The 43,064-nt window shown below is 59.4% G+C and carries 31 protein-coding genes, 1 tRNA gene and 1 pseudogene; 14 read left to right on the top strand and 19 right to left on the bottom strand.

The genetic code is table 11. The annotated features are described in order from the left end of the window. The first annotated feature begins 59 nt into the window (after nucleotides 1-59). Nucleotides 60-135: transfer RNA gene (locus PMI30_RS0129680), tRNA-Thr, on the top strand. A gap of 8 nt (nucleotides 136-143) precedes the next feature. On the opposite strand, the gene PMI30_RS15645 is transcribed toward PMI30_RS0129680, so the two are convergent. Next, the gene (locus PMI30_RS15645; protein WP_008009658.1) at nucleotides 144-689 is read right to left on the bottom strand and encodes a hypothetical protein; all 546 of its coding nucleotides are present in this window, start codon (nucleotides 687-689) and stop codon (nucleotides 144-146) included. A gap of 301 nt (nucleotides 690-990) precedes the next feature. Between PMI30_RS15645 and PMI30_RS15650 the strand changes: the two genes are divergently transcribed. Further along, complete coding sequence (locus tag PMI30_RS15650; protein ID WP_008009657.1) at nucleotides 991-1,296, top strand: DUF6388 family protein; 306 nt, start codon at nucleotides 991-993, stop codon at nucleotides 1,294-1,296. Between the two features lie 50 nt (nucleotides 1,297-1,346). On the opposite strand, the gene nadC is transcribed toward PMI30_RS15650, so the two are convergent. Then, nucleotides 1,347-2,195, bottom strand: coding sequence for a carboxylating nicotinate-nucleotide diphosphorylase (gene nadC / locus PMI30_RS15655; RefSeq protein ID WP_008009656.1), 849 nt, complete (start codon nucleotides 2,193-2,195; stop codon nucleotides 1,347-1,349). Between the two features lie 359 nt (nucleotides 2,196-2,554). Between nadC and PMI30_RS15660 the strand changes: the two genes are divergently transcribed. The 5 genes and pseudogenes from PMI30_RS15660 (at nucleotide 2,555) to PMI30_RS32130 (ending at nucleotide 8,603) form a co-directional block, all read left to right on the top strand. Beyond that, on the top strand, nucleotides 2,555-4,762 hold the full coding sequence (locus PMI30_RS15660; protein ID WP_008009655.1) for a DUF1631 domain-containing protein: 2,208 nt from the start codon (nucleotides 2,555-2,557) through the stop codon (nucleotides 4,760-4,762). A 64-nt stretch (nucleotides 4,763-4,826) separates the two neighbouring features. Next, entirely contained in the window at nucleotides 4,827-5,396 is a 570-nt protein-coding gene (gene ampD / locus PMI30_RS15665; RefSeq protein ID WP_008009654.1) for a 1,6-anhydro-N-acetylmuramyl-L-alanine amidase AmpD, read from the top strand. 2 nt (nucleotides 5,397-5,398) lie between these two features. Continuing rightward, complete coding sequence (ampE, locus tag PMI30_RS15670; protein ID WP_008009653.1) at nucleotides 5,399-6,235, top strand: regulatory signaling modulator protein AmpE; 837 nt, start codon at nucleotides 5,399-5,401, stop codon at nucleotides 6,233-6,235. Continuing rightward, nucleotides 6,201-7,745, top strand: a pseudogene (locus tag PMI30_RS32135) (HAMP domain-containing protein); the annotation flags it as partial. The gene ampE and the pseudogene PMI30_RS32135, both read left to right, overlap by 35 nt. A gap of 144 nt (nucleotides 7,746-7,889) precedes the next feature. Then, nucleotides 7,890-8,603 carry a methyl-accepting chemotaxis protein gene (locus PMI30_RS32130; RefSeq protein WP_370694719.1) on the top strand — a complete coding sequence of 238 codons (714 nt, stop codon included), beginning with the start codon at nucleotides 7,890-7,892 and terminating at the stop codon, nucleotides 8,601-8,603. A gap of 201 nt (nucleotides 8,604-8,804) precedes the next feature. Here the strand turns inward: PMI30_RS32130 and PMI30_RS15680 are convergent, their stop codons facing one another. Both PMI30_RS15680 and cra read right to left on the bottom strand, forming a co-directional pair. Further along, nucleotides 8,805-9,581 (bottom strand): TatD family hydrolase, encoded by a 777-nt coding sequence (locus PMI30_RS15680; protein WP_008009651.1) that lies wholly within the window; start codon nucleotides 9,579-9,581, stop codon nucleotides 8,805-8,807. A 3-nt stretch (nucleotides 9,582-9,584) separates the two neighbouring features. Then, entirely contained in the window at nucleotides 9,585-10,580 is a 996-nt protein-coding gene (gene cra, locus PMI30_RS15685) for a catabolite repressor/activator (RefSeq protein WP_008009650.1), read from the bottom strand. A 302-nt stretch (nucleotides 10,581-10,882) separates the two neighbouring features. Here cra and ptsP point away from each other — a divergent pair, with 302 nt between their 5' ends. The 4 genes from ptsP (at nucleotide 10,883) to PMI30_RS15705 (ending at nucleotide 18,162) form a co-directional block, all read left to right on the top strand. After that, a complete protein-coding gene (gene ptsP, locus PMI30_RS15690) occupies nucleotides 10,883-13,744 on the top strand; it encodes a phosphoenolpyruvate--protein phosphotransferase (RefSeq protein ID WP_008009649.1) in 2,862 nt (953 codons plus the stop codon). After that, the gene (gene pfkB, locus PMI30_RS15695; protein WP_008009648.1) at nucleotides 13,744-14,685 is read left to right on the top strand and encodes a 1-phosphofructokinase; all 942 of its coding nucleotides are present in this window, start codon (nucleotides 13,744-13,746) and stop codon (nucleotides 14,683-14,685) included. The genes ptsP and pfkB overlap by 1 nt, the downstream gene beginning before the upstream one ends. 11 nt (nucleotides 14,686-14,696) lie before the next feature. Further along, nucleotides 14,697-16,436, top strand: coding sequence for a PTS fructose-like transporter subunit IIB (locus PMI30_RS15700; protein WP_008009647.1), 1,740 nt, complete (start codon nucleotides 14,697-14,699; stop codon nucleotides 16,434-16,436). 184 nt (nucleotides 16,437-16,620) lie between these two features. After that, nucleotides 16,621-18,162 (top strand): alkaline phosphatase D family protein, encoded by a 1,542-nt coding sequence (locus PMI30_RS15705; protein ID WP_008009646.1) that lies wholly within the window; start codon nucleotides 16,621-16,623, stop codon nucleotides 18,160-18,162. A 145-nt stretch (nucleotides 18,163-18,307) separates the two neighbouring features. Here PMI30_RS15705 and PMI30_RS15710 read toward each other — a convergent pair whose 3' ends face one another. Continuing rightward, the gene (locus PMI30_RS15710) at nucleotides 18,308-20,836 is read right to left on the bottom strand and encodes a PepSY domain-containing protein (RefSeq protein WP_007900416.1); all 2,529 of its coding nucleotides are present in this window, start codon (nucleotides 20,834-20,836) and stop codon (nucleotides 18,308-18,310) included. A gap of 317 nt (nucleotides 20,837-21,153) precedes the next feature. Further along, nucleotides 21,154-22,317, bottom strand: coding sequence for a type III PLP-dependent enzyme (locus PMI30_RS15715; protein ID WP_007900403.1), 1,164 nt, complete (start codon nucleotides 22,315-22,317; stop codon nucleotides 21,154-21,156). A gap of 610 nt (nucleotides 22,318-22,927) precedes the next feature. Between PMI30_RS15715 and PMI30_RS15720 the strand changes: the two genes are divergently transcribed. After that, nucleotides 22,928-23,848, top strand: coding sequence for a hypothetical protein (locus tag PMI30_RS15720; RefSeq protein WP_008009645.1), 921 nt, complete (start codon nucleotides 22,928-22,930; stop codon nucleotides 23,846-23,848). A 76-nt stretch (nucleotides 23,849-23,924) separates the two neighbouring features. On the opposite strand, the gene PMI30_RS15725 is transcribed toward PMI30_RS15720, so the two are convergent. The 4 genes from PMI30_RS15725 to PMI30_RS15740 form a co-directional block, all read right to left on the bottom strand. After that, the gene (locus PMI30_RS15725; RefSeq protein WP_008009644.1) at nucleotides 23,925-25,082 is read right to left on the bottom strand and encodes an osmoprotectant ABC transporter ATP-binding protein OsmV; all 1,158 of its coding nucleotides are present in this window, start codon (nucleotides 25,080-25,082) and stop codon (nucleotides 23,925-23,927) included. A 222-nt stretch (nucleotides 25,083-25,304) separates the two neighbouring features. Then, nucleotides 25,305-25,997, bottom strand: coding sequence for an ABC transporter permease (locus PMI30_RS15730; RefSeq protein ID WP_008009643.1), 693 nt, complete (start codon nucleotides 25,995-25,997; stop codon nucleotides 25,305-25,307). Nucleotides 25,998-26,009: 12 nt separating this feature from the next. After that, a complete protein-coding gene (locus tag PMI30_RS15735; RefSeq protein WP_008009642.1) occupies nucleotides 26,010-26,903 on the bottom strand; it encodes a glycine betaine ABC transporter substrate-binding protein in 894 nt (297 codons plus the stop codon). Between the two features lie 20 nt (nucleotides 26,904-26,923). Next, complete coding sequence (locus tag PMI30_RS15740) at nucleotides 26,924-27,640, bottom strand: ABC transporter permease (RefSeq protein WP_007900385.1); 717 nt, start codon at nucleotides 27,638-27,640, stop codon at nucleotides 26,924-26,926. Nucleotides 27,641-28,015: 375 nt separating this feature from the next. Here PMI30_RS15740 and PMI30_RS15745 point away from each other — a divergent pair, with 375 nt between their 5' ends. Together PMI30_RS15745 and PMI30_RS15750 are read left to right on the top strand one after the other, a co-directional pair. Beyond that, nucleotides 28,016-29,599: a peptide chain release factor 3 gene (locus PMI30_RS15745; RefSeq protein ID WP_007942808.1), complete on the top strand. Its 1,584-nt coding sequence runs from the start codon at nucleotides 28,016-28,018 to the stop codon at nucleotides 29,597-29,599. Nucleotides 29,600-29,933: 334 nt separating this feature from the next. Beyond that, a complete protein-coding gene (locus PMI30_RS15750) occupies nucleotides 29,934-30,143 on the top strand; it encodes a hypothetical protein (protein ID WP_008009641.1) in 210 nt (69 codons plus the stop codon). A 105-nt stretch (nucleotides 30,144-30,248) separates the two neighbouring features. Here the strand turns inward: PMI30_RS15750 and PMI30_RS15755 are convergent, their stop codons facing one another. The 9 genes from PMI30_RS15755 to PMI30_RS15795 form a co-directional block, all read right to left on the bottom strand. Then, nucleotides 30,249-31,229 carry a peptide ABC transporter ATP-binding protein gene (locus PMI30_RS15755; RefSeq protein WP_008009640.1) on the bottom strand — a complete coding sequence of 327 codons (981 nt, stop codon included), beginning with the start codon at nucleotides 31,227-31,229 and terminating at the stop codon, nucleotides 30,249-30,251. Continuing rightward, complete coding sequence (locus PMI30_RS15760) at nucleotides 31,229-32,197, bottom strand: ABC transporter ATP-binding protein (RefSeq protein ID WP_007900381.1); 969 nt, start codon at nucleotides 32,195-32,197, stop codon at nucleotides 31,229-31,231. The genes PMI30_RS15755 and PMI30_RS15760 overlap by 1 nt, the downstream gene beginning before the upstream one ends. A 10-nt stretch (nucleotides 32,198-32,207) precedes the next feature. Further along, complete coding sequence (locus tag PMI30_RS15765; protein WP_008009639.1) at nucleotides 32,208-33,119, bottom strand: ABC transporter permease subunit; 912 nt, start codon at nucleotides 33,117-33,119, stop codon at nucleotides 32,208-32,210. A 10-nt stretch (nucleotides 33,120-33,129) separates the two neighbouring features. After that, entirely contained in the window at nucleotides 33,130-34,140 is a 1,011-nt protein-coding gene (locus tag PMI30_RS15770; RefSeq protein WP_007900379.1) for an ABC transporter permease subunit, read from the bottom strand. 73 nt (nucleotides 34,141-34,213) lie between these two features. Further along, on the bottom strand, nucleotides 34,214-35,809 hold the full coding sequence (locus PMI30_RS15775; protein ID WP_008009638.1) for an ABC transporter substrate-binding protein: 1,596 nt from the start codon (nucleotides 35,807-35,809) through the stop codon (nucleotides 34,214-34,216). Between the two features lie 77 nt (nucleotides 35,810-35,886). Then, nucleotides 35,887-37,320, bottom strand: a complete 1,434-nt coding sequence (locus tag PMI30_RS15780; RefSeq protein ID WP_008009637.1) for an OprD family porin — start codon at nucleotides 37,318-37,320, stop codon at nucleotides 35,887-35,889. Between the two features lie 172 nt (nucleotides 37,321-37,492). Next, nucleotides 37,493-39,094: an ABC transporter substrate-binding protein gene (locus tag PMI30_RS15785; RefSeq protein WP_008009636.1), complete on the bottom strand. Its 1,602-nt coding sequence runs from the start codon at nucleotides 39,092-39,094 to the stop codon at nucleotides 37,493-37,495. Between the two features lie 300 nt (nucleotides 39,095-39,394). Further along, entirely contained in the window at nucleotides 39,395-41,020 is a 1,626-nt protein-coding gene (locus PMI30_RS15790; RefSeq protein ID WP_008009635.1) for an ABC transporter substrate-binding protein, read from the bottom strand. A gap of 258 nt (nucleotides 41,021-41,278) precedes the next feature. Next, nucleotides 41,279-42,889, bottom strand: coding sequence for an ABC transporter substrate-binding protein (locus PMI30_RS15795; protein ID WP_008009634.1), 1,611 nt, complete (start codon nucleotides 42,887-42,889; stop codon nucleotides 41,279-41,281). Nucleotides 42,890-43,064 lie beyond the last annotated feature (175 nt).

Below are 43,064 nucleotides of genomic sequence, written 5' to 3'. Positions count from 1 at the left end.
CGGGGACTCCCTCGCCACAAGTTGCCGGACCTCGAAGCCAGTGCTAGGTTTAGCCCACAGCCCGTGTAGCTCAGCCGGTAGAGCAGCGCACTCGTAACGCGAAGGTCGCAGGTTCGATTCCTGTCTCGGGCACCACTTCTCGCTTATTTCACCTTTCTGCTCAGATCCTCGACGGTGCGCTTGAGTTGATCCATCGCGCGATCCTGATCGCTGATCTCCCGTTTGAGACTGGAGATTTCGCTGTTACTTGAGCTTGAGCTGGAGCCGCTGTTGCGCTTTAGCTCTTCCACTTGCTTGCCAAGGTTGTTCAGATCGCGCTCCTGCTCATTGACCGTGCGCTTGAGATCGTCAATCTCCTTGCTGCTGGAGTTTGAGCTGGAACCGCTGTTGCGTTTGAGTTCTTCGATCTGACGGGCCTGCTCGCTGATGGTGCGCTTCTGGCTTTCCAGTTCGGAGGCATTGGCCTTCACGGTTTTTTGCAGGCTTTCCAGATCATCGATGCTGACGCTGGTTCTGACGAGCGTGTCCTTGCCGAATGAATTGTGGAGGGCGGAGATTTTGTCGGAGTACAACGCAGGGTCAGAGGTGACTTCGACAGCCGCTTGAGCGGCACTGGCCAATGTCAGACTGCCGAGCAGCAGGGTAGCGGTCGCAAGCTGGGTAGACAAAAGCTTCGAAAAACTGCGCATCACTGGGTTCCTTGTGACGTGCCGATATGGCACATCGCTATGACTTTGGATTTCGACTTACGTTCCCAAGGCCTCTCGCACCTTATGCACGTGGCTTTTTATGGGATAGATGTAAAGACCCGTGTAAATCATCGACAAAACGTCCTATATTCGTTGTCTGCATGAGCATCGCCCAGCAGTTTTCAGATGATCCCGAATGGTTCTGAAGGCCAGACAAACCGGGCTTCAAACGGTTTTTTGCGTCAGAGAGATCCTTGATGATCCAGATCCATCTTCCATTCCCCAGATCAGCGAGAACGCCATGACCGTTAAAGAATTGACCCAAGAAGCCAGACACGAAGAAGCCCTGAAAAAGTACGCGCTAGACGCGCACGAGTTGATGGAAGAGATCAAGGACTTGCCCGCCGACGATCAGAAAGACCAGATTCAGTGGGCGTTCGAGGATGAGGCTGAAGCTCAGGGCTTGCAGCCGTGGGAGCTGACGCTCAAGTACACCTCAAGCCCGGAAGAGTACGAGGCTGCGCGCCTGGCGCTGCACAAGGAGGCGGCCGAGGTATTGGGCGTCGAGTGGGAAGAGTACTGCGAGATGAACAATCTGGTGGTCTAAAAAAAATGCCAGCCTTCATCAGGCTGGCATTTTTTATATCAAAGGCGTGATCAGAGACTCAGTCGCATCGACAGGTCCACAGCCTTCACATCCTTGGTCATCGCACCAATCGAAATATAATCCACCCCGGTTTCGGCAATTGGCAGCAACGTGCTTTCGTTGATACCGCCGCTAGCCTCCAGTTTTGCCTTGCCGGCGTTCAGGCGCACGGCTTCGCGCATGTCATCCAGGCTCAGTTCATCGAGCATGATGATGTCGGCACCCGCCGCCAGTGCTTCCTTCAGCTCCGCCAGGTTTTCCACTTCGATCTCTACCGGTTTGCCCGGGGCGATCTTGTGTGCGGCATTGATAGCCTCAGGAATGCCACCGCAGGCAGCGATATGGTTTTCCTTGATCAGGAAGGCGTCATACAGGCCGATGCGGTGATTGTGGCAACCGCCGCAGGTCACGGCGTATTTCTGGGCCAGGCGCAGCCCCGGCAGGGTTTTGCGGGTATCAAGCAACTTCACCTGGGTCTCGGCGACGAAATCGGCCAGGTACTGCGCGCGAGTGGCCACGCCGGACAGCAATTGCAGGAAATTAAGAGCACTGCGTTCACCCGTCAGCAGCGAGCGCGCCGGGCCTTCGAGATGGAAAAGCACCTGATTGGGTTTCACCCGTTCGCCGTCGGCTACCTGCCAGTGCACTGCAACCCGCGGATCCAGCTGCCGAAACACAGCATCGACCCAAGCCGTGCCGCTGATGACGGCGGCGTCACGAGTGATGATGGTGGCTTTGGCCAGGCGTTCGGCCGGGATCAGTTGCGCGGTGATGTCGCCGCTGCCGATGTCCTCGAGCAACGCACGGCGCACGTTGGCTTCGATTTCGGCGGTCAAATCGGCGAGACGTAGATTCGGCATAACGGGCTCCACAAACAAAGTGGCCCGATTATAGGGCCATGGTGCGAGGCAACCCAAGGCGTCAACGTCCATTCCATCGTTCGCCAACCTGCATTTGGTCGATTCGCCCGAGCAATCGGTGTTAAGCAAGGGGCTCTCATATACGTCTATTTCTTGGGGACGGGCAGAGTCTGCTGGCACAAGGAGAGTCTTTTGCAGATAATTCGCCTTTCATTTGACGTCATAGCTTTGACGTAACTTTGGATTCCTTATTATTGAATGACAACGGGTGATGACTGTCCCCGTTGAGCGTCGGCGGTATGGCCTGCGTGCTCGATCTTTCTTACCGAACCGAAGAATCACCGTTTCAGGAGGCTTGGATGCACAACGACGGGAATGTAGTGCCTTTGCACAAGGCCGCTACCGACCAGGCGACTCACTCGCCGCTCGCCCGCCTGCCCGTGATTCTGCTTCAGGTTCGCGACAAGGCCGCTCAACAGCTCAAGCAAGGTTTGCAGGAGCTGTTCGATAACGCCGACGACACCCTGTTCGAAATGGCCGACCGGGCCCGAAACAATGTCGAGCAAAACATCTTCTTCGAGGCCATGCGCGATTTGCGCCTCAAGCGCAAAAGCATCGAACGTGGATTTCTCGAGCAATTCTTCGAGGCCTTCGTCAGCCTCGCGCAGTACGACATTTCTCAAGCTGCCTTGCCCCGGGCATTGGTTTTCGATGCCTCGGCGTCGTTACCCAGCGACGACATGGAGCGCAACGTGGCGGTGGAGGCCATGGTCGGCAAAGTGTTGAACCGCGACGGTTTCGCCCTCGACCAGCTTACCGCCCGACTCAGCACGCTGCTGAGCAAGACGCTGGTCGAACAGCACAACCCCTTGGGGCCGACGCTGCTCTGCGAGTATTTCTTGCAGGCTGGACGCAATCTGGGCATGGAGATCAAGGTCAAGCTGATCATCCTCAAGCTGTTCGAACGCTATGTGCTCAGCAATGCTGATCAGCTCTACGCCGAAGCCAATCAACTGCTGATCGCCACCGGTGTGCTGCCGGACCTCAAGCCCGCCCCGGCGCGGCGTGCCACCGATCGGGCGGCTGCGAGCGTTTGTGCTGACCCCGCCGAAACAGGCATGCGCACTGGTAATACGCAGATTGACGATGGCGTGCAGGAAGTCTTCGCCGCATTGCAGGAGTTGCTGTTCCATGTGCGTGGCAGCGTTGCGCCGACCCTGGAAGTCAGTGCCCAGACCCAGCCCATTTCAACTCGCGACCTGCTGCGTCTGCTCTCGCACTTGCAGCAATACGTGCCGGCGCTGGCGGCTCAGGATGACTTCGATCTGCGTAACCAGCTCGAACAACTGCTGACCCGCGTTAGCGTCAAAAGCGGCAAGTCGCGCGTGGTGGGGGTGGCCGACGAAGACGTGATCAACCTGATCGCCATGCTCTTCGAATGCATCCTCGATGACCGTAACCTGCCGGACTCCCTCAAGGCGCTGATAGGCCGTTTGCAGATCCCGATGCTGAAAGTCGCGGTGCTCGACAAGAGCTTTTTCAGCCGCAGCAGCCATCCGGCCCGGCGTTTACTCAACGAAATCGCCGCTGCGGCCATGGGTTGGGGCGAGTGCGATGACCATGCGCGCGGCAGCCTGTACCTGCGCATCGAGCAAGTGGTGCAGCGCTTGTTGAACGACTTTGTCGATGACCCGGCGATCTTTTCCGAATTGCTGGCGGATTTTCTCGCCTTCACCAGTGATGAGCGCCGTCGCAGCGAATTACTCGAGCAGCGCACCCGTGACGCCGAAGAAGGCCGCGCCAGGACCGAATTGGCGCGTCAGCGCGTCGAGCAGGCGCTGAACCAGGCGTTGATGGGTAAGGTGCTGCCGCACCGCGTGGTGGCGTTTGTCCAGGAGGCCTGGAGCAAAGTGTTGTTACTGACCTGCCTCAAGCACGGTGATCAATCCGCCGAATGGCACGCCGATGTGCAGACCATGGCGCAATTGATCTGGAGCGTGCAGCGCCATGACGAAGCCGACGCGAGCCTGCGCTTGTTGGCGCTGGTGCCGGGATTGCTCAAGTCGTTGCGCGATGGGTTGAACAGCTCGGCATTCGACCCGTTCGCCACCAGTGAGTTTTTCAGTGAGCTGGAAGCCTTGCACGTTCAGCTGTTCGAACGCCCGAGCCAGAAAAACACGGTTGTTGACGCACTGATGATGGTCGAAGTGCAGCAGCAAATCGTGCTTCGCACCGCAGACGAAGGCCCGGTCGAAACGGCATCGATGCGTTTGCCGGAGGACGATGTTGCTCTGCTTCAGGTCGATCAGCTACACCTGGGCTGCTGGGTCGAGTTTCAGGAAGACGAGGAAAACACCCTGCGCTGCAAGCTGGCGGCGATCATTGAAGCCACCGGCAAGTACATCTTCGTCAACCGTACCGGGATGAAAGTGCTGGAGCATAGCCGTACCGGTCTGGCCCTGGAGTTCCGGCGTGGCGCGGTGCGAACGCTGGACGACACCTTGCTGTTCGACCGGGCGCTGGAGTCGGTGCTGGGCAACCTGCGGCGTCTCAATCACGGCAAGTGATCGCGCACCGAGGGTCTATCGCGGCATACTGGGCACCAACACAGTCGTCGTTGAAGGAGCCTGTATGCAGTTGGACCCCGCGAGCGGTTGGTGTCAGGGCGTGCGCATATGCCCCTCGCCCAACTTCAATGCGCGCCCCGAGGGCGAAATTTCCCTGCTGGTGATCCACAACATCAGTCTGCCGCCAGCGCAGTTTCTGACCGGCAAGGTGCAGGAATTTTTCCAGAATCGTCTGGATGTCACGGAACATCCCTACTTTGCAGGGATCGCCGACCTGCGGGTGTCTGCACACTTTCTGATTGAACGTGACGGCACCGTCACTCAGTTTGTCTCTTGTCTTGAGCGCGCCTGGCACGCTGGCGTCTCGTGTTTCGAAGGACGGGATACCTGTAACGATTTTTCCGTGGGCATCGAGCTCGAAGGCACGGATGATCTGCCGTTCACCGACGCCCAATATCAAGCGTTGACGGCCCTGACGCGACAGCTGCAAAGCGCCTTCACGGGTATCACCGCACAACGCATTTGCGGGCATAGCGACATCGCACCCGGGCGCAAGACTGATCCGGGACCGGCGTTTGACTGGGCACGCTATCGCGCGTCTCTGGCAAAAGCTGCTCTGGAAAAAAAGGAGTAACAATGAGTTTTCTGGTGCTGCTGTTGGCGGTGTGGATCGAGAAGTTCTCGGCCCTGCGCTATCGGGTTCAACGTGATGGCGGTTGGGTGCGCGAGCTGCACAAGCTTGAAGCCAACCCACGCATGACAAACCGTCCGTGGCTGATACTGGCGGTGCTGGTGTTGTTGCCGGTGGCGCTACTGTGTTTGCTGTTGGTGGTGCTGGAGCCGGTAGCCTACGGTTTGCTGGCGTTACCGGTGCACTTGCTGGTGGTGATTTACAGTCTGGGCCGAGGTGATCTGCTGGCCGGCCTCGGGCCGTTTCGCGATGCCTGGCGCCGGGAAGACCTGCAAGCCGCTGCCCATGTGGCCAAACGCGATCTGAATATTTGCGCTGACAGTGGCGAGCAACTGCTGGAGCGAGTTGAAGGGCATCTGCTGTGGCAGGCCTATCAGAGCTTTTTCGCGGTGATTTTCTGGTACTTCCTGCTGGGCCCGGTTGCCGCGTTGAGTTATCGACTGCTGGCGCTGGCCGAGGAGCACGGGCAGAACCCGGCCGTGGTCGAGCGAGCGGCACAGCTGCGTCATGCGTTCGATTGGGTACCGGTGCGCCTGCTGGCGGCCAGCTTCGCGTTGGTCGGCAACTTTGTCGCGGTCGGCCGGGTAATGCTGAACGAGCTGCTGAACTGGAACATCAGCGCAGCTCAACTGATTGAGAAGGTCGGGTTGGTGGCCGGTGAAATTCCGGCGCCGGTGGTCGGGCCGGACGGCATCAACAGCCTGGACCGGATCTGGGAATTGCTGCTACGCGCGGCAGTGCTTTGGTATGCCGGGTTTGCGTTGTGGACGGTTTTGTCCTAACTCGAATCTACTGCGAAAGCTATTGTGGCTAAGGGCATGCCTGTGGTCAGGAGGCTTTCCTGTGGCGAGGGGGCTTGCCCCCGTTGGGTCGCGAAGCGGCCCCCAGCGTCCGTTCAGACAGATCGAGTTATCCGGATTTACGACTGCTTCGCAGCCGAACGGGGGCAAGCCCCCTCGCCACAGGGGGCTCATCCGCTCCAACAACGGTTCCCCGTCGTTAACCTTAAGTTACAAAACCTTCCTCCGATTTAGGCTATATAGAGATAGCGCCAATAGTGGCTATCTGCTGTCTCTGCGCGCCTGCCATAAAAATAAGAAATCAAAGGGAGACTTCACAGTGAAGAGCTTGCTCTATCCCGCCGTCGCGCTGATGAACCGCCTGAGCTTCGGCATGAAGTTCAGCCTGATCAGCGTGCTGTTCCTCGTGCCGATGCTGGTGACCAACTTCTATCTGGTGCGCGATTCCTATCGCGAATTCCAGGGCACCCGGGTCGAGCTGCAGAGCCTCGACCTGCTGGGCAGCGGCCTGAGCCTGCGCCGGGATCTGGAAACCCTGAACAACCTGGTGCAGATCAACGTTACCCTTGGCCAGTCCGGCAAGGCCGGTCATGTCGAGTCGAACATCAGCGCCCTGGAGCAAAGCGTGCTGACCCGTTTGCAAGGGCTGGCGGCGATGACCACTGACCCGGAACAAATCACCTTTTTCGATGGCAAACGCGATGAAATGATCGCCGCGTTCAAGGCCCAGCAAACGGAAACCTCCCTGCAAAGCAAAAGTGCGCTGATCGGCAAATTGCTCGGCAACGCGCAGATTTTCAGCCAGGTCATTGCCAGCCAGGCCGGCCTGAGCCGCGACAGTCAGAGCGACATGCGTCAGCTGAGCGAGCTCATTACCAACGTTACGCCAGCCGTCACCCAGACGCTCGGCGAAGGCCGGGCGATGGGTTCTTACTCGTTGGGGCAAGGCTTTCTCAATTCGTCGTCGAGCACCCGGTTCGATGAATTGCTGGCGCAGATCGAAAAGCTTCAAGCCGAATACGGTCTGAAATTGCAGGATGCTCTGGGCTCCAGTAAAGCAGCGCACGAAACCCTGGCCACTCAGGCCGAAAGCAGCAAGGCGTCTCTGAAAAAGGCCAGTGAACTGTTCGAAGAACAGGTGGTGATGGCTGACACCCTCGATGCACCGTGGCAGGCCTTTTACGATCAGGTCACGGGCCTGATCGACCAGACTTACCAACTCAATGAAGCCACCCTGAAGTTTCTCGGTACCCAGTTGCAGCAGCGGCTGGAGCAGCATCGCACCCATATGATCTTGCAGGCGGTGGCATTGGCGGTGGTGTTTGTGTTGATTTTTTACCTCTACGGCGGTTTCTACGCTTCAACCCGCACCACCCTCAAGCGTCTTGGCGCGGTGATGGACAAGGTGGCGGCCGGGGACATGACCGTGACCTTCAGCGCCAACAGCCGCGATGAACTGGGCGAGTTGGGTGAGGTATTCACCGGCACCGTGAAGAAGATCCATGACCTGATCGAGCGCGTGGGCCAAACCGTCAGTGAAGTCGAGCGTCAGGCCGGCCAGGTCGAGAACGTGTCCGCCCAGAGCAATCAGGCGGTAGCGGGGCAGCGTACGCAGATCGAGCAGGTCGCCACCGCGATGAACCAGATGTCAGCCACGTCTCTGGAGGTGGCGCGCAGTGCCGCGGCGGCCGTCAGCAGCGCCCACAGCGTCAACGACGAGACCATCAGCGGTCGCGGTCTGGTGGAGTCCCAGCAGGGCAGCATCGCTGCACTGGCCAGTGAGATCGATCAGTCGGTGCGGGTGATCAATCAACTGGCCAGCGATAGCCAATCTATCAGTCGTGTGCTGGAAGTGATCAAAAGCATCGCCGAACAGACCAACTTGCTGGCGCTCAATGCGGCCATCGAAGCCGCGCGTGCCGGCGAGCAGGGCCGTGGTTTTGCGGTGGTGGCGGACGAGGTCCGGACCCTGGCCAAGCGCACCCAGCAATCGACCGAAGAAATCGAGCAGATGATTGCCAAGCTGCACAGCGGTGTCGGGGCGGCGGTCAAGGCGATGGGCACCAGCCATCAGATGGCCAACGGCACGGTCGGGCAGTCGGAAAAGGTCCAGCAGGCGCTGGAAAACATCCTCGGCGCCGTCGGCATGATCGTCGATCAGAACCAGCAGATCGCCGCCGCGGTTGAGCAGCAGACCGCCGTGGCTCACGACATCGACCAGAACATCGTCGAGATCAACCGTGCCGGTGAGCGCACCGCTGACGGCGCGCACCAGACCGAAAATGCCAGCCGAGCGTTGTCGGCGCAGGTGGTGGAGCTCAAGCAATTGATCAGCGCGTTCCGGGTTTAAAAATCACCGCGAAACAAATGTGGGAGCGGGTTCTGTGGCGAGGGGGCTTGCCCCCGTTGGGTCGCGAAGCGGCCCCCGGCGCCCGTCCAGACAGACCAAGTTGTCCGGACTTACGACTGCTTCGCAGCCGAACGGGGCGATGCGGCGTTCCGACAAGCCCCCTCGCCACAAAAGCCCACAGGTATTGCGTGAATCAACGGATTACCAGTTAAACAACTCGCACGCATTGGCCGTGCTGACAGCAGCCAGTTGTTCGGGGCTGATTGCCATGAGGGCGGCGAGTGCCGCGCAGATCGCTGGCAAATGAGCCGGGCTATTACGTTGGCCGGGGAACATGGCGGGCGCCATGTCCGGTGAGTCGGTTTCCAGTACCACCGATTCAAGGGGTAAACCGGCGAGCACACGGTGCATGCGCAGGGCCTGCGGCCAGGTCGCGGCGCCGCCGAGGCCGAGTTTGAAGCCGAGCTTGATGTATTCGCGAGCCTCTTCCTGGCTACCGGCGAAGGCGTGAATGATCCCCGCGCGCTTCAAGCGAAACCGTTTGAGCGTGGCAATCACCGCCGCATGGCTGCGTCGCACATGAATCAGCGCTGGTAGATTGAAGTCCGCCGCCAGTTGCAGTTGGGCGTCGAACAGCGTTTGTTGGCGTTCGCGATCCAGGGTTTCGATGAAGTAATCCAGACCGATCTCACCCACCGCGCATAGCTGTCGATGGCCCGCCAGACGCGTCAGCCAATCACCGAGTTCGGTCAGATCCTCAGGGCGATGGTCATCCAGATACACCGGGTGCAAACCGAACGCCGCATGCAGATCGGGATCGCTTTGCACCAGGTCCCAGACCCGCTGCCAATTGGCCTGATAAACCCCCAGCACCACCATCCGCCGCACGCCGAGGGCGCGGCTCTCGGCCAGCAGCGCCTGACGATCCACGTCGAAATCCGGGAAATCCAGATGAGTGTGGGTGTCGATCAGTTCCACGGCTCAGTCCTGATGAATACGCTGCTTGAAGGTCCGCGCGATGGCCTGCACGCCGGGTTGGTAATCGGCCTGTTCAATGGCCGCCAACGCCAGTTGCAAAGCTTTGTCGGCGATCAGCTGATGCTGCTGGGACATGGCGTTGACCGGCAGAGGCAGGAAGTCCAGCAACTGCGTATCACCGAAGGTGCCCAGTCGTAGCGGGCGGGTCTTCAGCGGGAAGTCGTGCAAGGCATCGAACACGCCCTGAAGCAGCACGTAGGAGGTGGTCACCAGCGCATCCGGCAAATGACCCAGACGCTGTAACAACTCTTCCATCAATTGTTTGCCGCACTCACGGCTGAACGACTCGCCGTGTTCGATCAGCGCCTCGCCTTTGAAGCCGTTCAGCGCTTCCTTGAAACCTGCGGCCCGCTCCTGGCTGATGCTTAATTCAGGACGGGCACCGATCAGCGCGATCTGCTTGGGCAACGGGTCCAGCAGGCTGCGGGTAAGCTGCAGGCTGGCTTCGCGGTCGTCGCTGATCACCGAGCAAAAGTACTCAGGCGCCATCACCCGGTCGATGGCGATAATCGGAATGCCTTTGGCCTGCAACTGCCGATAACTGTCGTCGCCGGCCGGCAGGCAACTGGCGACGATCAGCGCATCGCAGCGTCGGGCGCGGAACAGTTGCAGCAATTGCCGTTCACTGTCTGGCGCATCATCGGAGCTGGCGATCAGCAACTGATAGCCGCGAGCCCGGGCGCCTTGTTCCAGCAGTTTGGCGATTCGTGCGTAACTGGGGTTTTCCAGGTCCGGCAGAATGAAGCCCAGGGTGCGGGTGTGCCGACTGCGCAGTCCAGCGGCCTGGGGATTGGGCGTGAAGCCATGCTGTTCGACCACCGCGCGCACGCGCTCGACGGTGGCGCTGCTGATACGTTGCTGTTCAGCCTTGCCATTGATGACATAACTGGCGGTGGTCACGGAGACGCCGGCCAACTGTGCAATATCACTGAGTTTCAACCCGGGTTTTCCTTTTTTGTTCGAGTTTGCCCCGACATTTTTGCCAATCCTACCCGATTCGGGCAGGCGACCATTGTCGCAGCACATCCGACAATTGGACTTCAAGGATGAGACATTATCGAGTAACGTGCCTAACATTCTAGATTAAACGTTTCAGCAGGCGTATTTTCTACGTTATAGGTCGCTTTGGACGGTTCTGCCGCGAAACCGCCAAAACTGCCCCTGAAAAGGCGCTCCCAAGGGCCTAAGCTGAATCAATCAAAACAATACCTGGCGTCACATGGCGCCAAAAAGGAGAAAGCATGCTCGAGCTCACCATAGAGCAGATATCCATGGGCCAGTCGGCTGTGGATAAAGCCACCGCCCTGCAATTACTCGCTGACCGACTCGTGACCGATGGCCTGGTGGCCGACGGCTACCTCGCGGGCTTGCAGGCCCGGGAAGCCCAGGGCTCGACCTTTCTCGGCCAAGGTATTGCCATCCCCCACGGCACCCCGCAAACCCGCGATCTGGTGTTTTCCACCGGCGTGCGGCTGATGCAGTTTCCTGACGGCGTGGACTGGGGGGATGGCCAGATCGTTTATCTGGCCATCGGTATCGCCGCCAAATCCGATGAACACCTGCGTCTGCTGCAATTGCTGACCCGCGCCCTCGGTGAAACCGATCTGGGCCAGGCCCTGCGTCGCGCCAGCACCGCCGAAGCCTTGCTGAAACTGCTGCAAGGCGCGCCGCAAGAATTGGCGCTGGACGCACAGATGATCGGCCTAGGTGTTTCCGCCGATGACTTCGAAGAACTGGTCTGGCGCGGTGCCCGTTTGCTGCGTCAGGCCGATTGTGTGAGCAACGGTTTTGCCGGTGTCTTGCAACAGGTCGACGCACTGCCGCTGGGCGATGGCCTGTGGTGGCTGCACAGCGAACAAACGGTGAAGCGTCCGGGCCTGGCATTCGTCACCCCGGATAAACCCATGCGCTACCTCGGTCAGCCGTTGAGCGGTCTGTTCTGCCTGGCCAGCCTCGGTGAAGCCCATCAGGCGCTGCTCGAACGCCTTTGCGCGTTGCTGATCGAAGGCCGGGGCCATGAATTGGGCCGTGCCACCAGCAGTCGCGCGGTGCTGGAAGTCCTCGGCGGTGAGGTGCCGGCGGATTGGCCAAGCGCACGCATTGCCCTGGCCAACGCCCACGGTTTACATGCGCGCCCGGCGAAGATCCTCGCGCAACTGGCGAAAAGTTTTGAAGGCGAAATTCGCGTGCGCATCGTCGACGGTCACGACAGCGCAGTGTCGGTGAAGAGTTTGAGCAAACTGCTCAGCCTCGGCGCCCGTCGTGGTCAGGTGCTGGAATTCATCGCCGAACCGACCATCGCCGCCGATGCCTTGCCCGCCTTGCTGGCGGCCATCGAAGAAGGCCTCGGCGAAGAAGTCGAGCCGCTGCCGGCAGTGAGCCAACATCGCGAAGTGATCGCCGATGTTGCCGAAGTACTGCTCGCACCGGCCTCCGGCAGTTTGATTCAGGCGATTGCTGCTGCCCCAGGGATTGCCATCGGCCCGGCGCATATTCAAGTGCTGCAAGTCATCGATTACCCGCTGCGCGGTGAGTCTGCCGCCATTGAGCGCGAACGTCTCAAGCAAGCGTTGGTGGATGTGCGTCGAGACATCGAAGGCCTGATCGAGCGCAGCAAGGCCAAAGCGATTCGCGAAATTTTCATCACCCACCAGGAAATGCTCGACGACCCGGAACTGACCGACGAAGTCGACACCCGTCTCAAGCAAGGCGAAAGCGCCGAGGCGGCGTGGATGGCGGTGATCGAAGCCGCCGCCAAACAGCAGGAATCGCTGCAGGACGCCTTGCTCGCCGAACGTGCCGCCGACTTGCGCGACATTGGCCGTCGGGTGCTGGCGCAATTGAGTGGCGTCGAAACGCCTGCCGAGCCTGCGCAACCGTACATTCTGGTGATGGACGAAGTCGGCCCGTCCGACGTGGCACGTCTCGATCCGACGCGTGTCGCCGGCATCCTCACCGCTCGCGGTGGCGCCACCGCCCACAGCGCCATCGTCGCGCGAGCCCTCGGTATTCCAGCGCTGGTGGGCGCCGGTGCCGCCGTGTTGCTGCTGAAACCGGGCACGCCGCTGTTGATCGATGGTCAACGTGGTCGCCTGCACGTGGACGCTGATGCCGCCACCTTGCAGCGCGCCACCGAAGAGCGCGACACCCGCGAACTGCGCCTGATAGCCGCCGCCGAACAACGCCATCAACCCGCGCTGACCACCGATGGCCATGCGGTGGAAGTGTTCGCCAATATCGGTGAAAGCGCCGGCGTCACCAGCGCGGTGGAGCAGGGCGCCGAAGGCATTGGCCTGCTGCGTACCGAACTGATTTTCATGGCCCACTCGCAAGCGCCGGACGAGGCGACTCAGGAAGTCGAATACCGTCGTGTGCTCGATGGCCTGGCCGGTCGACCGCTGGTGGTGCGCACCCTCGACGTCGGTGGTGACAAACCGCTGCCGTACTGGCCGATCGCGAAAGAAGAAAACCCGTTCCTCGGCGTGCGTGGCATTCGCCTGACCCTGCAACGTCCGCAGGTGATGGAAGCGCAGTTGCGCGCCTTGTTGCGTGCGGCTGACAACCGGCCATTGCGGATCATGTTCCCGATGGTCGGCAGCGTCGATGAGTGGCGTCAGGCGCGGGACATGACCGAACGTCTGCGCCTGGAAATCCCGGTTGCGGACCTGCAATTGGGGATCATGATCGAAGTGCCGTCGGCCGCTTTGCTGGCGCCGGTGCTGGCCAAGGAAGTGGACTTCTTCAGCGTCGGCACCAACGACCTGACGCAATACACCCTGGCCATCGACCGTGGTCATCCGACCTTGTCGGCCCAGGCTGACGGCTTGCATCCGGCGGTGCTGCAACTGATCGACATCACCGTGCGTGCGGCTCATGCTCATGGCAAGTGGGTCGGCGTGTGCGGTGAACTGGCGGCCGATCCGCTGGCGGTACCGGTGCTGGTGGGCCTGGGTGTGGATGAGTTGAGCGTGTCGGGCCGCAGCATTGCCGAGGTCAAGGCGCGTATTCGTGAACTCAGCCTGACCCAGACTCAAACCCTTGCCCAACAGGCCCTGGCCGTGGGCAGCGCGAACGAAGTACGCGCATTAGTGGAGGCCCTGTAATGGCCAAGATCTTAACCCTGACCCTTAACCCGGCACTGGACCTCACCGTTCAATTGCCGCTACTTACCGCCGGTCAGGTCAATCGCAGCGACGAAATGCACACCCACGCCGCCGGCAAAGGGGTGAACGTGGCGCAGGTGCTGGCCGACCTCGGGCATCAGTTGACCGTCAGCGGTTTTCTCGGGGAAGACAACCTTCAGGCGTTCGAAACCCTGTTTGCCAAACGCGGTTTTACCGACGCGTTTGTCCGCGTCCCCGGCGAGACCCGCAGCAACATCAAACTGGCGGAAAGCGATGGGCGCATCACCGACATCAACGGCCCGGGGCCGAGGGTCAGTGAAGCGGCGCAGCAGGCCTTGCTCGATCGACTCGATCAGATTGCTCCAGGGCATGACGCGGTCGTCGTCGCTGGCAGTTTGCCTCGTGGGGTGAATCCTCAGTGGTTGCGGGAACTGATCCAACGCTTGAAAAAACGCGGCTTGAAGGTTGCGCTCGACACCAGCGGTGAAGCCTTGCGCGCAGGTCTGGCGGCCGGCCCGTGGCTGATCAAACCCAACACCGAAGAACTGGCTGATGCGCTGGGTTGCGAGGAGGTTTCCGTCACCGCCCAAGCCGAGGCCGCGAGCCGTTTGCATGCGCATGGTATCGAGCATGTAGTGATTTCCGACGGTGCCGACGGGGTGAACTGGTTCAGTGTCGGCTCGGCCATGCACGCCACACCGCCCAAGGTCAGCGTGATCAGCACTGTCGGTGCGGGGGATTCGTTGCTGGCGGGCATGCTGCATGGTTTGCTCAGTGCCGATACGCCCGAACAGACCTTGCGCACCGCCACGGCGATTGCCGCCATGGCCGTCACCCAGATCGGTTTTGGTATCGGCGACGCCGCGCAACTGGCGCACCTTGAACAGGGCGTGCGCCTGCGCCCCCTGACAGAACAATAAGAGGGTTTGCAATGAAGTTAGCCATTGTTACGGCCTGCCCGAACGGCATGGTCACCAGTGTGCTGTGCGCTCGTTTGCTCGATGCCGCAGCCCAGCGTCAGGGCTGGAGCACCAGTGTCGAAGTCGTTGATGCGGCCCATCCGGAACGTCAACTGTCGGCCGCGACCATCGAGGCCGCCGAGTGGGTGTTGCTGGTCACCAGCGCGCCGGTGGATATGTCACGGTTCGTCGGCAAACGGGTGTTTCAGAGCACCCCGGCCCAGGCCCTGCAAGATGTCGAAGCGGTGCTGCGTCGCGGGGTGGAAGAGGCTCAGGTTTACGTCGCACCCGAAGCTACCGCCGAGCCAGCTGCCGTGGTTAAAAATGCGCCACGCCTGGTGGCTGTCACCGCGTGCCCGACCGGCGTCGCCCACACCTTCATGGCCGCCGAAGCCTTGCAGCAAGCGGCCAAGCGTCTGGGCTACGACCTGCAAGTGGAAACCCAAGGTTCGGTCGGCGCGCGCAATCCACTCAGCGCAGAAGCGATTGCCGATGCCGACGTGGTGCTGCTGGCGGCAGACATCGAAGTCGCCACCGAGCGTTTCGCTGGCAAGAAAATCTACCGCTGCGGCACCGGCATTGCGCTGAAACAGGCCGAAGCGACGTTGAACAAAGCCCTGACCGAAGGCAAACAGGAAAGCGCTTCGACCGGCGCCAAAGGCCCGGCCAAGCAAGAGAAGACCGGTATCTACAAACACCTGTTGACTGGCGTGTCGTACATGTTGCCGATGGTGGTGGCGGGCGGTTTGATGATCGCTTTGTCCTTCGTGTTCGGTATCACCGCGTTCAAAGAGGAAGGCACGCTCGCAGCCGCCTTGATGCAGATCGGCGGCGAGACCGCGTTCAAGCTGATGGTGCCGCTGCTGGCGGGGTACATCGCCTACTCGATCGCCGACCGCCCGGGCCTGGCGCCGGGGATGATCGGTGGTTTGCTGGCGAGCACCCTGGGTGCCGGTTTCATCGGCGGGATCATTGCCGGTTTCATCGCCGGTTATGCAGCCCAGGCGATCAACCGTTATGCGCGCTTGCCGCAAAGTCTTGAGGCGCTGAAACCGATCCTGATCATCCCGTTGCTGGCGAGCCTGTTCACCGGTCTGGTGATGATCTACGTGGTCGGCAAACCGGTGGCCGGGATGCTTGCAGGGCTCACGCACTTCCTCGACAGCATGGGCACCACCAACGCCATTCTGCTGGGTGTGCTGCTGGGCGGCATGATGTGCGTCGACCTCGGCGGGCCGATCAACAAAGCCGCTTACGCGTTTTCGGTAGGGCTTCTGGCGTCGCAAAGTTATGCACCGATGGCAGCGACCATGGCCGCCGGCATGGTGCCGCCGATTGGCCTGGGCATCGCCACATTCATTGCCCGGCGCAAGTTCGCCCAGACTGAGCGCGAGGCCGGTAAAGCGGCGCTGGTGTTGGGGCTGTGCTTTATCTCCGAGGGCGCGATTCCGTTTGCGGCGAAAGACCCGTTGCGGGTGATTCCGGCGAGCATCGCTGGCGGCGCGCTGACCGGCGCGTTGTCGATGTATTTCGGCTGCAAACTCATGGCACCCCACGGCGGTTTGTTCGTGATGCTGATCCCGAATGCGATCAACCATGCGCTGTTGTATCTGCTGGCGATCGTGGCCGGGAGTTTGCTGACGGCGGTGACGTACTCGGTGCTCAAACGGCCTGAGACGGTGGAGTTGGCAGTAGAGCCGGTCAGCGCCTGACCCCAATCCCATGTGGGAGCGGGCTTGCTCGCGAAAGCGGTCTGACAGCCAGCAATAATGTTGAATGTTAAACCGTCTTCGCGAGCAAGCCCGCTCCCACAGGGACCTGCAGCATTGGCAGACTTTTGTGTCACGCCGCAGTCATACAGCCATGCTTAAGTTTTCCTTTTTCAGGGAGAACACCATGAGCGAATTCGACCTCGGCCGTCGTCGTGTCATGCAAGCCGTTGGCGCCGGGCTGTTGCTGCCCGGCCTGGCCCCGGCGGTGATTGCTTCGGTCAAGGATCGGCCGCAACTCACCGATGGCGTGCAGTCCGGCGACCTGTTGGGCGACCGGGCGATGGTCTGGAGCCGTAGCGACCGTGCGGCGCGGATGGTGGTGGAATGGGACACGCGCAGCCTGTTCAGTAATCCTCGTCGATTCGTCTCGCCATTGGCCGATGCCCGCACCGACTTCACCGCCCGGGTCGAACTCACGGGCCTGCCCGCCGATCAGGCGATTTTCTACCGCGTGACGTTCGAAGACGCCCAAAGCGGTGTCGCCAGTGAACCCTGGTTCGGTCATCTGCGCAGTGTGCCAGCCGCCCGGCGGGATATTCGGTTTGTCTGGAGCGGCGACACGGTCGGTCAGGGCTTTGGCATCAACCCGGACATCGGCGGCATGCGCATCTACGAAGCCATGCGCTTGCGCCTGCCGGACTTTTTTATCCACAGCGGCGACACCATCTACGCCGATGGCCCGGTGCCGGCGCAACTGACCACCGAAAGTGGTCGGGTGTGGCGCAACATCACCAGCGAAGCCAAGAGCAAAGTCGCCGAAACCCTCGACGACTATCGCGGCAATTACCGTTACAACCTGATGGACGAAAACATCCGCCGCTTCAATGCCGAGGTCCCGCAAATCTGGCAGTGGGACGACCACGAAGTGGTGAACAACTGGTCGCCGGGCAAACAACTGGATGAGCGTTACAAAAGCAAAGATATCCACAGCCTGGTGGGCCGCGCACGCCAGGCTTGGCTGGAATACGCGCCGATGCGCTTGCAGAGTGCCGATGACGGCGGGCGGATTTATCGCAAGCTGAGTTATGGGCCGATGCTGGATGTGTTCGTGCTCGACATGCGTAGTTATCGCGGTGCTAACGACGATAACCTGGGTGCCGCCAAGCCGTTTCTCGGTCGAGAACAATTGGACTGGCTCAAGCGTGAATTGAAAGGCTCCCAGGCCCAATGGAAAGTCATTGCCGCCGACATGCCCATCGGCCTCGGCGTCCCCGACGGTGAAGTCAGCCCCGGTGTGGCGCGGTGGGAAGCGGTGGCCAATGGTGATCCAGGCCCGGCGCAGGGTCGTGAAGTGGAGATCGCTGAGTTACTCGGTTTTCTGCGGGCGCAGCAGGTGCGCAATTTCGTATTCCTCACGGCGGATGTGCATTACTGCGCGGCGCATCATTACCACCCGGACCGCGCGGCGTTTCAGGACTTCGAACCGTTCTGGGAATTTGTCGCGGGGCCGTTGAATGCGGGGAGCTTCGGGCCGAATGCGCTGGATAAAACCTTCGGTCCCGAAGTGGTGTTCGAGAAAGCACCACCTGCGCAGAACACCTCGCCGTTTGCCGGGTTTCAGTTTTTTGGCGAGGTGAACATCGATGGGCAGACGGGGGAGTTGAGTGTGGTGTTGCGGGATCTTGATGGGGTGGGGGTGTTTGAGCGCACGTTGCAGCCGGTTTGAGGACTACACACGATCGTTCCCATGCTCTGCGTGGGAACGATCAACTGTTACAATCTTTGGTATATCAGAGATTTTGGGGCCGCTTCGCAGCCCAACGGGGGCAAGCCCCCTCGCCACAGGTCTCTCCCACAGGGGATCAAGGGTGTCAGTAGACGTCGCGGCGGTAGCGGCCTTGTTCGATCAGGCGGTCGACCTCTTCAATGCCCAGCAATTCGTTGAGCACGTGATCCACCCCTGAAGCCATCCCCTGCAAACTGCCGCAGATGTAAATCACGGCGCCATCGGCCAGCCATTTTTTCAACTCATCGGCAGACTCGCGCAGCCGATCCTGCACATAGATCTTCTCGGCCTGATCTCGCGAGAATGCCAGATCCAGTCGCGTCAGATCACCGTTGATCAACCACTCTTCCAGTTCCGCGCGGCACAGGTAGTCGTGCTCGCGATGACGCTCACCGAACAGCAGCCAGTGACGCTGCTGCCCGTCGGCAATCCGCGCCTTGAGCAAACTGCGCAACCCGGCCAGCCCGGTGCCGTTGCCCAGCAGAATCATTGGCACGGGTTCGTTCGGTAGATGGAAACCACTGTTGCGTCGTACCCGCAGGCTGATGCTGCTGCCCACGGGAGCGTGTTCGGTCAACCAGCCGGAACCGACGCCCAGGCTGCCGTCGGCATGCAATTCCTGACGCACGATCAACTCCAGCACGCCGTCGGCGGCGATCGAGGCGATGGAGTATTCGCGCATGGCCAACGGCACCAGGGCGTCCGCCAGCGCTTGCGCGTGCAGGCCGACCAGATGCGCGCGGTTCTCGGGCAGTTGGCGGCTGGCCAGGGCTTGTTCCAGCGTTTGTGACAGGCCATCGAACTCAACCGTGGCCCGACCGTCGATCCCCAGGCCGTCGAGGAAATGCTCGATGGCCCACGGACAATTGCGCGGCAGCACTTCCACCAGATCCCCGGCCAGCCAACTGCTGGTGGTGGGGGCGCTGAGACCGAGCAAATACACGGGCGAACCGCTGCTGTCCGGGTTCATCAATTCGCGGCGGGTCAGGGTCCAGTTGTCGTAGCTTGGCGCTTGCCAGGTGTCGACCGGTGCCTGACCCGTCAGCAGGCCGAGTTGCTGTTGCCAGTGGCGCAGGGCGTAGGGGTCACCGCTGTCGACTTCCACCGGGGCGAACAAGGTCTTGCCGCCGTGCTCGCCCAACCAAGTGTGCAAGCGTCGGGCGAAGCCGCAGAAGTGTTGATACTGACGGTCACCGAGGCCGAGCACGGCATAGTTAAGGCTGTCGAAGCTCAGAGCACGCCCCAGCACTTTACGTTCGAATCCTCGGGCGCTGTCCGGTGCTTCACCGTCGCCGAAGGTGCTGACCACAAACAGCGCGTTGCTGGAATCCTGCAGGTCCTGTTCGCTGACATTGGCCAACGGTTGGACCTTCACCGGCAACCCGGCGGCCTGCAATTGTCCGGCGGTCTGCCAAGCGAGCTGTTCGGCGAATCCGCTTTGGCTGGCGAAGCCGATCAGCCATGCCGGCGTATCACTACCCGGTTGCGCGAGGCCTTTGCGGGCATCCTTGATCTGACGTTTCTTGCGTCGACGATCCAGGTACAGCAACCAGCCAGTGATGAAAAACAGCGGCATGGTCAGCGCGGCGATGGTCAGGATAATCCGCCCGATCATCCCGAAATAACTGCCAACGTGCAGCGCATAGATACTGGTCAGCAGCTGCGCCTTGAGGCTCTTGTCGCTGTAACGGTCATGACGGCTGACGATGCCGGTCGCCGGATCGAGGGTGAGCTGGTTCCGTGCCTGGTCGTGGGGGGAATTCCTCAGCAGGTAGAACACCGTTGCCGGTTGTCCGGCCACGGGCGGCATACGCACGTTGTAGGACGCAAGCCCAGGGCCGGCGGCGCTGTAGATGCTGCTCCATATCGCAGCGTAATCGGCAGTCGGGGCCGGGCCGCTTGGCGCAGGACCGCGACCACTGCGGACCCGTTCGTTCTGCGGCGAATCGGAAAGCAGCCGGGTCAGGCCTTTGTTGTACCACTCGTACGACCAGGATAGCCCGGTCAGCGCTGCCAAAAGATAGAACACCAGGCACCAGGTGCCAGCCACTGAGTGCAAATCCCAGTTGAAGCTGCGACCCTTTTTATTCCAGTCCAGGGTCAGCCAGGCGCGCCAGCTTTTCCACTGGCGTGGCCAACGCAGGTACAGGCCGGACAGGCAGAAGAACACCAGAATCAGCGTACAGGCGCCGGTGATCTGCCGGCCGATATCGCCCATGGCCAGGACCCGGTGCAGTTGCAGCATCAGGCCAAAGAAATCCTGGCCCGTGACGTCGCCCATGAACTCGCCGGTGTACGGGTCGAAGTAACGCATCGGCCCGCGACGTTCACCGGGTGGCGCCGTGAAGATCACCCGCGCGGCGTTGCCGCTGTCGGTCTCGACCCAGAGCATCGAGACTTTCTTGCCCGAAGCGCCTTCGATTTTTTCTACCAGCTCGGCAGGTGGAAGAACGCCGGCAATCTGCTTTTCGACGTGCAGCACAGAGGGGTTCAACGCCCGCAGGATTTCATCCTGGAACGATACCGCCGCCCCGGTAATGCCCATCAGGGCCAGGACCAGTCCGGCGCTGATGCCGAAAAACCAGTGCAACTGGAACAGGGATTTCTTCAACACGTCGCTCGCCTTGTTCGTTCAAAAGTCATCATCACGGCGCGCATTATGCCGTGAGTTGTCGAGAAGCATTCTTTTTTACACACAAAAGCCCCGTTCACTTCGATGAACGGGGCTTTGGCCTAATGCCAAGGTAGGAGCTGGCGAAGGCTGCGATCTTTTGGTCTTTTGGTCTTTAGCGATTTCAGTTCTGCCAAAAATCAAGATCAAAAGATCGCAGCCTTCGGCAGCTCAGGGGAAATGCGGGTTTCCCTAGGCATATTTCACACACAAAAAAGCCCATGACACGTCACGGGCTTTTTGATTTCTGCGTGTAGCGCTTACACGTAGAAAGATTTCAGCGGCGGGAAGCCATTGAATTCAACGGCGCTGTAGCTGGTGGTGTAAGCACCGGTCGACAGCCAGTACAAACGGTCACCGATCGCCAGGTTCAACGGCAGACCGTACTTGTAGTTTTCGTACATGATGTCGGCGCTGTCGCAGGTCGGGCCGGCGATGACCACTTCTTCCACTTCACCTTTCTTCTCGGTCCAGATCGGGAACTTGATGGCTTCGTCCATGGTTTCGATCAGGCCAGAGAACTTGCCCACATCCGTGTACACCCATCGCTCTACCGCGGTACGGGATTTACGGGCAACCAGCACTACTTCGCTGACCAGGATGCCGGCGTTGGCGATCAACGAACGGCCTGGTTCCAGGATGATTTCCGGCAGGTCGTCGCCGAAGTCTTCCTTGAGGAAACGGATGATTTCCTCAGCGTAGGTTTCCAGGCTGTTGGTGCGGGTGATGTAGTTGGCCGGGAAGCCGCCACCCATGTTGATCAGCTTCAGGTGGATGCCGTCTTCTTCTTTCAGGCGTTCGAAGATCACTTTGACCTTGGCGATCGCGGCGTCCCAGACGCTGATGTCGCGCTGCTGCGAACCGACGTGGAACGAGATGCCGTAAGGCACCAGGCCCAAGTCACGAGCGAGGATCAGCAGGTCCATGGCCATGTCGGTCTGGCAGCCGAATTTGCGCGACAAAGGCCAGTCGGCGGTGGTCGAGCCTTCGGTCAGGATACGCACGTAGACTTTCGAACCCGGTGCAGCCTTGGCGATGTTGCGCAGGTCGGCTTCGGAGTCGGTGGCATACAGACGCACGCCCTTGTCGTAGAAGTAGCGAATGTCTTTGGATTTCTTGATGGTGTTGCCGTAGCTGATGCGATCCGGGCCGACGCCCTGGTTCATCACTTTGTCGAGCTCGTAGATCGAGGCGATGTCGAAGTTCGAGCCTTTCTCTTTGAGCAGGTCGATGATTTCAACGGCCGGGTTGGCCTTGACTGCGTAGTAGACCTTGGCGAATTCGAAACCGGCGCGCAGGTCGTCGTAGGCCTGGCTGATCATCGCGGTGTCGATCACCACGAACGGGGTTTCTTGTTTGTCGGCGAACGCCTTCATTTTCTGGAAGGTATCGCGCGCGAAATAGTCTTCGACGTTGATCGACATGCTGGGAACTCCTACTGGCAAACTGAAATTATCAATGGGTGCAAATGAACGCCCTCCGTATCCCCACTTTGGTTCGCCTACTTCCCAAGGCATGTCGCCGAAAGCAAAAAGGCCATGGGAGGCGGTGCTTTCCCTTGGCCTTGCTGTCTCGTCGTCAGTACTTGAGCCGGATGGATCGTTTCCAGCATGGACGTTCGGCGCGAACTTTAGGGCGTGAGGCGCTTGAGATCAACAAAAAATGTCGCGTTTTTGCACGCATCCGTCGTGCGGTGCCCCTCTGTCTCTGATGTAACCGACCCACATGACAGGTTGATGTTCCACTTGGTCGCATTTTTTCGCTGAAGGTCTGGATGAACGGATGGCAATAGCGCCGATGTTTTTAATTTCGATAAAGTATTGAAATGCCCTCAATACTGTTATTTCTGACAGGTGTTGGATGGGCGGAATCTTATTAAGGTAAGAGCGCTTATTGGTATTTTTGCGGGCTTTTCTAAAGACGTAATCGATTTGAACCGAAGTTGTGCGGTGGCGCTGCCTGACGTTCATTAAGTCTGATGGAGAAAGTGTGCGTCTTGTTGTCCATTAATATCATTCACGGGAGTGCATAAAAATGTACAGAATAATTACCTTGCTGTTGGCGTTGGTGATAGCGGGTTGTGCAACACAAGACGTTACACCGGTCAACGTGTCGGGCTCTGACGGGCAAGTAGTCGAATCCCGCTCGGTCGGAGCCTTGGGGGCGGCTTCCGGCCCGGTCACTGCGCAATACCTCACAGAGCGCTACAACAACAAGATCAATATGTGCCGGAGTAACCCCTCTGCGCCGGCCTTCCTGTGCTCAGGCGTGTTGTTGCGTGCGACCGAGCACTCCACACAATTCCACTTCTGGAACCCGAACCCTTCTTCTACCGGGGTTTCGTTTTCTTATCTGCGGGCAGATGCCAAGTTCAGCAAGTTGGTGTTTGGCTATAATAATGGATTTATTTTTTATCCGGTCTTTTATGCCCCCGTCGATAAGATAGATCCAGAAATACTGTGTTTCTTCCCGGTGGACGGTGCAACGGGCGGTCGTGATCAACAAGGTTGTGGACAGGTGGCTGGCCTGCCTTCGGGGCGTGAGTGTCAGTCCCAAGGTATTAACAGCGCGGCTCAATACATCGCCCATTACAACAGCTACCCGAGCAAGTACGGATATTTGTGTGGGTTTAACGTGCGCGACAGTTTGAACCAAGGGGCAACCACTGCTTTTAATGAGGCGATCAAGGCGCAGGGCATGGGCGGCACGTTTGCCTTTAATACGCAGAACGAATTCCGCCTGGCCAAGTGGGGCCAGAATCTTGGTAAAACCCTGCCGGTCGAGGCGGTTTTCTACGTCAACGAAGCTGGTAAGGCGGGTGCGCAATACGATCAACGGGATTTCAAGACGCAAACCGGTATCTGGATCCCTGTAATCCGTATCACGCTTCCGCAAACGACCACTGCTGATGTGATCTTCCAGTTCATTCCCGCCGATCAGGCGATTTCCTCCTGATTGAACAACCGGGCCTCGCTCCCACAGGTACTGTGTAAAACCTGTAGGAGCGAGGCTTGCCCGCGAAGACGTCAGATCAGGCGACAGCAGTCTCTGCCGGCGAAACAATACTGGTCTTGCCCCCACGGGACTTACCGGAGCTCAGATACTCGGCAATCGATTCCTGAGTCACCTCGCCGAGGAACACCCGCTCGGCATCCATTACCGGTAGCCACGAACGGTTGAACTCGTACATGCGCGACAGCAGGATGCGCAAATGCTCGTCGTAGACCGCGGTGGCGTTGAACTCGCGCAGGTATTGCGCGCAGGTGCCGGTCTGACGGTGCAGATCGCGACGGCGCACGTAGCCCAAGGCCTTGTTCTCGGCACAGGTCACCACCACGTAGCGACGGTCCAGTTCGTCCATCAACTCCAGCGCTTCGGCCACTGGCGTTTCCGGGCTCACCGAGGGTGCGTTGTCCGCCGCGTCTTCGGCTTTCACCAGCAACAGACGCTTTAGGGTGCTGTCCTGGCCGACGAAGTTGCTGACAAAGTCGTCCGCCGGGTGCGCCAGCAGCGTATCCGGGTGATCGATTTGCAGCAGTTTGCCCGCGCGGAAAATCGCGATCTTGTCGCCGAGCTTGATCGCTTCATCGATGTCGTGGCTGACCATGATCACGGTCTTGTTCAGCGCCCGTTGCATCTCGAAGAACTCGTTCTGGATCATCTCGCGGTTGATCGGGTCGACCGCGCCGAACGGTTCGTCCATCAACAACAGCGGCGCATCCGCTGCCAGCGCGCGAATCACGCCGATCCGCTGCTGCTGGCCACCGGACAACTCGCGGGGGTAGCGAGTCAGGTACTGCTTGGGTTCGAGCTTGATCATGCTCATCAACTCGCGGGCGCGGTCGTGGCATTTCTGTTTGTCCCAGCCGAGCAAGCGCGGAACGATGGTGATGTTTTCTTCGATGGTCATGTTCGGGAACAGACCGATCTGCTGGATCACATAACCGATGTTGCGACGCAGGGTCACTTCGTCGAGGTCGGTGGTGTCTTCGCCGTTGATCAGGATCTTGCCGGAGGTCGGTTTGATCAGGCGGTTGATCATCTTCAGCGTGGTGCTTTTGCCGCAGCCCGATGGCCCGAGGAACACGCAGATCTCGCCTTCATTGACGGTCAGGCTTACCGAGTCCACGGCTTTCACATCTTTGCCGTTGCTTTGGAAGGTCTTGCTGAGGTTTTGAAGTTCGATCATTTGAGCAGTCCAGGTAGGGGGTGTTCGCCGCAAATGGCGGAGCGCGTTGGAGCTGTGATCCCGCCGGGCAAGGCGTGGGACGCAGGAAATGTCGTTTCCTTTTCAAGTCCCACAACGCAGCCCGGCGGGATCACAGCTCCAACCCGTAGGGCCGTGCCCCACAAAGCGCAATCCGTCGTTGCTCGTCGTTCATTTGAAGAAACCAAATCACTCTCCTCGCGCCTAGTCTTGCGCTTTGTGGGGCGACGGCGCGCCCGCCATTTGCGGCGAACACCCCCTACTCGTCAGCGTGCGTTGCAGCCATTGCAGAAGCAGGTCGGCGAAGATGGCCAGAAGACTGACCAGCACGGCACCGACGATCAGCATCGACATGTCACTGCGGCTGATGGAAGCGAGAATGAGTACACCGAGGCCACCGGCGCCGATGGTCGCGGCGATGGTCATCACGCCGATGTTCATGACCACGGCGGTGCGCACGCCGGCGAGGATCACCGGCACGGCAATCGGCAGTTCGACCATGCGCAGGCGTTGGCCAAAGGTCATGCCGATGCCACGCGCCGCTTCACGAATGCCAGGTTCCACACCGGTCAGCGCCAGGTAGGTGTTACGCATGATCGGCAGCAACGAGTACAGAAACACTGCGGTGATCGCCGGCATCGGGCCGAGGCCCTGGCCGAATTTCGAATAGAACGGCAGCAGCAGGCCGAACAGTGCAATCGATGGCACGGTCAGCAACACCGTAGCGCTGGCTTGCAACGGGCCGGCCAGCGTCGGGAAGCGGGTCATCAGGATGCCCAACGGCACGCCGACCAGAATCGCCAGCGTCACGGCGATACCAACCAGGGTGATGTGCTGCCAGGTCAGGTGCAAAACCTGCGGCCAATCGAGATGGGAAAAGGCGTTCAAGAATTCCATGGCTTTTCCTCCTCAGTGGATGGGGTGCTGGCGCAGGAAATCTGCAGCAACGGATGAAGGGCTTTCGTGATCGACATCGACCCGCGCATTGAGCTGACGCATGGTGGCGTCGTCGAACAGTTCGGCCAGCGGCTTGAGCTCTTCGGCGAGTTTCGGGTGGGCGTCGAGGTAAACCTGACGCACCACCGGCGCGGCGGTGTAGTCCGGGAAGTAATGTTTGTCGTCTTCCAGCAATTTGAGCTTGAAGGCGTTCAAGCGACCGTCGGTGGTGTAGACCAGACCGGCAAACACCTGGCCATTGCGCAGGGCGGTGTAGACCAAACCAGCATCCATCTGCCGGATGTTTTTACGCGTCAGGTTCATGCCGTAGAGATCAACCATGCCATCGAGACCGTCGGAGCGGTTGGCGAACTCGGTGTCCAGGGCGACGAGGTGATGCTGCTTCGCCTCAGCCTGCATCACCGTGTTCAGCTCGCTGATGGTGTTGATCTGCGGGTAAGCCTTCGCGGTGTTTTCCGGCAGGGCCAGGGCGTAGGTGTTGCTGAATTTCGACGGGGTAAGCCAGATCAGGCCTTTTTTCGCGTCGAGTTCTTTCACTCGGGCGTAGGACTGAGCGCTGTCGAGCTTGTCAGTGATGTGGTTGTAAGCCACCAGCGACACGCCGGTGTATTCCCACATCAAATCGAGCTGGCCACTTTCGTGGGCGCTGCGGGCCAGGTTGCTGCCCAGACCGCCGGTCACCTGGGTGTCGTAACCCTTGGCGCGCAGGTATTGGGAAGTGATTTCCGCCAGCAGGGTTTGTTCGGTGAACACCCGGGCGCCAATGCGGATAACGGGTTTTTCAGCGGCTTGGGCAAATCCTGCAAGCAGCAGGGCGCAGCCTAAAAATAAGCATACTTTCTTCATAAAAATTCCTTTGCCGAGGCTTAAGACGGGCGCAAGCCGCGTTCGAGCCAGAGGCGGCTGGCGAGTGTCACCAGGCCGTCGAGCAGCAAGGCCAGCAGGGCGGTGCACGCCGCGCCGAGCAGCAGTTGCGGCTGATTGTTCAGGGCAATGCCGGGGAAAATCAGGCTGCCCAGGCTGTTGGCGCCGATCAGGAATGCCAGCGGTGCGGTACCGACGTTGATCGCCAGTGCCACGCGCACGCCGCCAATGATGATAGGCACGGCGTTCGGCAGTTCGACCCGCCATAGCACCTGAGTCGGCGTCATGCCGATGCCGACGGCCGCTTCCTTCAGCGAACCCTGAACATTTTTCAGGCCTTCATAGGTATTGCGCACGATCGGTAACAGCGAGGCGAGGAACAAGGCGAAGATCGCCGGGCCACTGCCGATGCCGAGGATCCCCAGGGCGATGGCCAGTACGGCGAGTGGCGGCACGGTGTTGCCGATATTGAATATCTGCATGAAGCGTTCGGCGCGTCCAACCATGGTCGGGCGGCTGAGGAAGATACCGGCGGGTATGCCCACTACAAGGGCGGCCAGCATGGAAACGAGGACGAGAATCAGATGAGCTTGCAGGTAAAACAACAAATCGTCGCGGTACTGTTCGATCGTGTTGATGCCAATCCAGTGGACCAGCAGGGCCAGAAGGGCGACGACAACCGCACCTCCTATCAGCCCCTTGCCATAGCGAATAGCCACAGGCGGACTCCTTTTTTCAGTCGGCGGACGCAGTCCCGAGTGGCATGCCATTCCTGGCTGCCGGGAAATCAACGTTCGCGAGAAGCAGCTCTATCAGTGCCGGTAAACGGCATGAAATCGAGCCATAAGCGCAGCCTCGTCAGACTAACTTGCTGATTTTTCAGCCCCTGACGATGGGTCGTAACAGGGGAGTGGACGCCTCCACCTTTTAAAAGGTTCCATAATTAACAGCATTTAGCCACCGCAGGAGCAGCCTTCGGCAGCTCCTACATTAGGGGATGCGGTGTTCGGGAAGCCCTACGGACGGTGGTCCGTAGATGTCGTTTTAAGCTATACTCGCCGCCCTTTTTTGAATCACCTGCCAGGCGATTTCCCATGACCAAACAGGCCGCCGAAGTCGCGAAACGCCGCACTTTCGCCATTATTTCCCACCCCGATGCCGGTAAGACCACCATCACCGAGAAGCTCTTGCTGATGGGCAAGGCGATTGCGATTGCTGGCACGGTGAAGTCGCGTAAATCCGACCGCCATGCCACCTCCGACTGGATGGAAATGGAAAAGCAGCGTGGTATCTCGATTACCACGTCGGTCATGCAGTTCCCGTATCGCGATCACATGATCAACCTGCTCGACACCCCGGGCCACGAAGACTTCTCCGAAGATACCTACCGCACCCTGACAGCGGTGGACTCGGCATTGATGGTCCTCGACGGCGGTAAGGGTGTAGAGCCACGGACCATCGCGCTGATGGACGTCTGCCGTCTGCGTGACACGCCGATCGTCAGCTTCATCAACAAACTCGACCGTGACATCCGCGACCCGATCGAACTGCTCGACGAAATCGAAGCGGTCCTGAAAATCAAGGCCGCGCCGATCACCTGGCCGATCGGTTGCTACCGCGATTTCAAGGGTGTTTATCACCTTGCCGACGACTACATCATCGTCTACACCGCTGGTCACGGCCACGAGCGCACCGATGTGAAAATCATCGAGAAGCTCGACTCCGATGAAGCCCGCGCGCACTTGGGCGATGAGTACGATCGCTTCGTCGATCAGCTGGAACTGGTGCAGGGCGCCTGCCACGAATTCAATCAACAGGAATTCCTCGACGGCCAACTGACGCCGGTGTTCTTCGGTACCGCACTGGGCAACTTCGGTGTCGATCACGTGCTCGACGCCGTGGTCAACTGGGCGCCGAAACCGCTGGCCCGTGTCGCCAACGAGCGCACCGTGGAACCGGTTGAAGAGAAATTCGCCGGCTTCGTGTTCAAGATTCAAGCGAACATGGACCCAAAACACCGCGACCGTATCGCCTTCATGCGGATCTGCTCCGGCAAGTACGAGAAAGGCATGAAAATGCGCCACGTGCGCACCGGTAAAGACGTGCGGATCGGCGATGCGCTGACCTTCTTCTCTTCCGAGCGTGAGCAGCTGGAAGAAGCCTTCGCTGGCGACATCATCGGTTTGCACAACCACGGCACCATCCAGATCGGTGATACCTTCACCGAAGGCGAAGTCCTGGGCTTCACCGGCATCCCGCACTTCGCCCCGGAACTGTTCCGTCGCGTGCGTCTGCGTGATCCGCTGAAATCCAAGCAACTGCGTCAGGGCCTGCAGCAATTGGCCGAAGAAGGCGCCACTCAGGTGTTCTTCCCCGAGCGCAGCAACGACATCATCCTCGGCGCCGTCGGTGTGCTGCAGTTCGACGTGGTCGCCAGCCGTTTGAAAGAGGAATACAAGGTCGAGTGTTCGTATGAGCCGATCACTGTTTATTCCGCGCGCTGGATTGATTGCGACGATAAGAAGAAGCTTGAGGAATTCCGGGTCAAGGCCGTGGAAAACCTTGCGGTCGATGGTGGTGGTCACCTGACCTACCTGGCCCCGACCCGAGTCAACCTGGCGCTGATGGAAGAGCGCTGGCCGGATGTGAAATTCCGTGCGACGCGTGAGCATCACTAAGCGCTGAGCCGTAACCCCCAAAGCCCCGATGTGTAAGCGTCGGGGCTTTTTTATAGACCACTGTTCCCCTGTGGGAGCGAGCCTGCTCGCGATAGCGGTCTGGCATTCAGGTATGTGTCGACTGGCTGTCCGCCATCGCGAGCAGGCTCGCTCCCACAGGGGCATTGTTGTTAGTGGGTTTGGATATAACCCTTATTCGAAACCAATCTCTTCGCCAACGGCATTTTCTGCTACCCGGTAGCGTCCTCTCTGGAGAACCCGGTCAATCGGAACTAAATTTCACTCAGTACCTTTCAGGCATCCACGCGTCACTCAAGAAAGGATGGAATCGGCTATGAGTATTTTTCAACGCATTGTGTTGTTGCTTAAGGTTTTGGTGATGCTGTCCCTCGGCACGTCGGCGGTGGCGTGGGCAGAGTGTGAGGACCATGAAAAACAGGCCTTGAACGGGCAAGGCGTGCACAGTGAGCAGATGATCGCCGCGACCGAATCAGACGATGACGACCCAGACGCCGATGAGGATGAGGAAGACAAGCAAACGTAATTGAGGGACCAAAGAAAACCCCTCCTGCCAGACTGATGCGCAGTCTGGCGGAAGGGGTCTGGTCAACTCGGTAAAAGCGCGCCCCGATATCCGAGGCGCGTTTTTTTATGCCGCGCCGTCGAGGAATTGCTCGGCGTAGTGACAAGCCACCTGACGGGTGTCGACCAGGCGCAGAAGCGGTTCTTCTGTGGTGCAGCGCTCGGTCGCGTACGGGCAGCGCTTGTGGAAGGCGCAGCCGGACGGCGGGTTCAGCGGGTTCGGCAGTTCGCCGACGATCTTGATTTTCGGCTTGTCCGGATCCGGGTGAATGGTCGGTGTGGCCGACAACAGCGCCTGGGTGTACGGGTGCAGAGGGCGAGTGTAGATGTCTTCTTTCGGGCCCATTTCCACCGGGCGACCGAGGTACATCACCATCACGTGATCGGCAACGTGACGCACCACGGCCAGGTTGTGGGAGATGAACACGTAGGCGGTGTTGAACTCTTGCTGCAAATCCATGAACAGGTTGAGTACCTGCGCCTGAATCGATACGTCCAGCGCCGAAGTCGGTTCGTCCGCGACCAGCACTTTGGGTTGCAGCATCATCGCGCGGGCCAGGGCAATCCGCTGGCGCTGACCGCCGGAGAACATGTGCGGGTAGCGCTGGTAATGCTCGGGACGCAAGCCCACCTGTTTCATCATCGCCTGGACTTTCTCGCGACGTTCCGAGGCGCTCAGGTTGGTGTTGATCAATAAAGGCTCTGCAAGCTGATCACCGATCTTCTGCCGTGGGTTCAGCGATGCGTATGGGCTCTGGAACACCATCTGCACGTCTTTGCGCAGCTGCTTGCGCTGAGCCTTGTCGGCGCCGGCGACTTCCTGCCCGGCGATTTTCAAGGAACCGGAGGACGGTTCTTCGATCAGCGTCAGGGCACGGGCCAGGGTGGATTTGCCGCAGCCCGATTCGCCCACAACGGCGAGGGTCTTGCCGGCTTCCAGTTCGAACGACACACCGTTAAGGGCGCGCACGGTCGCATGACCCTTGAACAGGCCACGGGACACTTCGTAGTGACGGGTCAGGTTGCGGGCGGTAAGTACGACGGCCATTACGCCACCTCCTGATTCAGCGGGTAGAAGCAGCGGGCGAGGCTGTTGCTTTTCGGGTCAAGGGCCGGACGCTGGGTGCGGCAGTTGTCCTGCACGTAGGGGCAGCGCGGCGACAGCAGGCAGCCTTGCGGGCGGTCGTAGCGACCGGGAACGATGCCCGGCAGCGTCGACAGGCGCGCGGCACCCAGGCTGTGTTCCGGAATGGCCTTGAGCAGCGCTTCGCTGTACGGGTGCGCCGGGATGTCGAACAGTTGTGGCACCTGACCGACTTCAACCGCCTGGCCGGCGTACATCACGCACACGCGCTGAGCGGTTTCGGCCACGACCGCGAGGTCGTGGGTGATCAGCACCAGGCCCATGTTCTGCTCTTTTTGCAGGGCCAGCAGCAGGTCCATGATCTGCGCCTGAATCGTTACGTCGAGCGCAGTGGTCGGTTCGTCGGCGATCAGCAGTTTCGGTTCGCCGGCAATCGCCATGGCAATCGCCACGCGCTGGCTCATACCGCCGGACAGTTGATGCGGATAGGCGTCCATGCGGCTGGCGGCGCCCGGGATTTCCACTTTTTCCAGCAGTTCGATGGCACGTTTGCGGGCGTCCTTGCGGGACATTTTCAGGTGCAGGCGCAGCACTTCCTCGATCTGGAAACCGACGGTGTAGCTTGGGTTCAGCGCGGTCATCGGGTCCTGGAACACCATGGCAAGGTCTTTGCCGACGATTTTGCGACGTTGACGGTTGCTGAGCTTGAGCATGTTCTGACCGTCGAAATTCAGCGCGTCGGCGGTGACGATCCCCGGATGCTCGATCAGGCCCATCAGCGCCATCATGGTCACGGATTTACCGGAACCCGATTCGCCGACGATGGCCAGCACTTCGCCCTTGTCCACGGAAATGTCGAGACCGTCGACCACCGGAACAGCGTTGGCGTCGCCGAAGCGAACGTTGAGATTCTTGATTTCTAACAGTGACATTTGAATCTCCTCAGGCGGCGTTCTTGAGTTTCGGGTCCAGCGCATCGCGCAGGCCGTCGCCCATCAAGTTGATTGCCAGCACGCTGAGCAAAATGGTCAAACCAGGCAGACTTACCACCCACCAGGCGCGTTCGATGTAGTCGCGAGCCGAAGCCAGCATGGTGCCCCACTCAGGCGTTGGCGGTTGTACGCCAAGGCCGAGGAAGCCCAGTGCCGCGGCATCGAGAATCGCCGAGGAGAAACTCAAAGTGGCCTGAACGATCAGCGGTGCCATGCAATTAGGCAGCACGGTGATGAACATCAGGCGTGGCAGACCGGCACCGGCCAGGCGCGCGGCGGTCACGTAGTCGCGGTTCAGTTCGCCCATCACCGCGGCGCGAGTCAGACGAACATAGGACGGCAACGAAACCACGGCGATGGCGATAATGGTGTTGATCAGGCCAGGGCCGAGGATGGCGACAATCGCCACAGCCAGCAGCAAGGACGGTAGGGCCAGCATGATGTCCATCAGACGCATGATGGTCGGGCCGAGCACGCGCGGGAAGAAGCCGGCGAACAGACCCAGCAGAATGCCCGGGATCAGCGACATAACCACCGACGAAAGGCCGATCAGCAGCGACAGGCGCGAGCCGTGAATCAAACGCGACAGCAGGTCGCGACCGAGTTCATCGGTACCCAGCAGGAATTGGATTTGCCCGCTTTCCAGCCAGGACGGCGGGGTCAGCAGGAAGTCGCGGTACTGCTCGCTTGGGTTATGCGGTGCGACCCATGGGGCGAAGATCGCGCAGAAAATCACCAGCAGCATGAACATCAGGCCGGCGACGGCACCTTTGTTTTTCGAGAATGCTTGCCAGAATTCTTTGTACGGGGACGGATACAGCAGGCTTTGATCGACTGCTACCGGTGTAGTGAGAGTGGTCATGGTCTTGATCTCAGCGCTGGTGACGAATGCGTGGGTTGGCAAAGCCGTAGAGGATGTCCACTACGAAGTTGACCAGAATCACCAGGCAGGCGATTAACAGGATGCCGTTCTGCACCACGGGATAGTCCCGTGCGCCAATGGCTTCGATCAGCCATTTGCCGATGCCGGGCCAGGAGAAAATGGTTTCGGTCAGGACCGCACCGGCCAGCAGCGTGCCGACTTGCAGGCCGACCACGGTCAGTACCGGAATCAGTGCGTTACGCAGGCCGTGAACGAACACCACGCGCGATGGCGACAGGCCTTTGGCGCGGGCGGTACGGATGTAGTCTTCACGCAGCACTTCGAGCATCGACGAGCGGGTCATCCGCGCGATCACCGCCAGCGGGATGGTACCGAGCACGATGGCTGGCAGGATCAGGTGATGCAGGGCATCGAAGAACGCCCCGACGTCATCGGCCAGCAGCGTATCGATCAGCATGAAACCGGTGCGCGGCTCAATGTCGTAGAGCAGGTCGATCCGCCCGGACACCGGGGTCCAGCCCAGGCTCACCGAGAAGAACATGATCAGGATCAGGCCCCACCAGAAGATCGGCATCGAGTATCCCGCCAGGGAGATGCCCATCACCCCATGGTCGAAGAGGGATCCTCGCTTGAGTGCCGCAATCACCCCGGCCAGAAGGCCCAGGATGCCGGCGAACAACAGGGCGGCCATGGACAGTTCCAGGGTCGCGGGGAATAGAGAGCTGAACTCGGTCCAGACGCTTTCACGGGTACGCAGGGATTCGCCGAGATCGCCGTGGGCCAACTTGCCGATGTAATCCAGGTATTGGGCATACAGGGGTTTGTTCAGACCTAGGCGTTCCATTGCCTGAGCATGCATTTCGGGGTCGACTCTACGTTCGCCCATCATTACTTCCACGGGGTCGCCTGGAATCATGCGAATCAACGCGAAAGTCAGCAAGGTGATGCCGAAGAACGTGGGGATCAATAACCCCAATCGGCGGGCAATAAAACTAAACATCTTGTGTGGTACCTCATCAGCCGGTTAGGCGTGCCCGGCACCGCTGGGGTCAGCGATGCCGGGCGTTTCTTATCTACTTCACCTGGGTGGTGGCGAAGTTATTCGTGGTGAGGGGGCTAATGTGATAGCCCTCTACGTTGGTGCGCATTGCGGTGAACATTCGGGTGTGCGCCATGCTGATCCACGGCTGGTCCTGATTGAAAACAGCCTGGGCCTGTTCGTAGAGCGCCGTGCGTTCGTCCGGGTTCACTTTAGCCCGTGCTTCGTCGATCAGCGTCTGGAACTTTTCATTGCACCAGCGAGCGTAGTTTTCGCCGTTTTTGGCGGCCTCGCAACTGAGCATAGGCGTCAGGAAATTATCCGGATCGCCGTTATCGCCAGCCCAACCGGCGGACACCATGTCGTGCTCGCCGTTTTTCGCGCGCTTGAGCATTTCGCCCCATTCCATGACCCGAATATCGACCTTGATCCCGACCTTGGCCAGGTCGGCCTGCATCATCTGCGCGCCGAGCATCGGGTTCGGGTTGGTCGGGCCGCCGCCGTTACGGGTGAACAGGGTAAACGTGGTGCCTTCCGGTACGCCGGCTTCCTTGAGCAGGGCGCGAGCCTTGTCCAGATCACGCGGCGGGTTGGTCAGTGTGTGGTTGTAGCCCAGCAGGGTGTCCGGGTACGGGTTGACCGCCACGGTCGCATTGCCTTTGCCAAACAACGCGTTGACGTACGCAGCCTTGTCGAAGGCGATGTCGATGGCTTTACGCACGCGCACGTCGCTCATGTACGGGCGGGCGGTGTTCATGGCGACATAGGACACGGTCATCGCGTTCAGCTCATCAACCTTCAGGTTGGTGTCTTTCTTGATGCTCGGGATGTCATCCGGTTTCGGATACAGCGCGATCTGGCACTCGTTGGCCTTGAGCTTTTGCAGGCGCACGTTGTTGTCGGTGGCAATCGCCAGGACCAGCGCTTCAGCCGGTGGCTTGCCACGGAAGTAGTCCGGGTTGGCCTTGAAGCGAACCTGAGCATCCTTGGCGTAACGCTGGAAGACGAAAGGGCCGGTGCCGATCGGCTTGTTGTTCAGGTCGCCGGCCTTGTTGGCCTTGAGCAACTGATCGGCGTACTCGGCGGAGTAGATCGAGGAGAAGGCCATGGCGATGTCGGCCAGGAACGGCGCTTCACGGCGGGTCAGGGTGAATTTGACCGTGTTGTCGTCGACTTTCTCGACGCTTTTGAGCAGTTCTTTGAAGCCCATGCTTTCAAAGTACGGGAAGCCCACGCTCGACAGTTTGTGCCATGGGTGTTTCGGGTCCAGCTGACGCTGGAAGCTCCAGACCACGTCATCGGCATTCATGTCGCGGGTCGGCTTGAAGTAGTCGGTGGTGTGAAACTTGACGCCTTTGCGCAGGTGGAACGTGTAGGTCAGACCGTCGTCGCTGATGTCCCACGACTCGGCCAGTGCCGGGATCACTTCAGTGGTGCCGGGCTTGAAGTCTGCCAGACGATTGAAGATGGTTTCGGCCACCGCATCGGCTGTGACTGCAGTCGTGTACTGGACCATATCGAAGCCTTCCGGGCTGGCTTCGGTACAGACCACCAAGGGTTTGGCCGAGACGCCGACGGCGACACTCAGCAACGCGGCAGCGATGGCCGCTCGTAGGGGAAGCATTTTCATCTAGAGCCCTCTGCAATCGGTTGAACAGGAAAAAACCGAACGGCCGACTCGTCATGAGTCAGCCGCCGGCATGCGCTTTACAAGATGTTGAACGGGATGGTGGTCACGAGACGGAACTCGTTGAGGCTGCCATCGGCCTGGTTTTCGCTGGCGCGGTGAGCGGTGTAGGTTGCGCGAACAGTGGTGGCCTTCAGCGGGCCGCTCTGTAGGGCGTAGGTAGCACCGATACCGTATTCGTAATGGTGTTCGCCATCCTGGGACTGGATGCCGTCATAACCCTTGCCCGCCACACCGCCGTTGCCGGTGTACTGAGTGCCGTCGATACCCCAGCCGCGAGCCTGGTAGATGTTGAACTTCAGGCCCGGGACGCCGTATTCGGCCATGTTCAGGCCGTAGGCGATCTGGAAGGATTTCTCGTTCGGGCCGTTGAAGTCCGACAGCAGGGAGTTGGCAAGGTAGATGCCGTTGGTTTCGTGCAGGTAGTCGAAGTACTCGTTACCGTTCACTTCCTGATACGAGAAGGTCAGGGTATGAGCCTGGTGGGTCAGACCGAACGACAGGGAGTAGGTGTCGTTGTCGATCTTGCCGATAAGGGCTTTACCTTCTTCCTGGGTTTTGTAGTAGTTCAGGCCGGTGGTCAGGCTCAGGACCTGGCTGTCGCCCAGCACATGGCTGGCGCCGAAGTAGTACTGGTTCCAGATGTCTTCGGCCTGGGTCGCCCAGAGGCTGGTGGTCAGGCTGGCGAATGGGGTGTAGGTAATACCGCCGGTGTAGACGTGATCGGTTTCAACAATTCCGTTGGCGTATTCGGTACGGAATTTACGCTGGCTTTCTTCGGTACGCGGAGAGTTGCGATCGAAGGTGGCCAGGTCGAAAGCCAGGTTATTCAGCTCTTCGCTGTGGATGGCCACACCCTGGAAGCTCGAAGGCAGCGCACGGTTACCGATGACATCGACCATCGGGCTACTGAAGTTCTGGCGGCCAGCGGTCAGGGTGGTGTTGGACACACGGGCCTTGACGTTGGCCAAGCCCAGTTTGCTCCACTGGCCGACGGCGTCGCCACCTTCTTCGGTCAGGGTACGGTTGTTGCCCGCGCCAGCACGGGTACCTGGTGCGCCGCCGTTGTTGGATGCCAGATCCTTGCGATCACGATCCAGAGCGATAGCGTTGTAGGCCGCCACTTCGGTGCTGAAACCTACGGTGCCTTCAGTAAAACCGGAGTTGTACTTGAGGATGGTGCCCTGAACCCAGTTGATACGACGGTCAGTCTGGCGAGTTTCACCATTCTGACGGTAATTGAGTGTCGCACCCCGCTTGAAATGCTCGTTGGCATACCAGTTACGCGTGCTGCCGGTGATCGATTGACCTTCGACAAAACCAGTGGCTTCGCTCTGGGCACTTTTTTCGTTAACGGTAACCGGCGTGAACGCCTGGCTCTGGGATTCTGCGTACGCCGTGGCGGTCACGCTGCTGATGGCCAAGGCCAATAACGCGGTGCTGCTCAGTTTCATGGGTGAAGCTCCTTACTTTCTTTTTTTTTAATGCCGGTCTTTTTCGGTGATCCGGCTATTTGGTTTAGAACTCATGCAGGCATCGCAAACGTTTGCTATAGGCCTGATTGGCGAATTACGGCAATACGCTTGCGTGAGGGCGCAATTCGCCCCCAGCGTTCTGACTAATCGGTTATTGGTCGATACTGACGCCCGAGAACACGTTACGACCGAAAGGACTCACCTTGAATCCTTCGATTTTGGCGCTCAACGGCTGGTTGACCGTCGAGTGGGCGACCGGCGTGATCGGCACCTGCTGCTTGAGGTACTGTTGCGCCTGTTTGTAGAGCACGGTTCGCTGATCGCGATCGGTCACGACCTTGGCTTGCTTGATCAGCTTGTCGTAAGCCGGATCACACCACATGGAGTAGTTGTTGCCGCCAATGGCATCGCAGCTGTAAAGCGTGCCGAGCCAGTTGTCCGGGTCACCATTATCACCGGTCCAGCCGATCAGGCTGATGTCGTGCTCGCCGTTCTTGGTGCGCTTGATGTATTCGCCCCATTCGTAGCTGACGATCTTGACCTTGAGGCCGATCTTCGCCCAATCCGCCTGGAGCATTTCGGCCATCAACTTGGCGTTGGGGTTGTACGGACGCTGGACCGGCATGGCCCAGAGGGTGATTTCGGTGCCTTCCTTGACGCCGGCAGCCTTGAGCAGCTCCTTGGCTTTTTCCGGGTTGTAGGCGGCGTCTTTAATCGTCTCGTCGTAGGACCATTGGGTCGGTGGCATGGCATTGACCGCCAGTTGACCGGCGCCTTGATAGACGGCGTTGAGAATGCCTTGCTTGTTCACCGCCATGTCCAGCGCCTGGCGCACTTCGAGTTGGTCGAACGGTTTGTGCCGCACGTTGTAGGCGATGTAACCGAGGTTGAAACCGGGCTTCTCGATGAGCTTGAGCGTCGGGTCGTTTTTCAGCGCGGTCACGTCGGCGGGGCGCGGGTGCAGGGTGATCTGGCATTCGTTGGCCTTGAGTTTCTGCACGCGCACCGAGGCGTCGGTGTTGATGGCGAAAATCAGGTTCTCGAGCTTGACCCGGCTCGGGTCCCAGTACTGCTTGTTGCCGCTGTAACGGATGTTGGAATCTTTCTGGTAGCTCTTGAACACGAACGGCCCGGTGCCGATCGGCTTCTGGTTAATGTCGCTCGGCTTGCCTTCGGCCAGCAGTTTGTCGGCGTATTCGGCGGACAGGATGGCGGCGAAGCTCATGGCGATGTTCTGGATGAACGCGGCATCGACGCTGTTCAGCGTCATGACCACGGTCAGCGGCCCGGTCTTTTCGACTTTGGCGATGTTCTTGTTCAGGCTCATCCCGTTGAAATACGGGAACTCGGTTGGATAAGCCTTTCGGAAGGGTTGCTGCGGATCGAGCATGCGATTGAAGGTAAACAGCACGTCATCGGCGTTGAAATCGCGGGTGGGGGTGAAGTATTTGGTGGTGTGAAATTTCACCCCTTCGCGCAGGTGAAAGGTGTACTTGAGGCCATCCTCGGAAATATCCCAGCTCGTTGCCAGGCCCGGTACGACGTTGGTGGCACCTTTTTCAAACTCTGCCAATCGGTTGTACAGCGGCTCGGCGGCATCGTTATCGGTCGCCGTGGTGTACTGCGCGGTGTCGAAGCCCGCCGGGCTGCCTTCAGAGCAGAACACCAGGCTGTTATTGGCGGCCTGGCTGATGGAAGTGACGGCCAGCAGGCCGGTGCCCAGCAATGCGGATAAAACCAAGGTATGGCGCATGACGCTCCCTCATTTTAGTGTTTAACAATGAGCCTCCGTCCCGTCCGGGGACGTGGGGCTTCATTGATCTCAAACCATCGCGTGCAGCGATTACCGAGAGCCCACGCACAAACTGGTCAGATCCCGACGGTATGAGCCGTGGGTCTGGCAGTAAATGCGTAAATGCCTGAAAGACTCGTAGGAAAAGGCGACGCGTCCTAAGCCTCTGCTGTGGTGCGCAGTGGATTTGGCTGTCAGTGAATTCCTACTTTCTCGGCAGATAAAGCAACGGCGACGTTAATAACGTCGCCGTTGCAAACCTTATTTGCTGACGCTGACGCCGTAGAAGGAGTTCAAGCCGAATGGGCTGATCTTGAAGTCCTGCACGTTGGCGCGCATGGGTTGGAACACCGTCGAGTGAGCGATAGGTGTCATTGGAACGGCGTCTTTGAGGACGTGTTGCGCCTGTTTGTACAGTTCGGTGCGCTTGGCCTGATCGGTGGTGCGCTTGGCTTCCTTGACGATGCCGTCAAACTTCTTGTCGCACCATTTGGAGAAGTTGTTGCCGCTCAGCGAGTCGCAACCGAACAGCACGTTGAGCCAGTTGTCCGGGTCACCGTTGTCGCCGCTCCAGCCGATGATCATCGCCTGGTTCTCGCCGCCTTTGGAGCGTTTGATGTACTCGCCCCATTCGTAGCTGGTGATCTTGACGTTCAGGCCGATCTTCTTCCAGTCGGACTGCAGCATTTCAGCCATCAGCTTGGCGTTCGGGTTGTACGGACGCTGTACCGGCATCGCCCACAGAACGATTTCGGTGCCTTCCTTGACGCCGGCTTCCTTGAGCAGCGCCTTGGCTTTCTCAGGATCGTACTTGGCATCCTTGATGGTGGTGTCGTAGGACCATTGGGTCGGCGGCATGGCGTTGACGGCCAGTTGGCCCGCGCCCTGATAAACCGAGTCGATGATCTGCGGCTTGTTGACTGCCATGTCCAGCGCCTGACGCACGCGCAGGTCGGCCAGCGGGTTCGGCTCGTTGCTGCCCTTGACCTTGTCCATCACGTTGTAGGCGATGTAGCCCAGGTTGAAACCAGCCTGGTCAGGCATCTTCAGTGCCGGGTCTGCTTTGAGTGCCTGCAGGTCAGCCGGACGCGGGAACAGAGTGATCTGGCACTCGTTCTTCTTAAGTTTCTGGATACGTACCGACGGGTCGGTGGTGATGGCGAAGATCAGGTTGTCGATCTTCACGTCGTCAGGCTTCCAGTAGTCCTTGTTCCCGGTGTAACGGATGTTGGAGTCTTTCTGGTAGCTCTTGAACACGAACGGGCCGGTGCCGACCGGTTTCTGGTTGATATCGGCAGCCTTGCCTTCCTTGAGCAACTGGGCAGCGTACTCGGCGGACTGGATCGAGGCGAAGCTCATGGCCATGTTCTGGATGAACGCGGCATCAACTTCTTTCAGGATGAACTTGACGGTGTGGTCGTCGACTTTATCGATCTTGGTGATGTTGGTGTCCATCCCCATGTCGGTGAAGTACGGGAATTCGGTCGGGTACGCCTTACGGAACGGGTCATCCTTGTTAATCATGCGATTGAAGGTGAACAGCACGTCGTCGGCGTTGAACTCACGAGTCGGCTTGAAATACGGGGTGGTGTGGAACTTGACGCCTTCACGCAGGTGGAAGGTGTAAGTCAGGCCATCATCGGAAATGTCCCACTTGGTCGCCAGGCCAGGAACAACGGCGGTGCCGCCGCGCTCGAACTGGGTCAGGCGGTTGAACATGGTTTCTGCAGAGGCGTCGAAGTCGGTTCCGGTGGTGTACTGACCAGGATCGAAACCGGCCGGGCTCCCTTCGGAGCAAAACACCAGGTTAGTCGCCGCTTGGGCGAAAGGTGCGCTGGCTAACAAGCTTGCGCCGACTAAAAACGGAATGACCGCGTGTTTAAGCATGGTGGCCTCATGATTTGTTGTCATTTTTGGAATTAGAGGACGACCTCGTGAGTCGACCTGCGGATACTTATGCAGGGGCCATACCCAATGCAAGATCCCGAATGGCTACAAACCTTAAACAGTGGAACGAACGTACCTTAATGTCGCATATGTATAAATTTGCGCACATTTGACCGTTTGCGCAGGTTTTTTACGGTGCAAATCGCGCACCGACAAGGGGCAACCGGGGCGTCTGGTGCACCCGGTTGGGGCCTGGTGTTACTTATTTATACTCACGCCATAGAAGGGTGTAAGGCCGAACGGGCTGATCTTGAAGTCGGTGACTTCCTTGCGCAGTGGCTGGAACACGGTCGAGTTGGCAACCGGTGTGATAGGTACTTGTTGCTTAAGGATTTGCTGTGCCTGCTGGTACAGTTTGACCCGCTGCTGTTTGTCCGTGGACACCTTCGCTTGCTGCACCAGCTTGTCGTAGGCCGGGTCGCACCATTTGGCGTAATTGCTACCTTTCACCGCAGCGCAGCTGTAGAGCACGCCGAGCCAGTTGTCCGGGTCCCCGTTGTCGCCGGTCCAGCCATAGATCATCGCGTCGTGCTCGCCGTTCTTGGCGCGCTTGATGTACTCGCCCCACTCATAGCTGACGATGTTGGCCTTGATCCCGACTTTCTCCCAATCCTGCTGGATCATCTGTGCCGACATCCGCGCGTTAGGGTTGGAGGCGCGCTGCACGGTCATGGCCCACAAATTAATGGTGGTACCGGGCGCAACCCCTGCTTCTTTTAGTAGCGCGCGGGCTTTGGTCGGGTCGTGCGGTGCATCCTTGATGGTCGGGTCATAGGACCATTGCGCAGGGGGCAGGGCGTTCTGCGCGAGCTGCCCGGCACTCTGGTAGACCGCCTTGATGATCGCCGGCTTGTCGATGGCCATGTCCAGGGCCTGACGGACCTTGAGCTGGTCCAGCGGTGGATGGGTTACGTTGTAGGCGAGGAAGCCGAGGTTGAAACCGGCCTGTTTGAGCACGGTCAGGTTCGGGTCTTTCTCCATGACGTCGATGTCTGCCGGGCGCGGGTAGCCGCTGACCTGACACTCGCCAGCCTTGAGCTTCTGCAAGCGCACGGCGGCATCGGGTGTGATCGAGAAAATCAGGTTATCGAGTTTCACGTCCTCGGGTTTCCAGTAGGCCTTGTTGGCGGCGTAGCGGATCTGCGAGTCCTTTTGATAGCGCTTGAACACGAACGGGCCGGTGCCGACCGGTTTCTGGTTGAGGTCGGCGGCTTTACCTTCCTTTAACAGCTGGACGGCGTATTCGGCGGACTGTACCGAGGCGAAGCTCATGGCGAGGTTCTGCACGAATGCGGCGTCGATGTTGTTCAGGCTGAAGCGCACGGTGTGGTCGTCGATCTTGTCGATGCTTTTGATCGTGGTGTTCAGGCCCATGTCGGTGAAGTACGGCGACTCGGCGGGGTAGGCTTTGCGGAACGCGTTTTGCGGGTCAAGCAGGCGCTGGAAGGTGAACAGGACGTCGTCGGCGTTGAAGTCGCGGGTCGGGGTGAAGTAGTCGGTGGTGTGGAATTTCACGCCGTCGCGCAGGTGGAAGGTGTAGCTGAGACCGTCCTTGCTTACATCCCAACTTGTCGCTAATCCGGGTTCGACTTCGGTGCCACCGCGTTTGAATTGGGTGAGGCGGTTGAAGACGGTTTCGGCTGAGGCGTCGAAGTCGGTGCCGCTGGTGTATTGGCTGGGGTCGAAACCGGCGGGGCTGGCTTCGGAGCAGTAGACCAGGGTGGTGGCGGCTTGGGCGGCTTGTGCGAGTGATGCGGTTGTAGCGAGGGCGAGAGCAAGCAGAAGTGGTTTGACGGTGGTTCTTTCCATGGAGTCCCCGTGGGTTTGGCGGCGGTGTTTTCCTGAGGGTAGCGTTGTTGGTGAGATTGACGGAAATATCCGTTTGTAAGGGAGACCCCTCTATCTCGGCATATTCAAGCTGGTTGTTGGCTTGGCGGCCTTCTAGCCGACCAAGCTCTTGCGGATTGAGTACATATCCGTTGCT

It is taken from the genome of Pseudomonas sp. GM50 (assembly GCF_000282375.1).
In the GTDB taxonomy this organism is placed as follows: Bacteria; Pseudomonadota; Gammaproteobacteria; order Pseudomonadales; family Pseudomonadaceae; genus Aquipseudomonas.
Note: the sequence above shows the minus strand (reverse complement) of the source record. Positions and strands in the feature narration are given on the sequence as shown.

What these genes read in the sequence shown, in the direction of transcription:
- PMI30_RS15645 (WP_008009658.1), bottom strand. Translation starts at nt 689, where the DNA reads ATGCGCAGTTTTTCGAAGCTTTTGTCTACCCAGCTTGCGACCGCTACC.
- PMI30_RS15650 (WP_008009657.1), top strand. Translation starts at nt 991, where the DNA reads ATGACCGTTAAAGAATTGACCCAAGAAGCCAGACACGAAGAAGCCCTG.
- nadC (WP_008009656.1), bottom strand. Translation starts at nt 2,195, where the DNA reads ATGCCGAATCTACGTCTCGCCGATTTGACCGCCGAAATCGAAGCCAAC.
- PMI30_RS15660 (WP_008009655.1), top strand. Translation starts at nt 2,555, where the DNA reads ATGCACAACGACGGGAATGTAGTGCCTTTGCACAAGGCCGCTACCGAC.
- ampD (WP_008009654.1), top strand. Translation starts at nt 4,827, where the DNA reads ATGCAGTTGGACCCCGCGAGCGGTTGGTGTCAGGGCGTGCGCATATGC.
- ampE (WP_008009653.1), top strand. Translation starts at nt 5,399, where the DNA reads ATGAGTTTTCTGGTGCTGCTGTTGGCGGTGTGGATCGAGAAGTTCTCG.
- PMI30_RS32130 (WP_370694719.1), top strand. Translation starts at nt 7,890, where the DNA reads ATGAACCAGATGTCAGCCACGTCTCTGGAGGTGGCGCGCAGTGCCGCG.
- ptsP (WP_008009649.1), top strand. Translation starts at nt 10,883, where the DNA reads ATGCTCGAGCTCACCATAGAGCAGATATCCATGGGCCAGTCGGCTGTG.
- pfkB (WP_008009648.1), top strand. Translation starts at nt 13,744, where the DNA reads ATGGCCAAGATCTTAACCCTGACCCTTAACCCGGCACTGGACCTCACC.
- PMI30_RS15700 (WP_008009647.1), top strand. Translation starts at nt 14,697, where the DNA reads ATGAAGTTAGCCATTGTTACGGCCTGCCCGAACGGCATGGTCACCAGT.
- PMI30_RS15705 (WP_008009646.1), top strand. Translation starts at nt 16,621, where the DNA reads ATGAGCGAATTCGACCTCGGCCGTCGTCGTGTCATGCAAGCCGTTGGC.
- PMI30_RS15715 (WP_007900403.1), bottom strand. Translation starts at nt 22,317, where the DNA reads ATGTCGATCAACGTCGAAGACTATTTCGCGCGCGATACCTTCCAGAAA.
- PMI30_RS15720 (WP_008009645.1), top strand. Translation starts at nt 22,928, where the DNA reads ATGTACAGAATAATTACCTTGCTGTTGGCGTTGGTGATAGCGGGTTGT.
- PMI30_RS15725 (WP_008009644.1), bottom strand. Translation starts at nt 25,082, where the DNA reads ATGATCGAACTTCAAAACCTCAGCAAGACCTTCCAAAGCAACGGCAAA.
- PMI30_RS15730 (WP_008009643.1), bottom strand. Translation starts at nt 25,997, where the DNA reads ATGGAATTCTTGAACGCCTTTTCCCATCTCGATTGGCCGCAGGTTTTG.
- PMI30_RS15735 (WP_008009642.1), bottom strand. Translation starts at nt 26,903, where the DNA reads ATGAAGAAAGTATGCTTATTTTTAGGCTGCGCCCTGCTGCTTGCAGGA.
- PMI30_RS15745 (WP_007942808.1), top strand. Translation starts at nt 28,016, where the DNA reads ATGACCAAACAGGCCGCCGAAGTCGCGAAACGCCGCACTTTCGCCATT.
- PMI30_RS15750 (WP_008009641.1), top strand. Translation starts at nt 29,934, where the DNA reads ATGAGTATTTTTCAACGCATTGTGTTGTTGCTTAAGGTTTTGGTGATG.
- PMI30_RS15755 (WP_008009640.1), bottom strand. Translation starts at nt 31,229, where the DNA reads ATGGCCGTCGTACTTACCGCCCGCAACCTGACCCGTCACTACGAAGTG.
- PMI30_RS15760 (WP_007900381.1), bottom strand. Translation starts at nt 32,197, where the DNA reads ATGTCACTGTTAGAAATCAAGAATCTCAACGTTCGCTTCGGCGACGCC.
- PMI30_RS15765 (WP_008009639.1), bottom strand. Translation starts at nt 33,119, where the DNA reads ATGACCACTCTCACTACACCGGTAGCAGTCGATCAAAGCCTGCTGTAT.
- PMI30_RS15770 (WP_007900379.1), bottom strand. Translation starts at nt 34,140, where the DNA reads ATGTTTAGTTTTATTGCCCGCCGATTGGGGTTATTGATCCCCACGTTC.
- PMI30_RS15775 (WP_008009638.1), bottom strand. Translation starts at nt 35,809, where the DNA reads ATGAAAATGCTTCCCCTACGAGCGGCCATCGCTGCCGCGTTGCTGAGT.
- PMI30_RS15780 (WP_008009637.1), bottom strand. Translation starts at nt 37,320, where the DNA reads ATGAAACTGAGCAGCACCGCGTTATTGGCCTTGGCCATCAGCAGCGTG.
- PMI30_RS15785 (WP_008009636.1), bottom strand. Translation starts at nt 39,094, where the DNA reads ATGCGCCATACCTTGGTTTTATCCGCATTGCTGGGCACCGGCCTGCTG.
- PMI30_RS15790 (WP_008009635.1), bottom strand. Translation starts at nt 41,020, where the DNA reads ATGCTTAAACACGCGGTCATTCCGTTTTTAGTCGGCGCAAGCTTGTTA.
- PMI30_RS15795 (WP_008009634.1), bottom strand. Translation starts at nt 42,889, where the DNA reads ATGGAAAGAACCACCGTCAAACCACTTCTGCTTGCTCTCGCCCTCGCT.